Source organism: Sphingomonas pseudosanguinis (genome assembly GCF_052056765.1).
Taxonomy (GTDB): domain Bacteria; phylum Pseudomonadota; class Alphaproteobacteria; order Sphingomonadales; family Sphingomonadaceae; genus Sphingomonas; species Sphingomonas pseudosanguinis.
Genome location: NZ_CP189888.1, coordinates 1,622,921 through 1,680,025, shown reverse-complemented (window position 1 = coordinate 1,680,025; position 57,105 = coordinate 1,622,921). Strand labels below are relative to the sequence as shown.

51 protein-coding genes (2 of these 51 only partly in view) are annotated in these 57,105 nt (G+C 66.8%); 27 read left to right on the top strand and 24 right to left on the bottom strand.

From position 1 onward, the window contains the following. The 3 genes in view from ACQHGV_RS07625 to ACQHGV_RS07615 are tightly spaced (at most 37 nt apart) and all read right to left on the bottom strand, a layout consistent with a single transcriptional unit that may run on beyond the window. Positions 1-1,271, bottom strand: partial view of an alpha-amylase family glycosyl hydrolase gene (locus ACQHGV_RS07625; RefSeq protein ID WP_440980027.1) — the 5' portion only. Its footprint begins 325 nt before the window's first position; the window shows 1,271 of its 1,596 coding nt (coding positions 1-1,271); the start codon lies at positions 1,269-1,271; its stop codon lies off the left edge, out of view. Then, a complete protein-coding gene (locus tag ACQHGV_RS07620) occupies positions 1,268-2,383 on the bottom strand; it encodes a glycosidase (RefSeq protein WP_440980167.1) in 1,116 nt (371 codons plus the stop codon). Before ACQHGV_RS07620 ends, ACQHGV_RS07625 begins: the two co-directional genes overlap by 4 nt. Positions 2,384-2,420: 37 nt before the next feature. Next, positions 2,421-3,053, bottom strand: coding sequence for a TetR/AcrR family transcriptional regulator (locus ACQHGV_RS07615; protein WP_440980026.1), 633 nt, complete (start codon positions 3,051-3,053; stop codon positions 2,421-2,423). A 129-nt stretch (positions 3,054-3,182) separates the two neighbouring features. Here ACQHGV_RS07615 and ACQHGV_RS07610 point away from each other — a divergent pair, with 129 nt between their 5' ends. From ACQHGV_RS07610 to mtnP, 4 genes are all read left to right on the top strand, one after another. After that, a complete protein-coding gene (locus tag ACQHGV_RS07610; protein ID WP_440980025.1) occupies positions 3,183-4,382 on the top strand; it encodes an efflux RND transporter periplasmic adaptor subunit in 1,200 nt (399 codons plus the stop codon). Positions 4,383-4,401: 19 nt separating this feature from the next. Further along, the gene (locus ACQHGV_RS07605; protein ID WP_440980024.1) at positions 4,402-7,629 is read left to right on the top strand and encodes a multidrug efflux RND transporter permease subunit; all 3,228 of its coding nucleotides are present in this window, start codon (positions 4,402-4,404) and stop codon (positions 7,627-7,629) included. Further along, positions 7,622-9,091, top strand: a complete 1,470-nt coding sequence (locus ACQHGV_RS07600; RefSeq protein WP_440980023.1) for an efflux transporter outer membrane subunit — start codon at positions 7,622-7,624, stop codon at positions 9,089-9,091. The genes ACQHGV_RS07605 and ACQHGV_RS07600 overlap by 8 nt, the downstream gene beginning before the upstream one ends. A gap of 116 nt (positions 9,092-9,207) precedes the next feature. Next, positions 9,208-10,086, top strand: coding sequence for an S-methyl-5'-thioadenosine phosphorylase (gene mtnP / locus ACQHGV_RS07595; RefSeq protein WP_440980022.1), 879 nt, complete (start codon positions 9,208-9,210; stop codon positions 10,084-10,086). Between the two features lie 3 nt (positions 10,087-10,089). Here the strand turns inward: mtnP and ACQHGV_RS07590 are convergent, their stop codons facing one another. The 3 genes from ACQHGV_RS07590 to ACQHGV_RS07580 all read right to left on the bottom strand — a co-directional run bounded on the left by ACQHGV_RS07590 (position 10,090) and on the right by ACQHGV_RS07580 (position 14,334). Continuing rightward, positions 10,090-11,382, bottom strand: a complete 1,293-nt coding sequence (locus ACQHGV_RS07590; protein ID WP_440980021.1) for an MFS transporter — start codon at positions 11,380-11,382, stop codon at positions 10,090-10,092. A gap of 24 nt (positions 11,383-11,406) precedes the next feature. Continuing rightward, complete coding sequence (locus ACQHGV_RS07585) at positions 11,407-12,894, bottom strand: alginate export family protein (protein ID WP_440980020.1); 1,488 nt, start codon at positions 12,892-12,894, stop codon at positions 11,407-11,409. Positions 12,895-13,002: 108 nt separating this feature from the next. Then, the gene (locus ACQHGV_RS07580) at positions 13,003-14,334 is read right to left on the bottom strand and encodes a dicarboxylate/amino acid:cation symporter (protein WP_409787040.1); all 1,332 of its coding nucleotides are present in this window, start codon (positions 14,332-14,334) and stop codon (positions 13,003-13,005) included. A gap of 195 nt (positions 14,335-14,529) precedes the next feature. On the opposite strand from ACQHGV_RS07580, the gene ACQHGV_RS07575 reads away from it, so the two are divergent. The 3 genes from ACQHGV_RS07575 to ACQHGV_RS07565 all read left to right on the top strand — a co-directional run bounded on the left by ACQHGV_RS07575 (position 14,530) and on the right by ACQHGV_RS07565 (position 17,944). Further along, entirely contained in the window at positions 14,530-16,320 is a 1,791-nt protein-coding gene (locus ACQHGV_RS07575) for a sensor histidine kinase (protein WP_440980019.1), read from the top strand. Next, on the top strand, positions 16,317-17,660 hold the full coding sequence (locus tag ACQHGV_RS07570) for a sigma-54-dependent transcriptional regulator (protein ID WP_440980018.1): 1,344 nt from the start codon (positions 16,317-16,319) through the stop codon (positions 17,658-17,660). Before ACQHGV_RS07575 ends, ACQHGV_RS07570 begins: the two co-directional genes overlap by 4 nt. 116 nt (positions 17,661-17,776) lie before the next feature. Continuing rightward, entirely contained in the window at positions 17,777-17,944 is a 168-nt protein-coding gene (locus tag ACQHGV_RS07565; protein WP_409787037.1) for a hypothetical protein, read from the top strand. Between the two features lie 18 nt (positions 17,945-17,962). Here the strand turns inward: ACQHGV_RS07565 and ACQHGV_RS07560 are convergent, their stop codons facing one another. Further along, positions 17,963-19,273, bottom strand: coding sequence for an MFS transporter (locus tag ACQHGV_RS07560; protein WP_440980017.1), 1,311 nt, complete (start codon positions 19,271-19,273; stop codon positions 17,963-17,965). Positions 19,274-19,387: 114 nt separating this feature from the next. On the opposite strand from ACQHGV_RS07560, the gene pgsA reads away from it, so the two are divergent. From pgsA to ACQHGV_RS07545, 3 genes are read left to right on the top strand one after another with little or no spacing between them, the layout of a single operon-like run. Beyond that, on the top strand, positions 19,388-19,942 hold the full coding sequence (gene pgsA, locus ACQHGV_RS07555; protein WP_440980016.1) for a CDP-diacylglycerol--glycerol-3-phosphate 3-phosphatidyltransferase: 555 nt from the start codon (positions 19,388-19,390) through the stop codon (positions 19,940-19,942). Continuing rightward, a complete protein-coding gene (gene moaD, locus ACQHGV_RS07550) occupies positions 19,943-20,200 on the top strand; it encodes a molybdopterin converting factor subunit 1 (RefSeq protein ID WP_183950934.1) in 258 nt (85 codons plus the stop codon). Further along, on the top strand, positions 20,197-20,637 hold the full coding sequence (locus ACQHGV_RS07545; protein ID WP_440980015.1) for a molybdenum cofactor biosynthesis protein MoaE: 441 nt from the start codon (positions 20,197-20,199) through the stop codon (positions 20,635-20,637). Before moaD ends, ACQHGV_RS07545 begins: the two co-directional genes overlap by 4 nt. 49 nt (positions 20,638-20,686) lie before the next feature. Here ACQHGV_RS07545 and ACQHGV_RS07540 read toward each other — a convergent pair whose 3' ends face one another. From ACQHGV_RS07540 to ACQHGV_RS07530, 3 genes are all read right to left on the bottom strand, one after another. Next, on the bottom strand, positions 20,687-21,289 hold the full coding sequence (locus tag ACQHGV_RS07540; RefSeq protein WP_183950932.1) for a fasciclin domain-containing protein: 603 nt from the start codon (positions 21,287-21,289) through the stop codon (positions 20,687-20,689). A gap of 110 nt (positions 21,290-21,399) precedes the next feature. Further along, the gene (locus ACQHGV_RS07535; RefSeq protein WP_440980014.1) at positions 21,400-22,023 is read right to left on the bottom strand and encodes a fasciclin domain-containing protein; all 624 of its coding nucleotides are present in this window, start codon (positions 22,021-22,023) and stop codon (positions 21,400-21,402) included. A gap of 71 nt (positions 22,024-22,094) precedes the next feature. After that, positions 22,095-22,997: a hydrogen peroxide-inducible genes activator gene (locus ACQHGV_RS07530; protein ID WP_183950931.1), complete on the bottom strand. Its 903-nt coding sequence runs from the start codon at positions 22,995-22,997 to the stop codon at positions 22,095-22,097. Between the two features lie 157 nt (positions 22,998-23,154). Here ACQHGV_RS07530 and ACQHGV_RS07525 point away from each other — a divergent pair, with 157 nt between their 5' ends. Together ACQHGV_RS07525 and ACQHGV_RS07520 are read left to right on the top strand one after the other, a co-directional pair. Continuing rightward, on the top strand, positions 23,155-23,700 hold the full coding sequence (locus tag ACQHGV_RS07525) for a peroxiredoxin (RefSeq protein WP_183950930.1): 546 nt from the start codon (positions 23,155-23,157) through the stop codon (positions 23,698-23,700). Between the two features lie 117 nt (positions 23,701-23,817). Continuing rightward, positions 23,818-24,339: a carboxymuconolactone decarboxylase family protein gene (locus ACQHGV_RS07520; RefSeq protein WP_440980166.1), complete on the top strand. Its 522-nt coding sequence runs from the start codon at positions 23,818-23,820 to the stop codon at positions 24,337-24,339. Between the two features lie 48 nt (positions 24,340-24,387). Here ACQHGV_RS07520 and ACQHGV_RS07515 read toward each other — a convergent pair whose 3' ends face one another. Then, complete coding sequence (locus ACQHGV_RS07515; RefSeq protein WP_183950928.1) at positions 24,388-25,149, bottom strand: sulfite exporter TauE/SafE family protein; 762 nt, start codon at positions 25,147-25,149, stop codon at positions 24,388-24,390. Positions 25,150-25,317: 168 nt separating this feature from the next. On the opposite strand from ACQHGV_RS07515, the gene epsC reads away from it, so the two are divergent. Beyond that, positions 25,318-26,001, top strand: coding sequence for a serine O-acetyltransferase EpsC (gene epsC, locus ACQHGV_RS07510; RefSeq protein ID WP_183950927.1), 684 nt, complete (start codon positions 25,318-25,320; stop codon positions 25,999-26,001). Next, on the top strand, positions 26,001-26,333 hold the full coding sequence (locus ACQHGV_RS07505; RefSeq protein ID WP_440980013.1) for a DUF2794 domain-containing protein: 333 nt from the start codon (positions 26,001-26,003) through the stop codon (positions 26,331-26,333). Before epsC ends, ACQHGV_RS07505 begins: the two co-directional genes overlap by 1 nt. Positions 26,334-26,402: 69 nt before the next feature. Here ACQHGV_RS07505 and ACQHGV_RS07500 read toward each other — a convergent pair whose 3' ends face one another. The 8 genes from ACQHGV_RS07500 to ACQHGV_RS07465 form a co-directional block, all read right to left on the bottom strand. Next, a complete protein-coding gene (locus ACQHGV_RS07500) occupies positions 26,403-26,756 on the bottom strand; it encodes a hypothetical protein (RefSeq protein WP_440980012.1) in 354 nt (117 codons plus the stop codon). 138 nt (positions 26,757-26,894) lie between these two features. Then, positions 26,895-27,587, bottom strand: a complete 693-nt coding sequence (gene phoB / locus ACQHGV_RS07495; RefSeq protein WP_183950924.1) for a phosphate regulon transcriptional regulator PhoB — start codon at positions 27,585-27,587, stop codon at positions 26,895-26,897. 13 nt (positions 27,588-27,600) lie between these two features. After that, the gene (gene phoU, locus ACQHGV_RS07490) at positions 27,601-28,284 is read right to left on the bottom strand and encodes a phosphate signaling complex protein PhoU (protein WP_409787030.1); all 684 of its coding nucleotides are present in this window, start codon (positions 28,282-28,284) and stop codon (positions 27,601-27,603) included. A gap of 11 nt (positions 28,285-28,295) precedes the next feature. Next, positions 28,296-29,060: a phosphate ABC transporter ATP-binding protein PstB gene (gene pstB / locus ACQHGV_RS07485; protein WP_440980165.1), complete on the bottom strand. Its 765-nt coding sequence runs from the start codon at positions 29,058-29,060 to the stop codon at positions 28,296-28,298. Continuing rightward, positions 29,054-30,268 (bottom strand): phosphate ABC transporter permease PstA, encoded by a 1,215-nt coding sequence (pstA, locus tag ACQHGV_RS07480; protein WP_440980164.1) that lies wholly within the window; start codon positions 30,266-30,268, stop codon positions 29,054-29,056. Before pstA ends, pstB begins: the two co-directional genes overlap by 7 nt. Before the next feature lie 61 nt (positions 30,269-30,329). Then, complete coding sequence (gene pstC, locus ACQHGV_RS07475) at positions 30,330-31,706, bottom strand: phosphate ABC transporter permease subunit PstC (RefSeq protein WP_440980011.1); 1,377 nt, start codon at positions 31,704-31,706, stop codon at positions 30,330-30,332. Next, positions 31,703-32,749 (bottom strand): substrate-binding domain-containing protein, encoded by a 1,047-nt coding sequence (locus ACQHGV_RS07470; protein WP_440980010.1) that lies wholly within the window; start codon positions 32,747-32,749, stop codon positions 31,703-31,705. The genes pstC and ACQHGV_RS07470 overlap by 4 nt, the downstream gene beginning before the upstream one ends. 71 nt (positions 32,750-32,820) lie before the next feature. Then, on the bottom strand, positions 32,821-34,062 hold the full coding sequence (locus ACQHGV_RS07465) for a sensor histidine kinase (protein WP_440980009.1): 1,242 nt from the start codon (positions 34,060-34,062) through the stop codon (positions 32,821-32,823). Between the two features lie 111 nt (positions 34,063-34,173). On the opposite strand from ACQHGV_RS07465, the gene ACQHGV_RS07460 reads away from it, so the two are divergent. The 4 genes from ACQHGV_RS07460 to ACQHGV_RS07445 are packed head-to-tail and all read left to right on the top strand — an operon-like array spanning position 34,174 to position 36,745. After that, the gene (locus tag ACQHGV_RS07460; protein WP_440980163.1) at positions 34,174-34,608 is read left to right on the top strand and encodes a hypothetical protein; all 435 of its coding nucleotides are present in this window, start codon (positions 34,174-34,176) and stop codon (positions 34,606-34,608) included. Between the two features lie 3 nt (positions 34,609-34,611). Further along, on the top strand, positions 34,612-34,890 hold the full coding sequence (locus ACQHGV_RS07455; RefSeq protein ID WP_440980008.1) for an HPr-rel-A system PqqD family peptide chaperone: 279 nt from the start codon (positions 34,612-34,614) through the stop codon (positions 34,888-34,890). Continuing rightward, positions 34,887-35,732, top strand: coding sequence for an HprK-related kinase A (locus ACQHGV_RS07450; RefSeq protein ID WP_440980007.1), 846 nt, complete (start codon positions 34,887-34,889; stop codon positions 35,730-35,732). The genes ACQHGV_RS07455 and ACQHGV_RS07450 overlap by 4 nt, the downstream gene beginning before the upstream one ends. After that, positions 35,717-36,745: a nucleotidyltransferase domain-containing protein gene (locus ACQHGV_RS07445; RefSeq protein ID WP_440980006.1), complete on the top strand. Its 1,029-nt coding sequence runs from the start codon at positions 35,717-35,719 to the stop codon at positions 36,743-36,745. The genes ACQHGV_RS07450 and ACQHGV_RS07445 overlap by 16 nt, the downstream gene beginning before the upstream one ends. Here ACQHGV_RS07445 and ACQHGV_RS07440 read toward each other — a convergent pair. Next, entirely contained in the window at positions 36,705-37,397 is a 693-nt protein-coding gene (locus ACQHGV_RS07440) for an HAD-IA family hydrolase (RefSeq protein ID WP_440980005.1), read from the bottom strand. The two genes, ACQHGV_RS07445 and ACQHGV_RS07440, sit on opposite strands and share 41 nt — an antisense overlap. 64 nt (positions 37,398-37,461) lie before the next feature. Here ACQHGV_RS07440 and glmU point away from each other — a divergent pair, with 64 nt between their 5' ends. From glmU to ACQHGV_RS07425, 3 genes are all read left to right on the top strand, one after another. Then, positions 37,462-38,826 (top strand): bifunctional UDP-N-acetylglucosamine diphosphorylase/glucosamine-1-phosphate N-acetyltransferase GlmU, encoded by a 1,365-nt coding sequence (gene glmU / locus ACQHGV_RS07435; protein ID WP_440980004.1) that lies wholly within the window; start codon positions 37,462-37,464, stop codon positions 38,824-38,826. 5 nt (positions 38,827-38,831) lie between these two features. Beyond that, positions 38,832-40,655: a glutamine--fructose-6-phosphate transaminase (isomerizing) gene (gene glmS / locus ACQHGV_RS07430; protein ID WP_440980003.1), complete on the top strand. Its 1,824-nt coding sequence runs from the start codon at positions 38,832-38,834 to the stop codon at positions 40,653-40,655. A 76-nt stretch (positions 40,656-40,731) separates the two neighbouring features. Further along, positions 40,732-42,582 carry a putative bifunctional diguanylate cyclase/phosphodiesterase gene (locus tag ACQHGV_RS07425; RefSeq protein ID WP_440980002.1) on the top strand — a complete coding sequence of 617 codons (1,851 nt, stop codon included), beginning with the start codon at positions 40,732-40,734 and terminating at the stop codon, positions 42,580-42,582. A 15-nt stretch (positions 42,583-42,597) separates the two neighbouring features. On the opposite strand, the gene dinB is transcribed toward ACQHGV_RS07425, so the two are convergent. Then, positions 42,598-43,710, bottom strand: a complete 1,113-nt coding sequence (dinB, locus tag ACQHGV_RS07420; protein WP_440980001.1) for a DNA polymerase IV — start codon at positions 43,708-43,710, stop codon at positions 42,598-42,600. A gap of 193 nt (positions 43,711-43,903) precedes the next feature. On the opposite strand from dinB, the gene ACQHGV_RS07415 reads away from it, so the two are divergent. After that, positions 43,904-46,951, top strand: coding sequence for a ligand-binding sensor domain-containing diguanylate cyclase (locus ACQHGV_RS07415; protein ID WP_440980000.1), 3,048 nt, complete (start codon positions 43,904-43,906; stop codon positions 46,949-46,951). Positions 46,952-46,990: 39 nt separating this feature from the next. Further along, positions 46,991-47,206 (top strand): DUF5818 domain-containing protein, encoded by a 216-nt coding sequence (locus ACQHGV_RS07410; RefSeq protein WP_440979999.1) that lies wholly within the window; start codon positions 46,991-46,993, stop codon positions 47,204-47,206. Between the two features lie 7 nt (positions 47,207-47,213). Here ACQHGV_RS07410 and ACQHGV_RS07405 read toward each other — a convergent pair whose 3' ends face one another. Together ACQHGV_RS07405 and ACQHGV_RS07400 are read right to left on the bottom strand one after the other, a co-directional pair. After that, positions 47,214-48,152, bottom strand: coding sequence for a DUF808 domain-containing protein (locus tag ACQHGV_RS07405; RefSeq protein ID WP_440979998.1), 939 nt, complete (start codon positions 48,150-48,152; stop codon positions 47,214-47,216). 81 nt (positions 48,153-48,233) lie between these two features. Then, positions 48,234-49,106 (bottom strand): LysR family transcriptional regulator, encoded by an 873-nt coding sequence (locus ACQHGV_RS07400; protein ID WP_440979997.1) that lies wholly within the window; start codon positions 49,104-49,106, stop codon positions 48,234-48,236. Between the two features lie 95 nt (positions 49,107-49,201). Between ACQHGV_RS07400 and ACQHGV_RS07395 the strand changes: the two genes are divergently transcribed. Genes ACQHGV_RS07395 through ACQHGV_RS07380 form a run of 4 tightly spaced genes read left to right on the top strand, consistent with a single transcriptional unit; the run spans position 49,202 to position 53,918 of the window. After that, complete coding sequence (locus ACQHGV_RS07395) at positions 49,202-51,307, top strand: malate synthase G (protein ID WP_440979996.1); 2,106 nt, start codon at positions 49,202-49,204, stop codon at positions 51,305-51,307. Then, complete coding sequence (locus ACQHGV_RS07390) at positions 51,307-51,876, top strand: gamma carbonic anhydrase family protein (protein WP_440979995.1); 570 nt, start codon at positions 51,307-51,309, stop codon at positions 51,874-51,876. Before ACQHGV_RS07395 ends, ACQHGV_RS07390 begins: the two co-directional genes overlap by 1 nt. 9 nt (positions 51,877-51,885) lie before the next feature. Then, positions 51,886-52,596, top strand: coding sequence for a response regulator (locus tag ACQHGV_RS07385; protein WP_183950906.1), 711 nt, complete (start codon positions 51,886-51,888; stop codon positions 52,594-52,596). Further along, positions 52,593-53,918: an ATP-binding protein gene (locus tag ACQHGV_RS07380; protein ID WP_440979994.1), complete on the top strand. Its 1,326-nt coding sequence runs from the start codon at positions 52,593-52,595 to the stop codon at positions 53,916-53,918. Before ACQHGV_RS07385 ends, ACQHGV_RS07380 begins: the two co-directional genes overlap by 4 nt. Before the next feature lie 357 nt (positions 53,919-54,275). Here ACQHGV_RS07380 and ACQHGV_RS07375 read toward each other — a convergent pair whose 3' ends face one another. After that, on the bottom strand, positions 54,276-57,105 hold the 3' portion of the coding sequence (locus ACQHGV_RS07375; RefSeq protein ID WP_440979993.1) for a response regulator. The gene runs 290 nt beyond the window's last position; only the last 2,830 of its 3,120 coding nucleotides appear in the window; its start codon lies beyond the right edge, outside the window; it ends in the stop codon at positions 54,276-54,278.

Below are 57,105 nucleotides of genomic sequence, written 5' to 3'. Positions count from 1 at the left end.
GTTTGCCAACCGTCACCAAGCGGCAACCAGGGCTCGCCTTGCGTGAAGCCCGCTTGCGCACTGTCATCCCATGGCATGGGGGTGCGCACGGGGTCCCGGCCGAGCCCCAAACCCGGCTCGCGCAATTCTCGGGGATCACGAACTCGGTCCGAGGGGATGACGCCATTCTCCATCCCCAGCTCGTCACCATAATAGAGCGTCGGCGTGCCGCGCAGCGTGAGGAGGAGCATGGCCGCGACACGCGCCTGTGCCGCCCCGCGCTTGGTGGCGCTGCGCGGACGATCGTGATTGCCCAGCACCCAATTCGGCCAGCCGCCTTCGGGCAAGGCCGCTTCATAGTCCGCGATCATCCGCGCCAGCTCGCGCGCATGCCAGGGGGCGTCGATCAGCTGGAAATTGAACGGCAGGTGCACACCTTCGCCCGCCAGGCCATAATAGCGCATAAGTCGCTCGACCGGCAGGTAAATCTCTCCGATCAGGACGCGCTCGTCACCCTCTCGACCGAAGGCATCGGCGATGGCCCGCATGTCGGCCGCGATGTCGTGCACCTCGGGCTGGTCGGTCGAATGGAGCTGGAAGACCCGGTGCATCTCGCCGGTGGCGGGGTCCCAATCGGGGTTCAGCGGATTGTCGGGGAAATCGGCGTGCTTGACGATGTGCCACAACACATCGATCCGAAACCCGTCGACTCCGCGCGCGAACCAGAAGCGCAGGACGTCGAGCATCGCCGCCCGCACCTCCGGGTTGCGCCAGTTGAGATCGGGCTGCTCCTTCAGGAAGGCATGGGAATAATATTGGCCCGTTGCCGCGTCATAGGTCCAGGCCGGCCCGCCGAAGTCGCTGATCCAGTTGTTGGGCGGTCCGCCATCCGCCGCGGGGTCGCGCCAGATATACCAGTCGCGCTTCGAATTGTCCCGCGAGGACCGGCTTTCGACAAACCAGGGATGCTGGTCCGAGCTGTGATTGGGCACGAAGTCGAGGAGCAGCTTCAGCCCGCGCGCATGCGCCGACGCGAGGAGGGAGTCGAAATCGGCCAGCGTTCCGAACCGGGGATCGATGCCGCAATAATCCGCCACATCGTAACCGAAATCGGCCATAGGTGACGGAAAAATAGGAGATAACCAGATGGCATCGATGCCCAGATCGACGAGATAGTTGAGACGCGCCTCGATCCCCCGCAGATCGCCTATGCCGTCGTCATCACTATCCTGAAACGACCACGGATAGACCTGATAGAGGACGGCCGATTGCCACCAGGGCCTGGCGTTCACCGAAAGCGCTCCTTGGAAATGCGGGTCATGCGACAAGCCAGATCGGCCTCGCCACTGGCGATCAGATAATGGTCACCCTGATCGACGATCCCGGTCGAGAAGACCACGGGGGTCGGCAGATACATTTGATGCGCGATCGGCGCGGTAAGCGACGGATTGGCCTCCAATATCGCGGCATCGTCCTCAATGCGAAGGATCTTGGTCGGGTCCTTCGCATCGAACAGCGCCCAGAAACTGCGATAGATGCCCACGGCGTCGCGCCGTTCGACCCCGTGATAGAGGGTCAGCCAGCCTTGGTCCGTCAGGATCGGCGGCGTGCCGCCCCCGACCTTCATCGCCGAGGTCGATGCCTTGCGCGCGCGGATGCCGGGCGCTTCCAACGGTTTCCAGTGCAGGCCATCGGGCGAGGTCGCGAAATTGATCGAGGGGCCGCCGACAAAGGGGCTATTGGACGGATAGGCGAAATAGACCTCGCCCAAGGGCCGGGTCAGCGCCATGAAGCGCCCGTCGATCAGCCCCTCGAAGAACAGCATGTCCTTGTTCTGATGGTCGAGGATGATCCCGGCGAGCCGATAGTCGAGGCCATTGTCCGAGATGTGCAGCGTGGTCGAGTGCCGCTCGGCCGATACCGAACAGGTCGTTATATACCAGCGGTCGCCGATCCGGCTGATCCGTGCGTCCTCGACACCGTAATCCTGCCAGCTGGCCGCCGGCTCGATCACCTTGTCGTAATGCACCGCGACGATCTTTGCGCCATCGGGGGAGAGTTCGACCGGCAACAGCCAGGACAGCGAGGTGAGGGCGAGGATACGGTGCGCCGCGCCCCGAATGGCGAACTGGCGAGGATCGGTCATGTCGACTTGATCGACCGGATAGCGGTCGAGGACATAAGTCCCATCCTCCCACCGGATCGCGCGGACATGATCCCCATCGATGGGCTGCGACAGCGCTTCGGCGACGCGGACCATCAGCAACAGATTGCCGCTGGGCAATCGGGTCATGCCGGGATTGAAGGCGCCAAGGACGAATGTGGGTTCGGCGATACCCCGGCGCAGCGGCGATCGGGTGAGGTCGACATCGTCGGGGCGGAAGATCAGCTGGTCATCGGACATCGCCACGCCAACGTCTGCTCTCCCGTCCCGTTCCGCCTTATCGTGCGGTGGCGACCTTCAGGAAGACGGACCAGCGATGCTCGAAGAAACTGTCGGCGTCCAATCCGCCAAAGGGGTCGGGCAGATCGAATTGCAACCGGCGGCTGGGACCATCGAGCATGTCAGCGAGGAGATTGAACAAGCTTTGCGCCGGTTCGTCGCCGCGCAGCTCGCCGGCATCCTGCGCCGCGCGGACACAGGCAACGATCGGATCGCACAACACCCGGTCCCATGTCGCGAATCGCTGGCGGAGTTCTTCGGAGAAAACGGACTCGGATGTCATGAACGCCATGAATCGGACCGAATCGGGCTCGACGCAGAACAGGAAAAAGCGGCGGGCGGCAAAACGGAGTTTTTCCAACGGGCTGTGCCCCGTCCCGTCCTCATCCATCGCCTGGCGCAGGCGATCGAGGTCGCGGGTGACGACCGCGTCCAGCAGAGCCATCTTGCCGGTGTAGCGGCGATAGATGGTATGCTTGCTAACCCCCACAGATAGCGCCAATTCCTCCATCGAGGTGCCCTCGATGCCGCGCCGGCAAAAGGCTTCGCGCGCACCCGATAGAATGATGTCGTCAATATGTTGCGCCTGCTCCCGCGTGGGACGCCCTGCGCTTCTCTTGATGGTCGCCATGCGTCCCCTTTGCGGCCTGTAAGGCAGGAGGTCAAATTTAATTGCACCAGCACGTTGCTTTTCTGCGGGTGCGAGGTAGAGGGGAAACTCAATGACTCAAACGTCATGTGGTTCAGGGAGTTTCTCGGCGTGGCCAAATTTTTCGTTCCTGGGTCGTCGCTCGCGATGGCGCTCGCACTGGCGGCGTGCGGACAGGGCAATGAGCAGCAGCAACAGGCCGCCCCGCCGCCGCCCGTGGTGACGGCCATCACGGTCCAGGGTGCCGCGGTGCCCAACATCATCGAGCTGCCCGGCCGGATCGAGGCGATCCGCACCGCCGAGGTGCGCGCCCGGACCGACGGCATCGTCGAGGCGCGCCTGTACCGCGAAGGCACTGACGTCGCCGAGGGGCAGCCGCTGTTCCGCATCGACCAGCGCGACTATCGCGCGCAGGTGCAGCAGGCCCAGGCCGCGCTGGCCCGGGCCCAGGCGGCACGGGTGAATGCGGCCTCGATCGTGCGCCGTTACCAGCCGCTGGTGTCCGAACGCGCGGTCAGCGCGCAGGAGTTCGACGCGGCCCAGGCGACCCTGCGTCAGGCGGATGCGAGCGTGGCCGACGCGCGCGCCGCGCTGTCACGGGCGCAGTTGCAACTGAGCTACACCATCGTCCGCGCGCCGATCGCCGGCCGCGTCGGCCGCGCGCAGGTGACCGAGGGCGCGCTGGTCAGCGCGACTCAGGCGACGCCGCTGACCCAGGTCGACCAGATGTCGCCCATCTATGCCGTCTTCACCCAGTCCAATGCGGCGCTGAGCGAACTGATCAACCAGGCACGCTCGGGCGGTCTGGCGCTCCCCAACCTGTCGCAGATCACCGTGCGGCTGACGCTGGAGGACGGGACCGAATATGGGCCGACCGGGCAGATCGATTTCGCCGGCCAGACGGTCGATCCGACGACGGGCAGCCAGCAGCTTCGCGCGCGTTTCCCGAACGCCAATCGCGCGCTGTTGCCCGGCCAGTTCGTCCGCGCGCATGTGACGGCGGGTACCATCCGCAACGGCATCTCGGTGCCGCAGCGCGCGGTCCAGCTGAGCAACCAGGCCGCCTCGGTAATGGTCGTCGATGGATCGGGCACGGTCCAGGCGCGGCCAATCACGCTGGGCGGACAGGTCGGCAGCAACTGGGTCGTCCTCTCGGGGCTGAAGCCCGGCGAGAAGGTCGTGACCGAGGGTTGGCAGAAGGTGCAGCCGGGCCAGAAGGTCCGCATCCAGGCGCCGAACCAGGGCGGCGCACCCGCCAATGGGCAACAGGCGCAGGGCCAGCCGGGCGGACAGCCCGCCGCTGGTCGCTGATCGCCGGGGAACGCATCACATGAACCGCTTCTTCGTCTATCACCCGGTGTTCGCCTGGGTGATCGCGCTCTTCATCGCCCTGTTCGGCGTGATCGCGCTCCGCCTGCTGCCGATCGAGAGCTATCCTTCGGTCGCGCCGCCCTCGCTCAATCTCGCGATCAGCTATAACGGCGCCGATGCCGAGGTGATGGACCGTTCGGTGACCGCGGTCATCGAGAAGGAACTGAACGGCGTCGACAATTTCCTCTACATGGCGTCGACCAGCCGCTCGAACGGTACCGCGCAGATCACCGTCACCTTCAAGCCCGGCACCGATCTGGACGTCGCGCGTACCCAGATCCAGGATCGCCTCAGCCGCGCCGAACCGCGCCTGCCCCAGGAGGTCCGCGCGCTCGGCATCCAGGTGACCGAAGGCTCGGCGGGCTTCCTCGAGGTCATCACGCTCAGCTCGAAGACCGGCAAGACCAGCCCGGTCGAGATGGGCAACTTCGCCGAGAACAATATCCGCAACGAACTTCGGCGCATCGACGGTGTCGGCGACGTGCAGCTGTTCGGCTCACCCTATGCCATGCGCATCTGGCTCGATCCGCAGAAGCTGGCGGGGTATAGCCTGTCGGCCTCGGAGGCGCTCGCTGCCGTGCAGGAGCAGAACAGCCAGGTGGCCGGTGGCTCGATCGGCGCACAGCCGCTGACCCGCACCGCCGAGTTCACCGCGCAGATCATCACCCAGAACCGCTTCGCCACGCCCGAACAGTTCCGCCAGATCATCATCCGCGCCAATCCCGACGGCTCGGCGATCCGGCTGGGCGATGTCGCGCGGGTTGAGCTGGGCAAGGACAATTACGGCTTCCGCCTGACTCTGAACGGCAAGGAGACCGTGGGTCTGGCCGTCCAGCTGGCGAGCGGCGCGAACGCGCTGGCGACGGCGGACGCGGTGTCGGCACGGATGAAGGCGCTGGAGTCGAGCTTCCCGGCCGATGTGACCTGGAGCGTGCCGTTCACCACGACGCCGTTCATCACCGCCTCGGTCGACAGCGTGATCCACACGCTGGTCGAGGCGATGATCCTGGTCTTCCTGGTGATGTTCCTGTTCCTCCAGAACTGGCGCGCCACGCTGATCCCCGCGATCGTCGTGCCGATCGCTTTGGGGGGCGCCTGTATCGGCCTGCTGGCCTTCGGCTTCTCGATCAACACGCTGTCGCTGTTCGGCATGGTGGTGGCGATCGGCATCCTGGTCGACGACGCGATCGTCGTCGTCGAGAATGTCGAGCGTATCATGTCGGAAGAGGGGCTGAGCCCGCGTCGCGCGACCGTGAAGGCGATGGGGCAGATCACCGGCGCGATCATCGGCATCACGCTGGTGCTGGTCGCGGTGTTCATCCCGATGGCCTTCTTCCCCGGCTCCACGGGGGGTATCTATCGCCAGTTCTCGGTGACGCTGGCCGTGTCGATCTTCTTCTCGGCGCTGCTCGCCCTGACGCTGACGCCCGCGCTGTGCGCCACGCTGTTGAAGCAGGAGGACGCGCATCTGGAGGACCGGCCCGAGCCGAAGCCCGGCGTGCGCGGCCTGCCGCAGCGTTTCTTCAACTGGTTCAACGACAAGTTCGGCCGGGGTACGGAGAAATATACCGGCGGCGTGAAGCGGATGATGTCGCGGCCGGTACGCTGGCTGGCGGTGTTCGCCGTCGTCGTCGTCATCACCGGGTTGCTGTTCACCCGCGTGCCCGGCGGCTTCCTGCCGACCGAGGACCAGGGCTATATCTTCGTGTCCTATGACGCGGCCCCCGGCGCGACGCTGGAGCGGACGGGCGAGGCGATCACCAAGGTCGAGAAATTTCTCCACGCCCAGCCGCAGGTGTCCGACATCGTGTCGGTCGCGGGCTTCAACTTCTTCGGCCAGGGTCAGGCGGCGGGTATCTCGTTCGTCAACCTGAAGCCGTGGGAGGAGCGCAAGGGCGTCGAGAACAATTCGACCACGCTGGTCGGCAAGACGATGGGCTTCGTCCAGTCGATCCCGGAGGCGACCATCTTCGCGCTCGACCCGCCGCCGATCCAGGCGCTGGGCAACGCGACCGGCTTCTCGATGAAGATCGAGGATCGATCGGGGCTGGGTGCCGCCGCGCTGCAACAGGCGCAGGGTGCGATCCTGGCCAAGGCCTCGCAGAACAAGGCGCTGATGGGCGTTCGCCCCGAAGGCCTGGGACCGGCGCCGCAGCTCTATGTCGACATCGACCGCATCCAGGCGCGGGCGCTGGGCCTCCAGATCGCCGATGTGAACCAGACGCTGTCGATCGCCTTCGGCTCGGCCTATGCCAACGACTTCGTCCGCGAAGGCAATGTGTTGCGCGTCTATCTTCAGGCCGATGCGCCGCAGCGCATGTCGCCCCAGGACGTGCTGGGGCTGCGCGTGCGCAACCAGCAGGGCAATATGGTGCCCTTCTCGGCCTTTACGAAGGTGCGCTGGCAGAACGGGCCGCAGCAGCTGGAGCGCTATAACGGCTATCCGTCGCTGACCGTCTCGGGCATGGCCGCGCCCGGCCAGTCGACCGGCACCGCGCTGATCGAGATGGAGAAGATCGCCCGTGAGGTGATGCCGGCGGGCATGAGCTTCGAATGGACCGGCACCGCGTTCGAGGAGAAGCAGGCGGGTGGCCAGATCGGGCTTCTGCTCGGCCTGTCGCTGATCGTCGTCTTCCTGTTGCTGGCCGCGCTCTACGAAAGCTGGGCGATCCCGCTGGCGGTGTTGCTGGTGGTGCCGTTTGGCGTGCTCGGCGCGGTGTTGCTGACCATCCTGCGCGGCTTCTCGCAGGACGTGTATTTCAACGTCGGGTTGATCACCATCATCGGTCTGGCGGCGAAGAACGCGATCCTGATCGTCGAGTTCGCGATCGAGGACCAGCAGGCCGGCCGCACGCCGTTCGAGGCGACGGTCGAGGCGGCACGGCAGCGTCTGCGCCCGATCCTGATGACCAGCCTGGCCTTCATCCTGGGCATGGTGCCGCTGTTCATCGCCAGCGGTGCGGGCGCGGCGAGCCGTCGTGCGGTGGGTACGGGCGTGATGGGCGGTATGATCGCCGCCACCGCGTTCGGCATCTTCTTCACCCCGGTCTTCTATATCGCTGCCAAGAAGTGGCTGGCGCGCGAGAACAATCATGCGGCCGAGGACGCCGAGGAGGAAGCGCGTGAACGTGAGGCGGGCGATGCCCATCACCGAACCGACGATGCGGAGGGCCCGGCCCATGCGTAAAGCCTTCTCCCGTGCCGCTGCCATGCTGGCGCTGACCAGTGCGCTGACCGCCTGCAATCTGGCGCCGCAATATCGCCAGCCGATCGCCCCCGTCTCCGCCACCTATCCCGACGCAAGGGCCGGCACGCGGACGGCGGCGGAGATCGGATGGCGGGAGTTCTTCGCCGACGAACAGCTCAAGGCTTACATCGCGGCGGCGCTGGCCAATAACCGCGATCTGGCCCAGGCGGTGGCGCGCGTCGCGCAGGCGCGGGCGCAGTATCGCATCCAGGACGCGCAGCGGCTGCCGCCGCTCGACCTGTCGGCCAGCGCCGCTCGGACGCGGATTCCGCTCAATTCGCTGGGCTTTGGCGATGCGTTGCCGGGTGGCGGAGACGCGCAGAACCCGACCTCGATCACCTATAACCAGTTCGCGCTGGGCGCGCGGGTGTCGGCGTTCGAGCTCGACTTCTGGGGCCGGGTGCGCAATCTGGCCGAGGCGCAGCGACGGCAATATCTGGCGACCGTGGAGGCCGAGCGCGCCTTCCGCCTGTCGCTGGTCGGGCAGGTCGCGGCGACCTACCTTCAGATCCGCGCCGCCGAGGAACAGATCGCCCTGGCCGAGCGCACCGTCACCAGCCGCCGCGAGGGGCTGGGCATCGCCAAGCGGCGGATGGATGCGGGCGTCACCTCCAGCGTCGATTACGATCAGGCGGTGGCGCTGCTGACCCAGGCCGAGACCCAGTTGGCCGAGCTGCGCCGCACGGTGGCGCAGTCGCAGAATTTGCTGACCGTGCTGGTCGGCGGGCCGATCACGGGGCCGCTTCCGGCCGGGCGTCGGCTTGGCGACCAGAACCAGTTCGCGGCGATCGAGCCCGGCTTGCCCTCCGCGCTTCTGGTCAACCGGCCGGACGTGCTGCAGGCCGAGCAGCAATTGCTGGCGGCAAACGCCAATATCGGCGCGGCGCGCGCGGCCTTCCTGCCCAGCATCTCGCTGACGGGCTTGGCGGGCTTCGTCTCGCCCGCGCTCAGCAGCCTGATCGACGGCAATTCGCGGCAATATCAGGTGCAGGGGGCGGCACTTCTGCCGATCTTCGACTGGGGGCGTCGCAAGGCGCAGCTGAACCTCAGCCGCGCGCAGGCCGACGAACTCACCGCCGCCTATCAGCGGACGGTGCAAGGTGCCTTCCGCGAAGTAGCCGATGCGCTCGTCGCCCGCCGTCGCTTCGCCGAGCAGATCGAGGCGCAGACCCGCGCGGTCGATGCGCAGCGCCGGCTCGCCCGCACCGCGCGGCTGCGCTACAATAACGGCATTGCCATCTACCTCGAAGTGCTCGATGCCGAGCGGAACCTGTTTTCCGCCGAGCAGCAGTTGCTGACCCTGCGTAGCTCGGCGCTTCAGAATGACGTCACCCTCTATGTCGCGCTGGGCGGTGGCCTGCGCGAGACCGGAGCGGCGTCGACGGTTCCCGCGAGCGGCTAATCCCCCAAGCCCGGCCGCCGCGGTCGAGCGAGGGGCGCATGGGTTCTCCCCCCGTGCGCCCCTTTGCTTTGTCCGGCGTAGCGCTTAACCGACATCGGATGAAACAGGAGGGCGCAATGACGGGCTGGACGATCGGGATCATCGGTGGCTCGGGCCTGTATGCGATAGACGCGCTCGACGACGTCGAGACACTGGTGCTCGACACGCCCTGGGGGGCGCCCTCCGATACGCTGGTGCGGGGGCGCATCGGCGGGGTGCGCTTCGTGTTCCTGCCGCGTCATGGTCGGGGGCATCGCCTGTCGCCGACCGAGGTCAATGCGCGCGCCAATATCCATGCGCTGAAGCTGGCAGGCTGCACCGATGTGCTTGCCATCTCGGCGATCGGGTCGTTGCGCGAGGAGCTGCCGCCGGGGCATTTCGTTGCGGTCGACCAGTTCATGGACCGGACGGTGCACCGCGACACCAGCTTTTTTGGGGGTGGGCTGGTCGCGCATGTTTCCATGGCCGATCCGGTCTGCCCGCGTCTGTCGGTGTTCGCGGCCGAGGCGGCGGAGCGGGCGGGGGCCTCGGTCGCTCGAGGTGGCACCTATCTGGCGATGGAGGGGCCGCAATTCTCGACCCGTGCGGAGAGCCACCTCTATCGCCAATGGGGCGCGGACGTCATCGGCATGACCGCGATGCCCGAGGCCAAGCTCGCGCGGGAGGCGGAACTTCCCTATGCGCTGATCGGCATGGTCACCGATTACGACTGCTGGCGCGAGGACGAGGCGCATGTCGAGGTCGATGCCGTGCTGGCGCAACTGGCGAGCAATGCGGCGACCGCACGCGGGCTGGTGAATCAGTTGGCCGCCTTGCTGCCGGCGAAGCGGACCGCCTCACCAATCGACACGGTCCTCGATCAGGCGTTGATTACCCATATCGCCCATGTGGATCGGGCCAAGGCGGAAAGCCTCGGCCCGATCGTGTCGCGCGTGCTGGGCGCGCGGGGTTTCTAAAGATCAGTCCTCGACGATCTGGCTGTTCTTGGCGGTGTCGCGCATGCGCAGATACACGATCAGGGAGATGCCGATCATCGCGGTGACATACCAGTAGAAGCCCTGCTCGAACCCGGCGCGCTTGAACAGCAGCGCGACCGACTCCGCCGTGCCGCCGAAGATGGTGTTAGCCAGCGCATAGGGCAGGGCGACGCCCAGCGCGCGGATATGCGCGGGGAACAGCTCGGCCTTCACCACCGCGTTGATCGAGGTATAGCCGGTCACGATGATCAGCGCGGCCATGACCAGCGCCCCCGCCACCATCGGATCGCGCGTCGTCTCCAGCGTCGAGAAGATCGGATAGGTGAACAGCACGCCGGCGATGCCGAACGCCACCATCAACGGCTTGCGCCCGATCCGGTCGGACAGCCCGCCCGCCACCGGTTGCAGCAGCATGAAGACGAACAGGGTGACGGCGTTGATCTGGCTGGCGACCTCGCGGCTGAAGCCGCTCGTGTTGACCAGGAACTTCTGCATGTAGATCGAATAGGCGTAGAAGGCGAGCGTGCCGCCGGCGGTCAGCAGCATGACCGTCATCGTCTCGCGCGGATGCTTGGTGAACAACTGGATCAGCCCTGATCGCGGCGCGCCGTCCTTCTTGGTGTTCTCGAAGCTCTTGGTCTCGGCCAGACCGCGCCGGATATAGAAGACGACGACCGCCAGCACCGCACCCAGCGCTAACGGGATGCGCCAGCCCCATTCGTCGAGCGCCGCTTCGCTCATGGTCGTCTGCAGGATCAGCAACACGCAGATGGCGAGCAGCTGGCCCGAGATCAGCGTGACATATTGGAAGGACGAAAAGAATCCGCGCCGGTCCTTGCCCGCCATCTCGGACAGATAGGTCGCGCTGGCGCCGTATTCGCCGCCGACCGACAGGCCCTGCATCAGGCGGGCGATGACCAGCAGGGCGGGGGCGGCGAGGCCGATCGTCGCATAGCCCGGCGTGATCGCGATGATCAGCGAGCCCGCGCACATCAGCGTCACCGACAGCGTCAGGCCCGCCTTGCGCCCCTTGCGATCGGCATAGATGCCCATGATCCACGCACCGATCGGCCGCATGATGAACCCGACCGCGAAGACCGCCGCCGCGCTCAGCAACTGGGCGGTGCGGTTCTCCGACGGGAAGAAATGCGGTGCGAAATAGAGGGTGAAGGCGGAGTAGACATACCAATCGAACCATTCGACGAGGTTGCCGGTCGATCCGCCGATGATGGATTTCAGGCGGTGGCGTGCCGGATCGGCGATGGCATCGGACATATCTACTCCCCTTGGTCGTTTTTGTTAGAAGCGGAAGCTAAGCCATCCGGCCCAGAAATCCGAGCTTTTCAGATTGGCCCGCTTCAGCACGGTATCGGCCTGGAAATGCTCGTAGCGGCCGGTGAAGGACAGGCGCGGCGTGATGGTCCAGACCGCCTGGAGGCGCGCGACCTCGGCCACCTTCTTGCCCCGGACATTCTGCGTACCCGCCCAGGCCGCACCGCTGGCGCGGTAGACCGCGTCGAACTCGTCGGGCCGCCAGGCGAAACCATATTCCGCTGCCACGCGCACGCCCTTGATCGGCGTGAAGGTGAAGTTCGGGGCGGTGTAGAGCAGGTTGGTCGGCGTCAGGAACAGGCCATAGCTGTAATAGATGTTGTTCCCGAACAGACCGTTGGTCGTGTTCAGCGGGCCGGCGCGGTCATAGGCGCCACCACCCGAGCCATAGTCGAAGTGGATGCCGACGCGCGGTGAATCCGGCTTCTTGCCCAGGCGATAGGTCTGCGCGATGAAGGCCTGCCATGCCGAGATCGGACGGTTGACGAAGGTCCCACGCTGGTTGTTGACCGTCCAGTCGATATTGACCGGGCCCGCGTCACCATAAGCGTGCAGACCCAGGAAATAGCGTTCCTCCAGCCCGGTCGTCGGACCCCAGACGGCGCGGCGGTTGCGCAGCCGCCAGATGAACGGATCGAGATACAGCTTCGACCCGCCGAACAGCTTGGGCGACAGACGGAAACCGAAGGTCGCGCCCGAGAAACGGACGTCGGGATTGGTCTTGTCGTCGCTGATGCCCTCATAGCCGTAATTGACATAGTTCAGGTCGAACACGTCGACCCGGGCGTTGGTGCCGCGCGCATAGGCACGGACGCCGTCGAGGACGAAGTAGAGCGTGTTGTTGTCGCGACCGACGGTCAGCAGCTGCGGCCCGTCGAAGAACTCCTGACGACCGGCGCGCACGCCGACGTCGAGGCCCAGCGCCTTGCCCTTCACCTCGGCGAACAGCTGCTGCACCGCCAGCTTGTTGCGCAGATTGGCGTTGGGCGTGCCCAGGTTGATGCCCTGCAACTCCGCGCGGCCCAGTTCGCCGAAGACGCGGAAATGATCGCCCAGATGGACGTCGGCGCCGCCGACGATGCGGGCGATGTCCTGACGCTGTTGCTGGACCTCGCGCAGATTGGGGTTGGTGGTCAGGTTCATACGCGTGCGCAGCTCACCCGAAAAGGTGACGTACGACTTGCCGTCCTCGGTCAGCTTCACGCACTTCAGCGCGTCGATCGGATCGTCGCGCTTGGCGGGGTCGCACAGCTTGCGCCAATCCTCGGCCCAGCGCGACTGGTTGTATCCGCCCACCGTGTTGCCGTCGCCGGCCGCCGATGTCGGATAGGCGGTGCTGGCGGGGCTGGCCGGTTCGGCCGCGGCCTTGGGCGTCACGCTCTGCGCGCCGGCCATGCTTGGGGCCAACCCAGCCACCACCAGGGCGGCCGAGCCGGCGAGCCAAACGAATTTCATGATGATAGTCCCCTCAATCGTACCGGTCTGTCGTGACGCCGGCTTCACTAACGCGGCAAGGTTAAAGAAAAAACCGGCCAGTGGGACTGGCCGGCTCTTTCGCTTTGATCAGGCGATGGCAGGCTGCGCGGCCGGCAGGGCCGGCTTGCTGTTGAGCGCCGCATCCAGCGCGTCCTTGTCCAGTGCGCCTTCCCAGCGGGCCACGACGACCGTGGCGACGGCGTTGCCGATGAAGTTGGTCAGGCTGCGGCATTCCGACATGAAGCGGTCGACACCGAGGATCAGCGCCATGCCGGCGACCGGCACGTCGGGCACGATCGACAGGGTTGCGGCCAGGGTGATGAAGCCTGCACCGGTGACGCCCGCCGCACCCTTTGAGCTAAGCATCGCGACGAGGAGCAGCGCCAGCTGCTGACCCAGCGACAGGTCGACGCCGCAGGCCTGGGCGATGAACAGCGCGGCCAGCGTCATGTAGATGTTGGTGCCGTCCAGGTTGAACGAATAGCCGGTGGGCACGACCAGACCGACGACCGACTTCTCGCAACCGGCCTTTTCCATCTTCACGAGAAGGTTGGGCAGCGCGGCTTCCGACGAGGAGGTGCCGAGGACGAGCAGCAGTTCCGCCTTCAGGTAGCGGATCAGCTTCAGGACCGAGAAGCCGTTGGCGCGGGCGATGGTGCCCAGCACGACGACGACGAACAGGATCGAGGTGAGATAGAAGGTCGCTACCAGCGCGCCCAGGTTCACCAGGCTGCCGACGCCATACTTGCCGATGGTGAAGGCGATCGCGCCGAAGGCACCGATGGGCGCGGCCCGCATCAGGATGCCGACCATGCGGAAGACGACGACGCTGATCCGCTCCAGGCTGTTCAGCAGCGGGCGGGCGGGCTCGCCGACCAGTGCCATCGAGATGCCGAACAGGATGGCGACCATCAGCACCTGCAGGATGTTGCCCTGCGTGAACGCGCTGATCAGTGTGTCGGGGATGATGCCGAGCAGGAAGCCGGTGACCGTGGTGTCATGTGCCTTGGCGGTATATTCGGCAATCGACCCGACTTTCAGCGTCGACGGATCGATGTTCATGCCCGCGCCCGGCTGGACGACATTGGCGACGACCAGGCCGACGACCAGCGCGAAGGTCGATACGGTGATGAAGTAGAAGAACGCCTTGCCCGCGACCCGGCCCACCGAGCCAAGTTCGCGCATGCCGGCGATGCCGGTGACGACGGTCAGGAAGATGACCGGTGCGATGATCATCTTCACCAGTTTGATGAAGGCATCGCCGATCGGCTTCAGCGACTCGCCGAAGCTGGGCCAGACATGGCCGATGATCGCGCCGAGCGCGATCGCGACCAGAACCTGAACATAAAGATGGGACCAGACCCGAGCGCGCTTGGGCGCTTCGGCGACAGCGTAATCTTGGGCAATCACGGCTTTCATCATCCTCTACAAAAGAGTCGGACGCGGTAGGCCGCGTTCCGGGTTGCCCACAGTGTGCGGGATCGCAAACAGGATTCAAAATCACGAGATAGACTATGTAAGTATCTGTAAAAAAACGATAAGAGTGCCGTAAGTCATTGCGACCGGGCGAAATTCCGCATGGTGCGACGGCCCGGCTTGCGATATTCCGCACATATGCGCCGCCTTCTCGCCCCGCTTCGCCCCTATCGGCGTCATGCGATCCCGCTGATCGGCGTCCTGCTGCTCACCTTGGCCGCGGCCGTCATGCTGCACATCTATGCGCATCGGCAGGCGGTCGCGGGACTGCGCGCGGATGCCACCCGGATCGCGCGCCAGCAGGAGCGGCTGCTCAACAGCGAGTTGCAGCGTTTTCGCCTGCTGCCCATCGTGCTGGTCGAATATCCCGATCTGGGCGACGCGCTGCGCAATGGCTCGCGACAGGCGGCCGACCGCTTGAACGAGAAGCTGCGCGGCCTGGCGGAGCGGACGGGCGCGCCGGTCATCTATGCGATCGATCGGCAGGGGCGCACCGTCTCGGCCTCCAATGCCGGGCAACCGGACAGTTTCGTCGGGCGCAATTACGCCTTCCGCCCCTATTTCCGGCAGGCGCTGACGCAGGGGACGTCGGAATATTTCGCGCTGGGCAATACCAGCCACCGCGCCGGCCTGTTCCTGGCGCGCCGGATTGGTCCAGCGAACGCGCCCGACGGGGTTGTGGTGGTCAAGGTGGAGTTCCGCCGGATCGCTCAGGCCTGGGCCAGCGATCCGGGGCAGACATTGCTGACCGACAATCATGGCGTGGTCGTCGTCACCTCGGACCCGCGCGCGCTGTTCACCACCATGCAGGCGCTGACACCCCGCGCGCGCGGCGAAATCGAACAGGCGCAGCAGTTCGGCGGGGTCCGCCTGCGCCCGGCCCCCTATCGATTGGAGCCGGGCGGCTGGGCGACGGATGACGAGGGCAATCGCCATGTCGTGGCGCGGGTGGCGGTGCCGTTGCCCGGATGGCGGCTGATTCACCTGCTGCCGTCGCGTCCGGCCTTTCGCGCGGCCGACAGCTGGGTCCGCTCGGCCACCGCGCTGATCGGCGTCGGCCTGCTCGCGCTGGCGCTGCTCGCGATCTGGCGGCGCACCCGGGCGGAGCGGGTGGTGCAGGCGCGCGAGGCGCTGGAGGCGGAGGTCGCACGACGGACGGCGGAGCTGCGCGCGACCAACGATCGGCTGACCATCGAGATCGCCGAGCGCGTTCGTGCCGATCAGCGTTTCCGTGCCGCGCGCGAGGAGCTGGCGCAGGCCAATCGGCTGGGATCGCTGGGCTCGATCACCGCCGGCGTCGCGCATGAGATCAACCAGCCGGTGGCGGCGATCCGCACGCTGGCGGAAAATGCCCGCACCTTCCTGACCCGCGCCGCGCCCGACAAGGCGGCGAGTAATTTGTCGACGATCGTCGAGCTGACCGAACGGATCAGCTCGATCGTCCAGGAAATGCGCCGCTTCGTCCGGCGGGGTACGCATGGCATGGGGCCGGTGGCGTTGGACGCGGTGCTCGACGGCACCATGTTGCTGATCGGCGACCGGTTCCGCAGCGCGGGCGTCGTCCTCGAACGGCCGGCGGGCGGTTCGCTGCCCGTCGTGATCGCGGGGCGCGTCCGGCTGGAGCAGGTGCTGGTCAACCTCCTCCAGAACGCGCTGGACGCCGTGGCCGATCGGCCCAGCCCGCGCGTTCGGATGTGCGTTCGCGAGGAAGGGGATAGCATCGAACTGACTGTCGAGGATAACGGACCGGGCCTCGACCCGGACATCGCGCCGGAGATTTTTACGCCCTTCGTCACCGGCAAGCCCGACGGGCTGGGGCTGGGGCTGGGCATCGCGAGGGATATCATGCGGGAGTTTGGCGGTATGTTGGACACCATTCCTTCCTCGCTGGGCGGGGCGGGCTTCATCATCCGGTTGCGCCGGGCATGAGCGAGAGCGAGGCACCCAACGACCTGCGCGTATTGCTGGTCGACGACGACACGGTGCTGCGTCAGGCGCTGGCCCAGTCGTTCGAGCTGGCCGGCATCGATGTCGAGGCGCATGGCGACCCGCTGACCGCGTTGAACGCGATCACGCCCGACTTTCCGGGCATGGTCGTGTCGGACATTCGCATGCCCGGCATCGACGGGATCGAACTCGCCCGTCGGGTGGCGGCGATCGATAGCGAAATTCCGGTCATCCTGATGACCGGGCATGGCGATGTGCCGATGGCGGTCGCGGCGCTGAAACAGGGCGTGTTCGATTTCGTCGCCAAGCCCTTCGCCGCCGATCATCTGATCGCCAGTGCCGGCCGCGCGCTGGAGATGCGGCGGCTGGTCCTCGACAATCGTCGGCTGCGCCACGCGGCGGAGGAGGCGCAAGGGGCCTATCCGCTGATCGGCGAGACCCCGGTGATGATGCGGCTGCGCGAGACGGTGCGGCAGGTCGCGCAGGCGGATGTCGACGTGCTGGTCGAGGGGGAGACGGGAACCGGCAAGGAACTGGTCGCGCTGCTGCTCCACCGCTGGAGCGCGCGGCGGACGCGGCCGTTCGTCGCGGTCGACTGCGCTGCCCTGCCCGAGGCGATCGCCGAGGACGAGCTGTTCGGCCATGCCCATGGCCGCACGACGGGCCGGATCGCCGCCGCCAACCGGGGCACGCTGTTCCTTGACGAGGTCGACAGCATGGCGCCCGCCCTGCAGGGCCGGATGCTGCGCGTGGTCGAGGAGCGCGAGGTGCGCGCGATCGGGTCGGAGGACCCGCAACTGCTTGACCTGCGGATCGTGGCGGCGGCCAAGTCCGATCTGGTCCGCGCGGTCGAGGAGGGACGGTTTCGTGCCGACCTGCTCTATCGCCTGGACGCCGTACGGCTGCGCGTGCCGCCGCTGCGCGAACGGCGGGCCGATGTGCCGCTGCTCTTCGCGCATTTCCTGCGCGAGGCGGCCGAACGGTTCGGGCGACCGGTGCCGATGATCGACGGCCAGGTGCAGGCGCGGCTGTTGTCGCACGACTGGCCGGGCAATGTCCGCGAAGTGCGCAACTATGCCAATCGCGTCGCGCTGGGGCTGGCGGGGGGCGCCGTCAGCGAGGGGCAGGAGGATGGCAATTCGCTGTCGCTGCCCGAACGGGTCGAACGGTTCGAGGGGGCGACGATCCGCGCGGTGCTGGAGGAGGTGGCGGGGGACGTCCGAGCGGCACTGGCCATCCTCGCCATTCCGCGCAAGACCTTTTACGACAAGGTTGCCCGGCATGGCATCGATCTGAACGCCTATCGGCCCAATCGAAGCTGATCCCGGCGCGCGCTGACGGCCTTGCAAAGGGGGCTGTCCCTTATCGGGGCAGGAGGGACACGGGCCGACAAGAGCCGGGGAGACGAAAAAGTTAACGGCGCGTTAAGACATTCGCCATGAGACGCCGACTTGTCCTGACCAACGAAGCCGCCCGTCATCCCTTTCGACGGAGCCTGCCGCCACCCCCGCTCGCCCGCAGCCGGCGCGACGACGATCAGGATCTGCGCCTGTTCGTCCTGAGCTTCACCGCCTTCTTTATCAGTATCTATACTTTCCTGCTCTGATCCGGGCCAGGTCCCGGATCAGGCGGCGTTGGGGCAGCCATCGTCGCAGGCGCGGTGCAGCCGCAGCGCCAGCCAGGCGGAGACGAGGCACATGCCCGCCACCAGGAACAGCATGTCCTGCGGCGTCACGCCCATCGCGCTGATCCCGAAGACACAGACCGATCCGATCGTCATCGCGAAGCAGTTGACGATGTTGTTCGCCGCCACCGTCCGCGCGGTCTGATCCTTTTCCACCGTCGTCGTCAGGAACGCATAGAGCGGCACGACGAACATGCCCCCGGTCGTCGCGATGGCCAGCAAGGTCACCAGGATGCCGATGGCGCGCGGCTCGGCGAGGAAGCTCTGCCAGCTATACAGCGTACCGGCCGGTGCGGGCGTCCAGTTCCGGCAGAGGAACGAGAACAGCACCACGAACGCCCCCATCGCGATGACGGAGGCGGGCGAGTAGCGCGCCGAAATCTCGCCCTTCAGCATCGTGTTGATCACCACCGAACCGATCGCGACCCCGATGGAGAAGATGGCGATGGCCAGACTCGCGACCTCCTTGTCGGCGGTCAGCACATTCTTCACCAGGGGCGGGAAGACGATGATCAGCACCGAGCCGATCGTCCAGAAGAAGCTGATCGCGATGATCGCCAGGAACAGGCGACGGATATGGAGCGTCGCCGCGATCAGCCGCCACGAGGCGGTGAAAGGATTGTAGTTCAGCTTGAGCGGCGGGCCTTCGCGCGGGGCGGGGGGCACCATGCGGCCGGTGAACCATCCCAGCCCGGCCACGACGAGCACGCCGATCGCCGCCGCCTCGACCGGAATCCATCCCGCCGCGACCGTACCGAGCAGGATCGCCAGATAGGTCCCCGCCTCGACCAGCCCGGTGCCGCCCAGCACGTCGCCGGGCTCCAGATGCTGGGGCAGGATGGCGTATTTGATCGGGCCGAAAAAGGTCGAATGGACACCCAGCGCCAGCACCGTACCCAGCATCAGCGCCAAGCCGGCGGTGGTATAGCCTGCCTTGGCGATCATCAGCCCGAACGCGCCGACCAGCATGATCGCGATCTCGACCGTCTTGACGATGCGAATGATGCGCGCCTTGTCATGGCTGTCCGCCAGCTGACCCGACAGCGCCGAAAGGAAGACGAAGGGCAGGATCGCCGCACCGGTCGCGGCGGCGTTGAAATAGGACTCGGAGACCGGATCGGTGAAGATCGTGTAGGTGGCGAACAGCACCATCGACGTCTTGAAAAGATTGTCGTTGAAAGCGCCGAGGAACTGGGTGGTGAACAGCGGCAGGAACCGGCGCCGCTTGAGAAGCCCGAGGGCATTGAGCATAACGAAAAATGGCCCGATCGTGGCAACAGGATGGCGACAACATAACCATGCGATGCCGCATCGCCAACCGCTTAAAGCGGTTTGTCATGGCCGGCCTTGTCGTTAGAAGGCGTTATGCTGACGCTGCCCAATCTGTTGACGCTCTCGCGTATCCTGGCCGTGCCGCTTCTGGCGGGGCTGTTATGGCGGCCCGAATGGGCGCTCGGCTATGGCATCGCCTTCGTCCTCTACTGCCTGATGGGCATCACCGATTATTTCGACGGCTATCTGGCGCGCGCCAATGGCGCGGTGTCGAAGCTGGGCATCTTCCTCGATCCCATCGCCGACAAGATCATGGTGGCCGCCGTCATCCTGGTGCTGGTCGCCGTGCAGGTGATCAGCGGCGCGAGCGTGATCGCCGGCCTGATCATCCTGTTGCGGGAGATCGCGGTGTCGGGCCTGCGCGAGTTTCTGGCGCAGTTGCAGGTGTCGGTCCCCGTTTCGCGGCTGGCGAAGTGGAAGACGACGCTGCAACTGGTGGCGCTGGGTGGCCTGATCCTGGGCGGGGCGCTGCCCGGTTGGCCCTGGGTGCAGACGGCGGCACTCGCCGCGCTGTGGGGGGCGGCGGTGCTGACGCTGGTGACGGGCTGGGATTATCTGCGCGTCGGCCTCAAGCATATGGATAGCTGAATGCGTTTGACCGTCCTGTATTTCGCCTGGGTCCGCGAGCGGATCGGGCAGGCCGAAGAGGTCGTAACCGTGCCCGCCGAGGTGGCGACGGTCGCCGATCTGGTCGGCTGGCTGGCGGCACGCGGCGGCGGCTATGCCGAGGCGATGGCCGCGCCCGAACGGCTGCGCGCCGCGATCGACCAGAACTTCGTCGGCCTCGACGCGTCGCTGGCCGGCGCGCGGGAAGTGGCGATCTTTCCGCCGGTGACGGGCGGATGATCCGCGTTCACGTCTCGCCCGATCCGATTGACATCGCGACCGAGATGACGCTGGCCGAGCGGCCAAAGGCCGGCGCGGTCGCCAGTTTTTGCGGGCTGGTCCGCGCGGACGATGGTGTCGACTGCCTCGAACTCGAACATTATCCCGGCGCGACCGAGGCCGCGCTGGAGCGGATCGCTGACCACGCCCTGGCCCGCTGGTCGCTGCAGGCGGCGACGATCGTCCACCGGGTCGGCCCTATGCGACCCGGCGAGCGGATCGTCTTCGTCGCGGCCGCCGCGCCGCATCGCCGGGACGCGCTGGATGCGTGCGCCTATCTGATCGACCGGCTGAAGACCGATGCCCCGTTCTGGAAGCGCGAAACGCGGGACGGGCAGGCCAGCTGGGTCGAAGCGCGCGAGAGCGACGCGACCGCTGCAGAACGCTGGCGGACATGAAAAAGGCGGGGCCGAAACCCCGCCTTCTCCATTCGACAATGGACCGTGATCAGCCGATTTTCGGCACGCTGATGCCGTTGGTCAGGTGGATCACGCCGTTGGTCGCGGGCACATCGGCCTTGTCGACATAGGCCTTCTGACCGTTCACGTCGGTCAGCATGACATTGCCGTTCGGGCCGAGCTGCGCCGTCAGCGGCTGGCCGGCCAGCGTCGTTAGCGTGGCGGTGCCGTTACCGGCGGTGATCTGCTGCTTCAGCTGATCGGCGGTCACCTTGCCCGACACGACATGGTACTTCAGGATGGTCGCCAGCGCGGCCTTGTTCTCCGGCTTGCTCAGATTGTCGAGCGCGCCGGCCGGCATGCGGCTGAACGCCTCGTCGCTGGGGGCGAAGACGGTGAACGGACCCGGGCCGGACAGGTCCGCCGTCAGGCCGGCAGTGGTGACCAGCTTGGCGAGCGTGCTACGGTCGGGCGTCGCGGCCAGCACTTGGACGATCGTACCCGTGGCGACCGGGGCGGCCTGTGCCGGTGCAGCGGTGGCCGGGGCGGGCATGGTCTGCGCCGGGGCCGCGCCGGGGGCGGGGGCCGTCTGGGCCTGAGCGACGCCAGCCAGCATGGTGGCCGAGGCGAGAATGGCGACAGTCTTGATCATAAAAGCTTACTCCCACGATTGGCGGTGGAGCGCGAACGCTGCACACCACGCATGAAGAGACGAATGCCCGATCCGGATGCGAAACGAGCATTCCGTGGGGAGTAACGTTCTTAATCCAGTTTTGGCACCAACACGCCGTTCACAATGTGGATCATGCCGTTCGCCTGGCGCAGATCGCCCGCCTCGATATAGCTTTTATTGCCGCTGGCATCGGTCAGGGTGATGACCGATTGCGTCATGCTGAGCGTCAGTGGCTCGCCCTGCACCGTCATGATCGTCGCGGTGCCGCCGCCCGCCGCGATCCGCTGTTGCAGGTCGGACACGGTGACGACGCCGGGCAGCATGTGGAAGCGCAGCAACCGGACGAGCGAGCCATGATTGGCGGGCTGGAGCAGCTGTTCCTGCACGCCGGGCGCAAGCCGCGAAAAGGCGGCGTTCGACGGCGCGAACAGCGTGTAGGGGCCGGGACCCGCCAGGGTGGTCGACAGCGACGCGGCACGGATCGCGGCGACCAGCGACGATAGCGACGGCGTGGCGGCCGCATTGTCGAGGATCGTACGCGTCGGCGCCATCGGCTGGTCCGCCGTCACACCCTCATTGGTTGCCGCCGGGGCGGCGGTGGACGACGGCGTGGCGGGCACTTCCCGTGCGTCGCGCCCGCGTCCGCAGGCGCCGAGCATCACCAGCGCGGTGAGCGGCAACAGGGTCATCAGCGGCCGAATGTTCCGGGTCATGGGCCAGTCTCCTTCGAAGATGAACGACGATATCGGGTGCAAAGACGCCGCAATGCCCCGGCGGTTGCGTGTCAGGCGGCCTCCGCCAGCACCTGTGCCAGCAGGCGGAAGTCCTTTTCGCGGGGGCTGGCGCGGCGCCAGACCAGTGCGATCTTGCGGATGGCGTTCTCGGCATCCAGCGGACGCGCGGTGATATGGGTGTTATCCAATATGCCCGAGCGCAGCGCCATTTCGGGCAGCATGGTCATGCCCAGGCCGTTGTCGACCATCTGCACGATGGTATGCAGCGAGGTGCCCAGCATCGTCGCCTCGGCGCGCAATTCGGGGCGGTTGCAGGCGGCCAGCGCATGGTCCTTCAGGCAATGCCCGTCTTCCAGCAGCAGCAACCGGTTCTCGTCGATATCGGCGGCCGGGAAGGCGGGGGGCGGGGTGTGATCCTCGTCGGTCGGGAAGGCAACGAACAGCCGGTCGTCGAACAGCGGCTCGGCCGTCACTTCGCCGCAAGCGAAGGGCAGCGCGAGCAGCACGCAGTCGGTGCGCCCATTGTGCAGCCGCTCGCAGGCCGGCGCGCTCGGCTCCTCGCGCAGGAACAGCTTGAGGTCGGGATAGTCGCGGCGCAGGCGCGGCAGGATGCGCGGCAGCATGAAGGGTGCGATCGTCGGGATGACCGACATGCGCATCTCCCCCGACAGCGGCCGGCCGGCGGCCCGTGCCATGTCACCCAGTTCGTCCGCCTCGCGCAGCACCCGCCGCGCCTTGTCGGCGATCCGCTCGCCCAGCGGCGTGAAGCGCACCACCCGCCGCGTCCGTTCGACCAAGGTCACGCCGATCAGCGTTTCCAGCTCGCGCAGGCCCGCCGACAGGGTCGACTGGGTGACGAAGCAGGCATCGGCCGCACGCCCGAAATGGCCATGCTCCTGCAAGGCCACGAGATATTGAAGCTGTTTCAGTGTCGGTAGGTAGGTGGCGGCCATTGATCGTCTCAGTCGATTGCGATGTGACAAATAGCTTGTTGGATCAAAGGCGCCAGTCCCCATATCCGTCAGCGCGACGAATACAGGCGGTCCACCGCCGGCGCGTGCACAGAGGATGGCTGAAGCCGAATTTTGGGAAGAAATGGAGGCTATTGCCATGTTGACCGTTGGAGACAAGCTCCCCGCATTCACCGTTCCCGTCCAGCAGGGCACCAACGCGCTGCCCGCCGGCGAGACGATCAGCGACACCTCCTATGAGGGCAAGTGGAAGGTCCTGTTCTACTGGCCGAAGGACTTCACCTTCGTCTGCCCGACCGAGATCGTCGGCTATTCCGAGCTGAAGGGCGATTTCGAGGACCGTGACGCCGTGCTGATCGGCGCATCGACCGACACCGCGCACGTCCACCTGGCGTGGCGCAAGTCGGACCCGGATCTCGCCGCCGCCGACTTCCCCTGGATCGCGGACAATGGCCGCGTCCTGGCCGACGCGCTGGGCATCGTCGACAAGAATGAGCATGTCGCCTACCGCGCGACCTTCATCATCGATCCCGACAATGTCATCCAGCACGTCACGATCAACGGCCTGAACGTCGGTCGCAACCCGCAGGAAACCCTGCGCGTGCTCGATGCGCTGCAGACCGATGAGCTCTGCCCCTGCAACTGGAACAAGGGCGACGACGTCCTCCAGCTCGCGGCCGAGTAATCCTCGCGTCGGGGGGCGATCCCGTCCCCCGGCCCATCTTTTCGATGCCCCGGCGAGGGTTGTCGGTCGATACGACCGGCGGCCCGGACTGGGGCGTCGCGTATCTGGAGCATGAACATGTCGCTCAAGGAATTTGCCGGGCAGCTGCCCGATTTCGCCAAGGACATCCGCCTGAACGTCGGTTCGCTGCTGAACGAGGCGCTGCTGAACGATCAGCGCAAGTACGGCCTGCTGCTGACCTGCGCGCACGGCTCGGGCTACAAGCCGCTGGTCGAGGCGGCCGAGGCCGAGTGCACGCCCAAGCTGTCGCCCGAGGCGGCGACCGCGGCGCGCGCGGCGGCGGCGGTGATGGCGATGAACAATGTCTATTATCGCTTCACCCACCTGGCCGGGAACCAGGAATATCGCAACATGCCCGCCAAGCTGCGCATGAACGTGATCGGCGCGCCGGGCATCGACAAGATCGACTTCGAGCTGTTCAGCCTGGCGGTGTCGGCGATGAACGGCTGCGGCATGTGCATTGACGCGCATGAGGCGGTGCTGAAGAAGTCGGGCGTCTCGGCCGAGGTCATCCAGACCGCGGTCCGCATCGCAGCGGTGATGCAGGCAGTCGCGACCACCCACTCGGTGGTCGCCTGATCCTGCGCCGGTCGCCTCGCCATAGCGGCGGGGCGACCGGGCAAGGTCCTACTTGAACGCGTTGTAAAGGCCCCACAGGCTGGTCAGCGTCACGATGATCCCGACCATCAGCAGCAGCCGCTGCGGCGGTATCCGCTTGGCGAGCATCGCGCCGAACGGGGCCGCGAGCACGCCACCGATCAGCAGGCCGAGCGTCGCCATCGTAAAGGCGCCCCAGCCGAGCTGGGTGATGAACGTCGCCGAGATGGTGGCGGTCAGGAAGAATTCGGCGGTATTGACCGTACCGATCGTCAGGCGCGGCGTGGCACCCTGCGCCAGCAGGTTGGACGTGACGACCGGTCCCCAGCCACCGCCGCCGGCGGCGTCGAGGAAGCCGCCGATCAGGCCCAGCGGCTCGACGATCTTGGGCTCGCGGACATTGGGCCGATGCCGCAGCGCCCGCAGCAGGAGGTAGATGCCGATGCCGGTCAGATAGACCAGGATGAACGGCTTCACGACCGCCGCATCGATGTTCGACAGGACATAGGCGCCCAGCGCACCACCGATGACGCCGGGGATCATCAGACGCAGGAAAAGCTTCCAGTCGACATTGCGATGGACCGCGTGGCTGATCCCCGAAACCGCGGTGGTGAAGGTCTCGACGCTATGCACGCCGGCGGATGCAGCGGCGGGCGGAACGCCCAGGCTCATCAGCAGCGTGTTGGAAATCACGCCGAACGCCATGCCCAGAGCGCCATCGACCACCTGCGCGGCAAAGCCGACGCCGATGAACGGCAGGATATGGATCAGGTCGAAGCTGCTCAGGTCCATTGTATCTCCTTGCCCCTTGCCCGGAAGGGCGGTGATGCTTGGCCATGCCGTTTGACGCTATATCCTGCAACAAAGATAGACTTTAGGGGCATAGACCGGTTCCCGCGTTCCGCTGGAATTTGTCGAAGCCCGTGCCTAAATGCTCCTATCGCATATGGGGACATGCTCATGCCGAGCCGATTGGCCGCTTATCTCGATTCGATCCGGGCGCGTGACCCCGCGCCGCATTCGCGTGCCGAAATCCTGCTCTATCCGGGCGTCTGGGCGCTGGCGGGGCACAAGGTCGCGCATCGGCTGTATCGGTCGCGTGCCTTCTTCCTCGCGCGGCTGGTCAACCATTTCACCCGTTTCCTGACTGCGATCGACATTCATCCCGGGGCGAAGATCGGTCGCAACTTCTTCATCGACCATGGCTTCGTCGTGATCGGCGAGACCGCCGAGATCGGCGACGACGTAACCATCTATCAATGCGTGACGCTGGGCGGGACCAGTCCCGACAATGGTGTGGCGGGCAAGCGGCACCCGACGCTGATGGACGGCGCGATCGTCGGATCGGGCGCGCAGGTGCTGGGGCCGATCATCATCGGCCCGCGCGCGCGGGTGGGCGCCAACGCGGTGGTGACGCGCGACGTGCCCGAAGGCGCGGTCATGGTCGGTATTCCCGCCCGGCCCACGATCGTCGAGGGCGGCGCCGCGCCCGAGAAGCGCTTCGTCCCCTATGGCACGCCCTGTTCGGAATTGTTCGACCCGCAGACCCAGAAGGTCGAGAAGCTGCGCTGCGAACTCGATACGCTGCGTCGACAGCTCGACATGCTGCTCGCCGAGCAGGAAGAGAAGCGCGACCGCGCCTGATGGGAATCGTACCCTTTCCCAAGGCCCCCGGGCAGGTCGGGTTCGAGCGGGCCGAGCTGACCCGCATCCTCGACCTTTACGGCCGGATGGTCGCCGCCGGACATTGGCGCGATTATGCGATGGACATGGGGCGCGATGCGGCGGTGTTCTCCGCCTTTCGGCGCGCGGCCGAACGTCCCGAATATCGGATCGAGAAGCGGCCGGCGCTGCGCAACCGTCAGGGCATGTGGGCGCTGATCGGTGAGGGCGGCATGGTGCTGAAGCGGGGGCATGAACTGGGGCCGGTGCTTGCCCCCGTCGAACGCCGGCTGATGAAGCTGGTCGACGAATAAATCCCGCGTGCCATGAAAAACGCCGGCCCTCTAACGAGAGCCGGCGTATTTCGTTACTTTACAAGGCGATCACTTGCCGCCGCGCTGACGGCACTGGTCGAACTGACCCTTCTTGCAGATCGGATAGCTTTCCAGCGGTGCCGGGGCGGGGAAGGCCTGGGCCGGAGTCGGTGCCTGCTTGAAGACGACCGGCGCGCCGGGCTGCGGCGTACCGGCGAGCGCGGGCTGCGCGGGCTGATAGCCGCCGACCTGGGCACCCGCCGAGGCATTGACGCCCGCCTGCGCCGACATGGTGCCGTCGGTCGTGCTGGTGCTGGCCTGACCCTGCATCTGGGTCTGGGCGGCCGCATCGGCCTGGGTCGTGTCCTGGGCGAAGACGGGGGCGGCGATCAGGGCCGTGGCCGCCAGAAAAACGAACTTCATGCGAATCTCCTGTTCAGAAGCGCAAGTGCGTTAGCGCGGTCAGGGGAACGCCCCACGCCGCCCTTGGCTCCCTCGTTTCGCTTCCGGCCCGATTCCGAACGCATTTTTCATCCGTTTTCGGACCGAAAGCGCAGGAGATCAGACCCCGGCGTCGAGCGAATAGCCGGCCGAGCGGACGGTGCGGATGATGTCGGGCCGATCGCCGATATTGATCGCCTTGCGCAGCCGCCGGATATGCACGTCGACCGTCCGGCTCTCGATGTCCGAGTCGTGCCCCCATACCGCATCGAGCAGCCGCTCGCGCGAGAAGACCCAGCCCGGATGCTCCAGGAAATGCTTGAGCAGGCGGAACTCGGTCGGCCCGAGCGACACGACCTCGCCCGCGCGGCGGACCTTGTGACCCACCGTGTCCATCTCGATGTCGGCATAGACCAGCGCCTCGCCGGCCAGCGCCGGGCGAACGCGGCGCAGCACCGCACCGACGCGCGCGACCAGTTCGCGCGGGGAGAAGGGCTTGGTGACATAATCGTCCGCGCCCGTCTCCAGCCCGCGTACCCGGTCCTCTTCCTCGCCGCGCGCGGTCAGCATGATGATCGGCACATTGGCGGTTTCGGGCGAGCGGCGCAGGCGGCGGCACACCTCGATCCCCGAAATCCCCTCGACCATCCAGTCGAGCAGGACGATGTCGGGCGTGTTCTCACGCGCCAGCAACAGCGCCTCCTCGCCATCGGGCGTGTGAACGACCTCGAAATCCTCGCGCTTGAAATGGAAGACGAGCAGTTCCGCCAGCGCGGCGTCGTCTTCGACCAGCAACATCTTTACCCGTGCCATGGTGCCTGTTCCCTCAAGAAGGCAAGGAGCCGCTGCGGTCACGCTCGCCCATTTGCGTGCCGGTGGCGGCGAAATAGACCATCTCCGCGACATTGGTCGCATGGTCGCCGATGCGTTCGAGATTCTTGGCGATGAACAGCAGGTGCGCGACCTGTCCGATCGTCTTCGGATTCTCGACCATATGGGTGACGAGCGTGCGGAAGATGGAATCGTAGAAATCGTCGAGTGCGTTGTCGCTGTCGCGGACCCGGATCGCCGCCTCGGCATCGCGCGCGGCAAAGGCGTCGAGCACGTCATGTACCATCGCCGAGGCGATCTTGGCCATGGCGGGCAGGATCGAGACGGGCTCGATCCGATCCTCGCTCTCGATCATCGGCACGCGCTTGGCGATGTTCTTGGCATAGTCGCCGATCCGCTCGACGACGCTGGCGATCTTCAGCGCCGCGACGACCTCGCGCAGGTCGTTGGCCATCGGTGCCCGGAGTGCGATGGTGCGCACCGCCAGCCGCTCGACCTCGGCCTCGATCACGTCGATCGCCTTGTCGTCCTCGCGGACCTTGCGCGCCAGTTCCAGGTCGGAGCGTTGCAACGCCTTGATGGCATTGGCGATCGCCTCCTCGGCCAATCCGCCCATCTGGCTGATCAGCCCGCGCAGGCGGCCGATGTCGTTGTCGAAGGCTTTAACGGTGTGGTCCATGATCCTCGTCCTCAGCCGTATCGGCCGGTAATATAGTCCTTCGTCCGCTCTTCCTTCGGGTTCGTGAAGATGTCGGACGTGCGTCCATACTCGACGAGCGTGCCGAGATGGAAAAAGGCGGTGCGCTGCGACACGCGGGCCGCCTGCTGCATGTTGTGGGTGACGATCGCGATGGCGTAGCGGCCGCGCAGGTCGTGGATCAGCTCCTCGATCCGCGCCGTCGCGATCGGGTCGAGCGCGCTGCACGGCTCGTCCATCAGGATGACCTCGGGGTCGACCGCGATGGCGCGCGCGATGCACAGCCGCTGCTGCTGGCCGCCCGACAGCGCGGTGCCGCTTTCGGACAGGCGATCCTTCACCTCGTTCCACAGGCCGGCCCGCGTCAGCGACCGCTCGACGATGACGTCCAGCTCGGCCCGCGAGTTGGCCAGCCCATGGATGCGCGGGCCATAGGCGACATTTTCATAGATCGACTTGGGGAAGGGGTTGGGCTTCTGGAACACCATGCCGACCCGCGCGCGCAGCTGCACCACGTCCATTTCGGGCGCATAGATGTCCTGTCCGTCCAGCCGTACGTCCCCCGACACCCGTGCCGAGGGGATGGTGTCGTTCATCCGGTTGAGCGTGCGCAGGAAGGTCGACTTGCCGCAGCCCGAGGGGCCAATGAACGCGGTGACATGGTCCATGTCGACATCGATCGAGATGTCGTCGATCGCCTGCTTGGCGCCATAGGACACGCTGACGTTGCGCGCGGTTATCTTGGGGGTGCTCACCAGCGTGTCTCGAAGCGATTGCGGAGGTAGATGGCCAGCCCGTTCATCGCGAGCAGGAAGACCAGAAGGACGATGATCGCGGCCGAGGTCTTTTCGATGAAGCCCCGGTCGACCTGATCGGACCACAGGAAGATCTGGACCGGCAGCACCGTCGACGGATCGGTCAGCCCGCGCGGCGGCGCTGCGATGAAGGCGCGCATGCCGATCATCAGGAGCGGCGCGGTCTCGCCCAGCGCGCGGGCCATGCCGATGATCGTGCCGGTCAGGATGCCGGGCAGGGCGAGCGGCAGGACATGATGGAAGATCACCTGCACCCGCGATGCGCCCACCGCCAGCGCGGCGTCGCGGATCGAGGGCGGCACCGCCTTGATCGCGTTGCGCCCGGCGATGACGATGACCGGCATGGTCATCAGCGCCAGCGTCAACCCGCCGACCAACGGTGCCGAACGCGGCAGGCCGAAGGTGTTGAGGAACACCGCGAGCCCCAGCAGGCCGAAGATGATCGAGGGCACCGCCGCCAGATTGTTGATCGACACCTCGATCAGGTCGGTCCAGCGGTTCTTGGGCGCATATTCCTCAAGGTAAAGCGCGGCCAGCACGCCGATGGGGAAGGCGAGCGCGAGCGTGACCAGCATGGTCAGCAGCGACCCCTTGGCCGCTCCCCAGATGCCGACCCGCGTCGGGTCGGTCGCATCCGCATCGGTCAGGAAGTTCCCGTTCCAGCCGGTCGACAGAACGCCTTGCGCCTTCAACCGGGCGACCACCTGTTCGGCATCGGGCGTTCCTTCGCCCTTGGCGGCGACGTCAAAGGGACTGGCGACCGGGAGGGTGAAGGTGACCGTGTGACGCAGGATCGCCGGGTCGGCCTTGATCGCATCACGCACCGCCAGCCATGCGCCCGGCGACAGCAGGTCGGCCCCGTCCCGTCCGAACCGCATCGTGGCGGCGGTATCGACCGCGTCCTCCAGCCCGGCGCCGGCCAGCGCCAGATCGGCGCTGCGGCCCTTCACGCGCGCCGGCTCGATCGGCAGGTCGGCGGCGGCGAGGTCGATCGGCAGCGTGACGGTCGTCTCAGTGAAACCGCGAATCCCTTGCGCGACCATCGTCACCAGCAGGAACGCCAGAAAGGCGGCGGACAAGGCGACGGCGGCAAGCCCCAGCAGGCGGAAGCGCCGTTCGGCGGCATAACGCCGGCGCAGGCGTCGCGCCATGGCGGGGCTGTCCCACACCGTCGGGCGGACCGGCGCATCGGCCATGGGCAAGGGCGGCCGCTTACTCATAGCTTTCCCGGTAACGCTTCACGACCGTCAGCGCGATGATGTTGAGGAGCAGCGTGATGACGAACAATGTCAGGCCGAGCGCGAAGGCGGCCAGCGTCTTGGGGCTGTCGAATTCGGCCTCGCCGGTCAGCAGGTCGACGATCTGGCGAGTGACGGTCGTCGTGCTGGCGAAGGGATTGGCGGTCAGCGTCGCCACGCCGCTGGCGGCCATGACGACGATCATCGTTTCGCCGATCGCGCGGCTGACGGCCAGCAGCACGCCGCCCACGACGCCGGGAAGTGCTGCGGGCAGCATGACGCGGGTGATCGTCTCCGACGGCGTCGCCCCCATGGCCAGGCTGCCGTCGCGCATCGCATTGGGCACGGCGGCCAGGCTGTCATCGGCCATGGACGAGACAAAGGGGATGATCATCACCCCCATGACCAGCCCGGCGGCCAGCGCGCTTTCCGACGAGGCCCAGTCGATGCCGATCGATACGGCGAACTGCCGCACCGCCGGCGCGACGGTCAACGCCGCGAAATAGCCGTAGACGACGGTCGGGATGCCCGCGAGCACCTCCAGCACCGGCTTCATGATGCGGCGGGCGCGCGGCGCGGCATACTGGGTCAGGTAGATGGCGCTCAACAGGCCGAAGGGGATGGCGACCGCCATCGCGATCACCGCGCCGATGAAAAAGGTGCCCCAGAATAGCGGCACCGCGCCCAGCGACGCGCCGGGATCGCGCGGGTCGATCACCTGGGGGCTCCAATGCGTGCCGAACAGAAAGTCGGTGATCGGCACGACGGAGAAGAAGCGCCCCGCCTCATAGAGCAGCGATGCGACGATCCCGGCGGTGGTCAGGATCGCGATCAGCGACGCGCCCAGCAACAGCCCGAGAATGACCCGCTCGATCCGGGTCCGCGCGGAAAAGTCCGGGCGGACACGGAGATAGGCATAGGCCCCGCCGGCGAGCGCCAGCATCAGGACGACCGCCGTCGCGATCCAGTCGACCCGCGCCTGCGCCGCGCCATAGGCGGGCGCCAGGGTACGCGACAGCGCATGGAAGGCTCCGTGCGCGCGCCCGGCGGCCAGCGCCCGCGCCTCGGACAGGATCGCGGCGCGCTCGAACCCCGGGGGCGGCAGTTGCGCGGCGGCGGGCGTATCGAGCACCATGTCGGTAACCAGTGCTGGCGACGTCGCCGCCCAGATGGCGAGGAACAGCAAAGGCGGCGCGGCGGTCCATAGCGCGACATACCAGCCATGATGATGCGGCAGCGAACTGATCCGCGTGCCCAGCCGCCGCCGGAAACCCAGCGCGCGCATCCGCGAAACCGCCCAGGCTATCAGGCCGAGGCCGACGATCAGGATCAGGAGGACGACACCGTTCATGACGGCAGGGTCGCCGGATCGAGCACCGTCTCGCGCGTGATGATGGCCCGCGCACGCGCCTGGGCGGCGGCGGTCGATGCGATCAGGCCACGCCGCACCAGCGGGCCGTTCTGCCCCCAATTGTCGGCATAGAGGATCAGGAACTGGCGAAGGCCGGGGATCGCGTCGAGATGCGCCTTCTTCACATAGACATAGAGCGGCCGCGATCCGGGATAGCGATCCTCGGCGATCGCCTGATAGCTGGGCATGACGCCATTGATCGCGACACCATCGACGATGTGGCGGTTTTCCTCGAGATAGGAATAGCCGAAGATGCCGATCGCGTTGGGATTGGATTGCAGCTTCTGGACGATCAGATTGTCGTTCTCGCCGGCGTCGATATAGGCGCCGTCCTCGCGGATGCGGGTGCAGGTCCGGTGATGCGCCTCGGCATCCCGCCGGGCCAGCGCGGCGGCGCCGGGTTCCACCGCGTCACAACCACGGGTCATGATCAACTCGGCCAGCGCGTCGCGCGTGCCGCTGGTCGCGGGCGGGCCATAGACCTGGATGGGAATGGCCGGCAGTGCGGGGTTCACGTCGCGCCAGGTGCGCGCACCGTTTACCCGCCCGCCGGGTCGGGCGGCGAGCGCGCGGTAGATGTCGGCGGTGGTCAGCGCCATGCGTGGACCGCGCTTCGATTCGGCAAAGGCGATGCCGTCGATGCCGATCTGGACTTCGAGCAGCGCCTTGGCACCGTGCGCGGCGCATTCGCGATATTCGCCTGCCTTCATGCGGCGCGAGGCGTTCTCGATGTCGGGGTGACCCGCACCGATCCCGGCGCAAAACAGCTTCATGCCCGCGCCCGTGCCCGTCGATTCGATCACCGGTGCTTTGGCGTCCGGATCAGCGGCGACGAAGCGCTCGGCGATGATCGTGGTGAAGGGATAGACCGTCGAGGACCCCACCGCCGTGATCTGGTCGCGCACGCCCGCACCGCCACCATTGGCCTGATCGTGACAGGCCGCCAGCGCGAACATCGCGGCGAATAGGCAGGGCAGGCGCATTCATTTCCTTGAGCCACCGGAACGGGTGTGGGCTGGCGCTGCCACGCTCACCATACCCCCGTGTGACATTTCTATTGCTCTTTTGTGACACTCGCCTCGGAAAGGCTTTTTGTGCTGGTCTTTAGCGGCGGCAGGCGCACCGTCACCGTCGTGCCGGCACCCACTTCGCTTGCGATGTCCAGCCGCCCGCGATGCCGCTCGACGATATGCTTGACGATGGCCAGGCCAAGGCCGGTGCCGCCGATACTGCGGCTGCGCCCCGAATCGACGCGGTAAAAGCGTTCGGTCAGCCGGGGGATATGGCCGGCGGCGATCCCTTCGCCCCGGTCGGCGACGCTCAGGCGCAGCATGTCGCTGTCGCGCCCCAGCGTAACGCGGATCGGCGTGTCGGCCCGGCCATATTTCATCGCATTGCCGATCAGATTGTGCAGCATCTGCGACAGCTGGGCGCGGTCGCCGGCGACGGGCGCCAGGTCTTCGGCCATTTCGCAGGTGATGTCCTTGGCGCGCGGCGCGCCGGAGTCGAGAAACTCCTCCCAGACATCCTCGACCAGCTCGGCCAGATCGGTCGGCTGGGCGGGCTGGCGATATTTGTCGGCCTCGATCCGGCTCAGCGAGATCAGGTCCTCGACCAGCCGCTGCATCCGACGCGCCTCGTCGAACATGACCTTCAGGAAACGCGCGCGGATTTCGGGATCGTCACCGGCCTCGTCGCCCAGCGTCTCGATGAAGCCGAGGATCGAGGCGAGGGGGGTACGAAGCTCATGGCTGGCATTGGCGACGAAATCGACGCGCATCCGCTCGGCGGCGTCATGCGCGGTCTGGTCGATCAGATGGACGACGCGCTGGCCATTGGAGACATCGGCGACCCGCATGTCCCAACGATGGTCGAGCGACCCCAGTCCGACCAGTGAGATCGGCTGTTCGGGCTCGACCGGTCCGGCCGCCAGCAGGCGCTCGGCGGCGGCGGGGTGGCGGATGGCGATCCGGGCGTCCTCGCCGACGATATGCGCACCCAGCAGGGTGCGGGCGGCGCGGTTGGCCAGGATGACCCGGCCCTCGTCGATCAGCAGGACCGGCTCGACGATCGCGTCCAGCGCTTCGGTGAGCAGCGGGGACAGCGCCGCGCCGTCCTCCTCGCCCGCGTCCTCGTCGTCCTCGTCCGTCTTCACGCCTTCGCTGGCGACCAGCGCGGCGGCGATCCCGCCGACCAGCGTGATGATGGCAGGGCCCGGTCCCGCCGACAGGAACACGACGACCGCCGCGACGACCGCCACGATGATGGCCCACAAGGTGCGAATGCCGAATCCCATGGCGCATCGATGTAGCGGGCGCGGGGCGGCCTGTCTTCCTCCCAGCTTGGGGCATATGGGCAGCGCCAGGTGCTTGTTCCGCCGCGGCGAATGTGGGACATCACCCGCGATATGGAAGAGATGCCGCCAACACCCTGTGAACATGGCGAACTGCCGCCCGCGACCGAGGCGCCGGCCAGCGGCTCCACCAGCCGGCGTGCGCTGATGCTGGGGGCGCTGGGGGCGAGTACGGTGGTCGCGATCCGCCCCGCGCTGGCGCAGACGACGGGATCGGTATTGACCTGCGAAATCCCGATCCCGGATCAGGCGCGGGCGGGCAGCTATATCGCGCTCGACGGTTCGACGGTGCCCGCACGCACCCTGTTCGCCTTCGCGCCGCCCAGTCGCCCCTATACCGGCGAGGAGGTGAAGCGCGCGTTGCAGGGCGGCATGCTGCCCAACACCAATTACTTCAGCAACCAGGCCTATCTGAACTATATCCGGCGGTTGCAGCGCGGGCAGGGTGGTTTCACCTGCTACGCCTCGCTTCAGATGCCGGGCGGCTGATCCATGGCGGAGCCGCGCTATCGCACGGTGGCGGCGGATCTGATCTTGGTCGAGCCGCTGGACATCTTCACGGCGGTGTTCCACCGGCCCTCCGGCATCACCCATTTGTTGAGCGAGCCGGCGCCGCAGATCATGGAGGCGCTGATACCGGCACCGCTGACGCTGGCCGCGCTGGTTCAGTTCCTGACGCAGCATTTCGATCTGGACGCCGCCGACGCCGCCACGACCTTGCAGGCGCGGCTGGACGAGCTGGAAGCCGTGGGACTGGTCGACCGTCTGTGAGGCACGCGACGATCTTGCGGGTCGGCCCGGTCGGCTTTCGTCTGGGTTCGGACTGGCGCGCGCCGATCGCCGCCGTCGAGGCGCTGTACCGGGATTATCCCAAGCCCGATTTCGCCGACTATACGGTGCGGCTGGAGGCGGAGCATGTCTGGCGGCGCTGGATACGTCCATCGGTGCGGATCGGCGGCGATTATCGCCTGCCCGAGACCGCGCCGCTGCCGCTGGGGCAAGGCCTGCTGGCGTCCGAACTGGGCATGAACTTGCAGATGGCATTGGGGCATCGTCGCCATCTGCTGCTGCACGCCGCCGTCGTCGAGCGCGACGGACGGGCGGTCATCATGAGCGGCATATCCGGAGCGGGCAAATCGACGCTCGCGCTGTTGCTGGCCCAACAGAGCTGGCGCTTCCTGAGCGACGAGTTCGCGCTGATCGAGCCGGACACGGGGCTGGTCGTGCCCTTCCCGCGTGCCGTAAGCCTGAAGAACGAAAGCCTGTCGGTCATTCCGGCGGGCAGCCGGGTGGGGCCGCTTCTGGCGGGTACGCCGAAGGGCGATATTCGCCATGTCGCGCCCAGCGCGGAAGCGCTCGCCGCCATGGATCGACCGGCCAAGCCCGTTCTCATCCTCTTTCCTCGGTTCGGCTTTCCCGCCGCCACCCGCATCCTGCCACCGGCCGAGAGCTTCGTGCGGCTTACCCAGGCCTCGACCAATTATGTCGCCCTGGGGGAGGCCGGTTTTCGCGCGATGGTCCGGCTGCGTTCGACGGTGCCGGCGATCGCATTCGACTATCCCGACGGGCCGTCCGGTGTCGCGGCGGTCGAGGCGTTATGGGCCGCGCTGTGACCGCATCCGCGCGCCTCGTCGCCATGCTGCGCGATCCTGCCAACGCGCATGCCCTTGGCCTGTCCGAGTGGATGGATGTCGTGACGGTCGCACGCGCCGAATTGCTGCTGGGGACGCTCGCCCATCGCCTTGACGGTCTGACCGTACCGGCGGAGGTTCGGGCGGTCCTGGACGATGCCCGCGCCGAAGCATCGGAGGTGCGCCGTACCGCGCTATGGGAAGCCAATCGGGTCGCGCACGCTTTGGCGGGATTGGGCGTTCCGGTGATCCTGCTGAAGGGGACGGCGTTCGTGGCGGCGGGGCTGGCCGCCGGACAGGGACGATCGATCGGCGACTGCGACATCCTGCTGCCCAAGGCGGTCTTACCGGCCGCCGAGGCTGCCTTGGCCGAGGCGGGCTGGGAATGGGTGAAGCCCGATGCCTATGACGATCTCTATTATCGCCGCTGGATGCACGAACTGCCGCCGCTGATCCATCGTGATCGCGACCGGATGCTGGATGTGCACCACACCATTCTTCCTCCAACCGCGCGGCCGACACCCGATGCGACGGCGTTGATCGCCGATGCTGTCCCCCTGGGTGGGGGGCTCGCCATGCTGTCGCACAACGACATGCTGATCCATGCGGCCGCGCATCTATTCGCCGATGGCGATCTGTCGGGCGGGCTGCGCAATCTGTGGGACATCCATGCGCTGGTCGTCGAGGGCGGAGCGGATGGTCTCTCCGAACGTGCGGCGCAGCATGGGCTGGGCTTTGCCGTCGACCGGGCCATGCGGCTGAGTCATGCGCTCTACGCCACGCCTGTCGCGCCACGCTGGCAGCGGCTGACGATCCCGGACCGGATTTTTCGGCGACGGATGCTGGCACGCGATGGCTGGGGGCGGGGGCGCCATCCTCTTACGCGACTGACCTTCTACGTCCGGTCGCATATGATCCGGATGCCGCTCCCGCTCCTGCTCCGCCACCTGTGGATCAAGTGGCGGAAGGGACGAGCCGCTCCAGCGTCGGGATAAGCCCGGCATAATCGTCGATGATCGCGTCGGCGCCCAGCTCCTCGACCGGCTGACTGAGAAAGCCGAAGCGGCAGGCGACGACCGGCAGGCCGGCGGCGCGTGCGGCCTGAACGTCGAAGATCGAGTCGCCGATAAAGGCCGCCTTGCCGCCGCCGCACTGGTCGACCAGCGCCTGGATGGGAATCGGCGAAGGCTTGGCGACCCCCAGCGTATCGCCGCCGATGATCGCGGCGAACCGGTCGGCAAGGCCCAAGCCCCCCAAGATCGCGCGCGCGAAGCGTTCGAGCTTGTTGGTCATGATCCCCATCGTCACGCCGCGCGCGGCCAGTTCGTCGAGCGCGTCGAGCGCGCCGGGGAAGGGCGCGGTGTGCACCGCCAGATTCGCTTCATAATGGTCGAGCAGCCGGCGATGCAGCACCTCCAGCGTCGCGTCGTCATGGCCGCCGGTCGCATCCAGCCCGTGCCGCAACATCGCGCGCGCACCGCCGCCGATCATCGGCTTGACTGCGTCCACACTGAGCGGCGGGCGCCCGATCGAGCCCAGCGCGTGGTTGACGGCGGCGGCCAGATCGCCGCTCGTGTCGAGCAGGGTTCCGTCCAGATCGAACCCGACGATGGCGAAGGGGAAACGGTGACGTGAATAGCTGTCCATAATCGGGTCCCGGTGCAGTCTGCGGGCTGGCTTTGGCCGGAAATCCATGGCAGGCGCAACCGCCATGACGAGACCAGTCGCCGCCATCATTCTCGCCGCGGGTAAGGGCACCCGCATGAAGTCGGACCTGCACAAGGTCCTGCACCCCATTGCCGGGCGGTCGATGCTGCTCCACCTGATCGACAGCGTCGGGCGATTGTCGCCCGAACGTGTCGTCGTCGTCACGGGTGCGGGCCGCGAACAGGTCGAGGCGGCGGTCGCGCCGCTGGGCGTCGGCACCGCGCTTCAGGCGGAGCAGCTCGGCACCGGCCATGCGGTGGCGCAGGCGCGGGATGCGCTGGCGGGCTTCGATGGCGATGTGCTGATCCTTTACGGCGATGTGCCGCTGGTCGAGACCGCAACAATGAAGCGGATGATCGATCGCTTGAGCGAAGCCGACCGACCCGCCGCCGTCGTTCTCGGCTTCCGCCCGAGCGATCCTGCGGCTTACGGCCGGGTCATCGCCGACGCCGATGGCCGGATCGACCGCATGGTCGAGTTCAAGGATGCCAGCACCGAAGAGCGTGCCGTAACGCTTTGCAATTCCGGACTGATGGCGGTTCGGTCCGAGGATCTGTTCGGCCTGCTCGACCGGGTCGGCAACGACAATGCGGCCGGCGAATATTATCTGCCCGATATCGTCATGCTGGCGGCGGGCGATGGCCGGCACTCGGCGGTGATCGAAACCGGGGCGGGCGAGGTCGCGGGCGTCAACAGTCGCGGCGAACTGGCGGTGGTCGAGGGCGACTGGCAGCAGCGCCGGCGCATGCGTGCCATGACCGAAGGCGCGACGCTGATCGCGCCCGATACCGTGTGGTTCTCGCACGACACCGTGATCGGGCGGGACGTGGTGATCGAGCCGCATGTCGTCTTCGGCCCCGGCGTGACGGTCGCCGATGGCGTCACGATCCACGCCTTCAGCCATCTGGAGGGGGCCAAGGTCGCGACCGGGGCGGACATCGGCCCCTATGCCCGGCTTCGCCCCGGCGCCGACGTCCGAGAGGGCGCGCGGGTCGGCAATTTCGTCGAGATGAAGAAGGCCGTTCTCGGCCCCGGCGCTAAGGCCAATCACCTGACCTATCTCGGTGATGCCGAGGTCGGGGCGGGGGCCAATATCGGTGCGGGCACGATCACCTGCAATTATGACGGCTTCCTCAAATATCGCACCGTGATTGGCGAGGGGGCGTTCATCGGCTCCAATTCGGCGCTGGTCGCGCCGGTGACGATCGGGGCCGGTGCCATTGTCGGCGCGGGCGCGGTGGTGACGAGCGATGTCGAGGCCGATGCGCTCGCGCTGGTTCGCGCCGAGCGTCAGACGAAGGCCGGTTGGGCCAAGCGTTTTCGGGATATGATGACGGCCAAGAAGGCCGCGAAGAAGGCTGGGGAGTAAGACTTATGTGCGGTATCGTGGGAATCCTGGGCGGCGAGGATGTCGCCGAGCGTCTGCTCGATGGCCTGCGCCGTCTGGAATATCGCGGATATGACTCCGCCGGTATCGCGACGATCGACGATGGTTCGATCGAGCGGCGGCGCGCCTCGGGCAAGCTGGTCAACCTGGCGCACGAGCTGGCCGAACATCCGCTGCCCGGCACGATCGGCATTGCGCACACCCGCTGGGCGACGCATGGCGGGCCGACCACCAACAACGCCCACCCCCATGCCACCGATCATGTCGCGGTCGTGCACAACGGCATCATCGAGAATTTCAAGGCTCTGCGCGAAGAATTGACCGCGCGTGGCCGCGTCTTTACCAGCGAGACCGATACCGAAGTCGTCGCGCATCTCGTCAGCGAGAAGGTCGAGCAGGGGCTGGACCCCGTCGCCGCCGTTCGCGAAATCCTGCCCCGCCTGCACGGCGCCTTCGCGCTCGCCATCCTGTTCCGCGACCAGCCCGATCTGCTGATCGGCGCACGGCTCGGCTCGCCCCTGGTCGTCGGATACGGCGATGACGAGACCTATCTCGGCTCGGACGCGCTGGCGCTTGCTCCGCTGACCCAGCGTATCGCCTATCTCGACGAAGGCGACTGGGTCGTCTGCACGCGCGAAGGCGCGCAGGTCTATGACCGTGACAACAACCCGGTCGAACGCCCCGTCACGATCTCGGGCGTCACCGGCGCGCTGATCGATAAGGGCAATCACCGCCACTTCATGCAAAAGGAAATCTACGAGCAGCCGATCGTCGTCGCTCAGACGCTGCGCTCGTATCTCCAGCGGCTGGAGGGGCAGATCGCGCTGCCCATCCCCGACTTCGACCTGTCGGGGATCAAGCGCGTCACCATCGTCGCCTGCGGCACCAGCTTCTATGCGGGCATGGTCGCCAAATACTGGTTCGAACAGTTCGCGCGCGTGCCGGTCGACATCGATGTCGCCTCCGAGTTCCGCTACCGCACCCCGGTGATGGAGCCAGGCGGCCTGATGATCGTCATCAGCCAGTCGGGCGAGACCGCCGATACGCTCGCCGCGCTGCGCCACGCCAAGAGCGAGGGGCAGACGATCGCGGCGGTGGTCAACGTGCCCACCAGTTCGATGGCGCGCGAGGCCGACCTGCTGCTCCCTACCCATGCCGGGCCGGAGATCGGCGTCGCCTCGACCAAGGCGTTCACCTGCCAGCTCAGCGTGCTCGCTGCACTGGCCGCCAACCTGGCCAAGGCCAAGGGGCGGCTGAGCGTGGACGAGGAAAAGCAGATCGTCCGCCACCTCGCCGAAGCCCCTGCCGCGATCAACGGCGCGCTGGCCTATGACGAAGCGATCGAAGGCATGGCGGGCGCCATCGCGGGTGCGCGCGACGTCCTGTATCTCGGTCGCGGCACCGACTATCCGCTGGCGCTCGAGGGCGCGCTGAAGCTGAAGGAGATCAGCTACATCCATGCAGAGGGCTATGCCGCCGGCGAGATGAAGCACGGCCCCATCGCGCTGATCGACGAATCGGTGCCGGTCATCGTCATCGCGCCGTCGGGGCCCTTGTTCGAAAAGACCGTGTCGAACATGCAAGAGGTCCAGGCGCGCGGCGGCAAGGTCGTGCTGATCTCCGACTATGACGGGATCGAGGCGGCGGGCGAGGGCTGCATCGCCACGATCACCATGCCCAAGGTCCATCCGCTGATCGCGCCGATCGTCTATGCGGTCCCGGTCCAGCTGCTCGCCTATCATGTCGCGGTGGCCAAGGGCACCGACGTCGATCAACCGCGCAACCTCGCAAAGAGTGTAACCGTCGAATAACTGTCCATTTACGTCAGATTAAACGTCTATGGTTACCATCGCTTTCGTAAAGTAGCGTGAGAGTGATGGTAACCGGATGCGTATTCTGATCGTCGACGACGAAGCGGCCGTTCATGCCAGCTATGACCGTTGCTTCTCGCCCAGTCCGCAGACCCCCGAGACAGGGCATCGCGCGGCCGAAGCGGATACGATCGAGGACATCCATCACTGCTTCCAAGGCGAGGAGGCGGTGGCCGAGGTCGCCCGCGCGCTGGCGACGGATCGGCCCTTCGCGGTCGCCTTCATCGACATTCGCATGCCCCCGGGGATCGACGGCCGCGAGACGGCGCGTCGTATCCGCCAGCTCGATCCCGACATTCATCTGGTGATCGTCACCGGTTATACCGACTTCACCCCCGCCGAGATCAGCCAGGTCGCCGGCCCGGCCGACAAGATCTTCTACATCGCCAAGCCCTTCGCGCCTGCCGAGGTGTCGCAGACCGCGATCGCGCTGTGCCGACGCTGGCAGAATGACCGCGAACTGGCCGAGGCGCGCGCGCAATTGGCCGCGCAGGTCGTCGCGCTGGAGGAGAAATCGGCCGAGCTTCGCGCCAATGAGAGCCGCGCGATGCACATCGCGATGCATGACGCGCTGACCGACGCCCCCAACCGCTCGGCCTTTCTGCGCGGTCTCGCCGAGCGCGGGCGCATGCCCGGCCGCTTCGTCACCGCGATGCTCGATCTCGATCGGTTCAAGCTGGTCAACGATACGCTTGGTCATCTGGCGGGTGACGAGCTGATCCGGGAAGTCTGCGCGACCCTTCAGCACGCCGCCCCCGAAGGCGCGCTGGTGGCGCGGCTCGGCGGCGATGAGTTCGGGATCATCTTTGACATGGCTGACCAAAGCATTGCGATCGCCGCCTGCGAACGCATCGTCACCGCCTGTGCCAAGACCTTCAGCATCCTGGGCCACTCCGTGCGCTGCGGCGCGTCGTGCGGACTGGTGATGAGCGACGAGGCGGGTGAGCGTGATCCGACCGACCTCGTGCGTCGCGCGGACATGGCGCTCAATGATGCCAAGCGCTCCGGCCGAGGTATCGTCCGGCTGTTCGACGAACAGATGGATGAGGGCATTCGCGTTCGTCGTCTGGTGGAGGCCGGCCTGACCCAGGCCATCGCGCGCGACGAGCTGACCCTGGTCTTTCAGCCGATCGTCGGGCGCGGCGACCTGAGCATCGCGGGGTTCGAGGCACTGGTCCGCTGGCACAGTCCGGAACATGGCGCGGTCAGCCCCGCGATCTTCATCCCGATCGCCGAGGAGAGCAACCTGATCCACCAACTGGGCGACTGGGTGCTCGACGAAGCGCTGGCGCAGGTGCGGCATTGGCCGGATCAATATGTCTCGGTCAATTTCAGCCCGGTGCAGTTTCGCCGGTCGCACTTTGTCGGCCATATCCTCGACAGCGTCCGCCGCGCCGGCGTCGACCCCGCCCGGGTCCAGATCGAGATCACCGAAACCGCGATCTTCGACGATGCCGAACGCGCCGCGCAGACCCTGTGCGAATTGCGCAAGCTGGGCTTCCGCATCGCACTCGATGACTTCGGGACGGGCTATTCCAGCCTCTACAATATCCGCAAGTTCGCGCTCGATTGCCTGAAGATCGATCGCAGTTTCATCGACGGCATGGGCCGTGAGCGCGAGTCGGCGGCCATCGTCCACTCGATCATCCATCTCGGCCGCGCGCTGGGCCTGGGAGTCGTGGCGGAGGGCGTCGAGACCGAGGCGCAGGCCCAGGCGTTACGGGTCGCTGGCGCCAGCCACTTGCAGGGGTTCCTGTTCTCGCGCCCCGTCGCGCCCTGCGAAGCCCGCAAGCTCGCCGCGCGGCGCGCCTTGCCGATGATGCCCGTGCCATCGGACGAGGCGGTGCCCGTCAGCGTCCTCGCCTGACGCGCGGTCCGTCCGTCACAACGGCAATTCGGGCTGGACCGGAACGCGCGCGGCGTCGCTCTGCTCGGCTTGGGACACGCCGAGACCCGACAGCGTCAGGCCCAGCAAGCGGACGCCGCCATCGATCGGCAGTTGCTGGTCAAGCAGCGCCATGCCCATCGCCAGGAACTCCGCGCGATCGGTGACGCCCTGGGTCGAGGATCGCGCGCGGGTGATCGTCCGAAAGTCGCTATAGCGTAGTTTCAGGGTCACCGTCCGCCCGGTCGCGCCGCTGCGCTCGATGCGGGTCCAGGCCGCCTCCACGACCCTTTCCAGCGCGGCGTGAAGGGCCTCGCGCGCCGACAGGTCGGTTTCGAAGGTACGCTCCGCGCCGACCGATTTGGCGATACGATGCGCGCGAACGGGGCGATGATCGATGCCGCGTGCCGCGCCGTAGAGATAATCGGCATAGCTGCCGAAATGGCGTTGCAGGAAGGCGAGCGACTGGTCGCGCAAGTCGGCCCCGGTCAGGATGCCCAGCGCCTCCATCTTGCGCGCGGTGACGGGGCCGACGCCGTGGAAGCGCTTGACCGGCAGGGCGGCGACGAAGGCGGCGCCATGGTGCGGCGGGATGACGCAGATGCCGTTGGGCTTGTTCTGATCCGACGCCAGCTTGGCGATGAACTTGTTGTAGCTGACCCCCGCGGACGCCGTCAGCCCGGTTTCGGCCAAGATGGCCGCCCGGATCGCCTCGGCGATCGCGGTTGCCGAACCCAGCCCGTTGCGATCCTCGGTCACGTCCAGATAGGCCTCGTCGAGCGATAGCGGCTCGATCAGATCGGTGTGGCAGGCGAAGATCGCCCGGATCTGCTGGGATATGGCGCGATAGACGTCGAAGCGCGGCGGTACGAAGACCAGATCGGGGCATCGCCGCAACGCGGTGACGGACGGCATCGCCGACCGCACGCCAAAGCCGCGCGCCTCATAGCTTGCCGCCGCGACCACCCCTCGCGCCCGCGACCCGCCGACCGCGACTGGACGGCCGCGCAGCGTCGGATCGTCCCGTTGCTCGACCGACGCATAGAAGGCGTCCATGTCGACATGGATGATCTTGCGGGTGGTCGAAGGCCTATCGTGTTCGTCGCTCAAAGGGGGCCGCGCTGTTTCGCTGTTCCGCCGCGTCAGGGGAAAAACGTTATTGTGTTGCGGCATGATAGCCTGCGCTGGGAGTAAGCACCACTCAAAACCGGAACAAAAGCAAAACGCATTTCGATGTTACCGGTCTCATGCATTAACCCACTTTTATGCATCATGCTGCTACGACGTGTCTCGGGATGACGGCATGACGTTATTGAGATCCGTGGGCGCGGCGGCCCTGCTTCTGATCATGGCGACGATGCCTTGGGTGAGTGCCGGGGCCGCCGACCCATGGGCGGCGTGGCGTTCGGCCTCCTTTACCAATCTTGGCGATGCCATGGGCCTGCCGCATGTCACCACGACCGCGATCGTCCGCGCCAAGGACGGGACGATGTGGATCGGCACGCGTGGCGGCCTGACCCGCTATGACGGACAACGTGTCCGTACCTTCAAGCAGGTCGCGACCGACCGCCGGAGCCTGCCCGACAATTATGTCCGGGCGCTGCTCGCGCTCGACGATGGCGGTATCCTGATCGGTACGAATGTCGGTGGCGTCGCGCGGTTCGATCCTGCCACGGGACGTTTCGTGCGGCTGAGCCCGTCGTCCGGGCATATCGGTGGTCGCATCTCCAGCCTCGCGCCCGACGGAGCGGGGGGTGCCTTCATCGCATCGGATGAGGGCGTCCATCATTATGTGCGGTCGAAAGACATGATCGACCCCATGACCGCCAGTGCGATCCCACTGGAGGGGAGCAGTCGCCCGCAGGGCGCGTTCGCCGTGCATCGCGATCCGGACGGCACCTTGTGGGCGGGCTGCGAGCAGGGGCTTTGGGCCATGCGGCCGGGGGCGCGGCGGTTCGAGCGGATGTTCGTCAACGCGACGCATTCGGTGGGCGACGTCTGGTCGATCCTGCGCGACCGCGAGGGACGGCTGTGGGTCGGCACCGGGTCGAAGGGCGTCTATGTGTCGACCACGCGGGGTCCTCGGCCCCAATTCACCCAGCTTGCGTCGCTGGCGGAGTCCGCGCCGCTGATCGCACATCGCACCATTCGCGCGCTGATGGAGGACGATCATGGGCGTATCTGGATCGGAACCGATGGCGCGGGGATCGTGCTGGTCGATCCGGCGCGCAACTTCTCCGCCAGCGCGCTTCGCCGGGTGGCGGCCAATCCCACATCCTTGGCGGGCGATACGGTGCGCGCGCTGGCGCTCGACGGCAATGGCGGCATCTGGGCGGCGACCGAACTGGGTGCCTCCCGGACAAGGGGGCCGAACGACAATATCCTGCGGATCGGATCGGCCATGCCCCGACCGGAGATGGCGCTGGCCGACGACAATGTCCGCAGCATCCTGGTCGACCGGCGGGACCGGCTCTGGCTGGGCTTGAGCGATGGTTCGGTCGATCAGCTCGACCGGCAGGGGGAGCGCGTTCGTCACATCAAGCTGCACGGGCATCATGCCGGGCAGGACATCAAGGCGCTGCTCGACGCACGCGACGGCACGATCCTGATCGGCGCGCGCGGCGTCATCGCGATCGATCCGCAAACGCTGGCGCAGCGCGACGTTCCCACCGCGCTGATCGAGGATCTGCCGGTCATTTCGCTGGGCGAGACGGCCACCGATCTGCTGATCGGTACCTATAAGGGGCTGTTCCTCCGCAATCGGGCCACGGGCGCGGTCCGACAGCTCCAGCATGAGGCGGCGAACCCCGACAGCCTGCCCAATAACGAGATCATCAACATCGTGCCCTTGTCGGACGACGATGTCTTGCTGGCGACCCCGGCGGGCATGGCCCGGCTGGACCTGCGAACGGGACGGGTGGTGACCTATGCGAACAATGTTCGCGACCCCTTCAGCCTGCCGCAAAACTATGTCGGTTCGATCATCCCGGACGGCCGGAATATCTGGGCCGCGACCTATGGCGGTGTGGCCTTTGGTCGGTCCCATGAAACGGGCTGGAATTTCCGCGCGCTGGCCGAGACGCAAGGCCTGGCCGGGGACAATGTCGCGTCGCTGGCGCTCGACGATCGCAGGCGGCTATGGGCCGCCGGGGCCGGGGGCATCTCGGTCATCGATCCGCGTCAGCGCTCGATCCACGTCATGAGCCGGCGCGACGGGCTGACCATCAACGCCTTCAACCAGCGTGCGGCGGCGCGCACCGCCGATGGTTCGCTGCTCTTCGGGTCGCCCGACGGGCTGATCATCCTGAACCCGAATGCCTTGCTCGCACGGCGTCATGACGCGGAAGCCGGGCGGTTGATCGTCAGCGAAGCCGAGATCGACGGGCAGGCCATGCCGATCGACTCGGCCGCGCGGCAGCCGGTGCTCGACCTGGGGCGCGAAGGGCGCACCCTGCGGCTGGGTTTCTCGCTGACCGATTATGACGCGCCCGAGGAAATTCGGTACAGCTATTGGCTGGAAGGGTTCGACCGGGGGTGGATGATCGTGCCGGCGGGGACCCCGGCCAGCGCGACCTATACGAATTTGCCGGCGGGTGAATATTGGCTGCGGCTGCGCGCGCAGGTGCCGGGCCTTGCGGCGCAGACGGTGACCCACCGTGTGCACATCATGGTCGCGCCGCAATGGTACGAGACGTGGCCGGCGCGAATCCTGGGGGCTTTGCTGGCGGCGCTGGCGCTGGGCGGTGCCTTCTGGCTGGTTACCGCCGTCGTCCGGCGGCGTGCGCGCGTGCTGGAGGCGATGGTTGAGCGGCGGACCAGCGAGTTGCGCGACGCCAATGCGCAGCTCGATCGGCTAGCCAGCACCGATCCGCTGACAAGCCTCGACAACCGCCGGACCTTGATGGCGACGATCGACGCGGCCGTCATGCGGGCGCGGGATAGGGGCGAGGCGTTCGTCTTCGCGCTGCTCGACGTCGATCATTTCAAGCGGGTCAACGACGATTATGGCCATGGTGCTGGCGATGCGGTGCTGGTCGCGATCGCCGCCGCCATCCGCGCCGGGGTCCGGTCGCAGGATGTCGTGGCCCGCTATGGCGGCGAGGAGATCGCGATCCTGTTTCCCCGCACGACGAAGGCCGAGGCGCTGGCGATTGTCGAGCGCGTTCGCCAGATGATCGCATCGTCCCCGATCATGGCGGATGGCCAGTCGATCGCGGTGACGCTGAGCGCGGGCGTCGCCGCCTGGCGATCGGACGAGGAGGTCGCCCGCATGATCCGGCGCGCGGACGAGGCCTTGTACCGGGCGAAGCGGAACGGCCGGAACCAGGTGGAGCCGGCCCATGGCGATTGAGCGGTGGAACCCCGGCGCGATGCGTGCCGTTGCCTCGGCATGACCGACCGTCCGCCCGAGCCGATGACGCCCTTGACCTTTACGGGGCGGCTGATCCGCCGTGACGGTGCCTTCGTCCTACAGCGGGATGAGGGCGGAACGGTCGAGCTGCGACTGCCGCGCGTGCCCGTCGATCATGTCGGCAAATCTGTTGCGGTGACCGGGCGCATGATCGCGCCCGATCTGTTCGAAGCCGATGGCGTGCGGGGCGTTTGACCGCGGCTCAGTGCGCCGCCTTGCGCCCCGGCAGGACATGGAAGACGCCGACGATCACCGCCCCGATGATCAACCCGACGATCGCCGCGCCGATCGCGCCGACGATCCAGTTCACGGCACCGGCGGCGAAGGGCAGCGCCTCGGCCGCGTGATGCGCGGTGTCGTGGATCAGATGGGGCAGGGTGGTCAGCCCGAACTCCTCCATCCCGTGCACGATGATGCCGCCGCCGACCCAGACCATCGCGGCCGTGCCGACGACCGCCAGGACGCGCAGCAGGACCGGCATCGCCTTGACCAGCCCGCGCCCGACCGCCTGGGCGACGCTGTTGCCGCGCTGCGCGAGATGCAGGCCGATATCGTCCATCTTCACGATCGCGGCGACCAGCCCATAGACACCCACCGTGATCGCGATGCCGACCAGCGCCAGCGCGATCGCCTGGGTCCAGATCGACATATCGGGCAGCTCGGACAGCGCGATCGCCATGATCTCGGCCGACAGGATCAGGTCGGTCCGGATCGCGCCCGACACCTGCCGATCCTCCAGCGTCTTGGGATCGGTGACGGCGGTTTCCTCTTCCGCACCATGCCCGCCCATGAGCGTCTCGACGATCTTCTCGCTCGCCTCATAGCACAGGAAGGCACCGCCCAGCATCAGGATCGGCGTGATCGCCCAGGGCGCGAAGGCGCTGAGCAGCAGCGCGGCGGGCAGCAGGAACAGCAGCTTGTTGCGGAGCGACCCCAGCGCGATCTTGCCGATGATCGGCAGTTCGCGTTGCGGCGCGAGGCCGACGACATAGCGCGGCGTGACGGCCGTATCGTCGATGACGACGCCCGCCGCCTTCGCACCGGCCCGGGCCGAAGCCCCCGCGACATCGTCGAGCGACGCCGCCGCCAGCTTGGCGATCGCCGCCACATCGTCCAGCAACGCAACCAAACCCCCTGCCATTCGAATGCCCTGCTATTTCTGTTGAACTCCGCCCTGCCTAGAAGCTGTCGCCCATGGATGCACGGAAAAATGACGGACCCGTCATGTCATCCAGGCTGCATCCCTCCATGCCTCGGCCAGATGCGCGATGAGCGCCGGGACGGCGGCCGGCGCGCGGACGGGGGCGTGAAGCCCGATGATGCCGACCGCCACAGACCCCTCATAGCGCGGTAGCACCCGCACCAGCCGGCCATCCGCCAGCGCATCGGCCACGTCCCACAGCGACCGCAGCGCGATGCCGGCGCCGGCCAGCGCCATCTCCCGCACCACCTCGCTGGAATTGGTCTCGACCAGACTTTCCCCGGTTACCGTCGCGCCGGTCAACCGCCACGGCAACTGGCCCTTCGCCGCGAGCAGCCGGTGATCCACGAGTGCCGCGATGCTGTCCGGCGTACCGGCCTTGGCGAGATAGGCCGGACTGGCGCACAACATGCGGCGATTGTCCGCGAACCGATGCGCCGCCAAGCCGCCTGGCGGCGCGGCGGTGATCCGGATGGCCAGGTCGACCCGTTCGCCCATGACGTCGACGAAGTCGTCGGTCAGGTCCAGCGACAGGCGAACGGCCGGATAGCGTTCCAGAAAGCCGGGAAGATGGGGCGCGACCCACATCCGTCCGAATGACGTCGGCACGGTCACGCGAAACGGACCCGTTGGCCCGGCGGCGATCGGCGACACCCGCGCCTCCGCCGCCCGAAGACCGGCGATCAGCGGCGCGACCTCGGCGTGGAAGGCCGCCCCCGCCTCGGTCATGGTCAGCCGTCTGGTAGTGCGGTGAAGCAGCCGGACCCCCAGCCGCGCCTCGAGCCGCGCCATCCGCTTCGACACCATGGCGGGCGACAGCCGCCAGAGCCTGGCCCCTCCGGCCAGACTGCCGGCCTGCACCACATCGACGAACAGCGCGAGATCGGGGTCCATTCGTTCCTCCAGCGATCGACAGGTGTGCGATTATGCCATCTACCGATGCGACTGGCGATGCCCTATCCCGTCGTGAGGAGAATGGGAGAGTGGATATGATCGACCGTCACGGCCTGTCCGTCGCGCCTGCGCTGGTCCGTTTCCTGGAGGAGCGCGCCCTGCCGGGCAGCGGCGTGGACACCGATCGCTTCTGGGCGGGCATGGCCGATGTCTTGGCGCGTTTCGCTTCTGAAAACGCCGCACTGCTCGCCCGGCGCGATGCGCTGCAGACGCGGATCGACGACTGGTATCGCGCAGGCGGCGCGCAGGACGGCGCGGCGCAGCGGGCGTTCCTGACCGAGATCGGTTATCTGACGCCCGAGCCGGAACCCTTCACCATCGCGCCCGGATCGGTCGATGACGAAGTCGCGCGGCTGGCCGGGCCGCAGCTCGTCGTGCCCATGCTCAACGCCCGTTTCCTGCTGAACGCCGCCAATGCGCGCTGGGGCAGTCTGTACGATGCGCTCTACGGCACTGATGCGATCCTGCCGCCCGGCGACACGCACGGCTATAACATGGAGCGCGGCGAGGCCGTCATCCGCTGGGCGCGTGATTTCCTCGACGATGCGCTGCCCATCGCCGGCAGCTGGCATGACGTGACCGATGTCGAGGGGGCGGTCGCGACCCTGCGCGACCCCGATGCGTTTCTGGGGCGCAGCGAGACCGGCCTGTTGTTCCGTCACCATGGGCTGCATATCGAGATCGTCGTCGACCGCCGTCATCCCATCGGTCGGACTGATCGGGCGGGCATCGCCGACATATCGCTCGAGTCCGCCTTGACCACCATCTGCGACCTGGAAGACTCGGTCGCGGCGGTGGATGCGGAGGACAAGGTTGCGGGCTATGCCAATTGGCTGGGCCTGATCGACGGCACCTTGTCCGCCAGCTTCGACAAGGGCGGCCGGACGCAGACTCGTACGCTGGCGGAGGATCGCAACTATACCGCACCGGATGGCACGGCCTTCACCTTGCCCGGTCGCAGCCTGTTGTTCGTCCGCAATGTCGGTCATCTGATGACCACTCCGGCCATCCGCCTGCCGGATGGCCGCGACGCGCCCGAGGGGATCGTCGACGCCATCGTCACCAGCCTGATCGCCCAGCGCGACGGACGCGACCGCGAACCGATGCGCAACGGCCGCACCGGGTCGATCTATATCGTCAAGCCCAAGATGCATGGGCCGGAGGAAGCCGATTTCGCCAATCGCCTGTTCGACGCGGTCGAGGATATGCTGGGCCTGGCCCGGCACCGGATCAAGATCGGCGTCATGGACGAGGAGCGCCGGACCTCGGCCAATCTGGCGGCGTGCATCCATGCGGTGAAGGACCGGATCGTGTTCATCAACACCGGCTTCCTCGACCGCACCGGTGACGAGATCCACACCGCGATGCAGGCCGGCCCGATGGTGCGCAAGGCCGATATGAAGGCGAGCGACTGGATCGCCGCCTATGAGGACCGCAATGTCCAGATCGGGCTGGCATGCGGCTTTGCCGGCCGCGCGCAGATCGGCAAGGGCATGTGGGCGGCCCCCGACAGGATGGCCGACATGCTGGCGCAAAAGGGCGCGCATCCCATGGCCGGTGCCTCGACCGCCTGGGTGCCGTCGCCCACCGCTGCCACGCTGCATGCGACCCATTACCACCGCATCGATGTCGCCGTACGCCAGCGGGCGCGGGCCAGTGAAGCCGTGGTACCGCTCGAACGCCTGCTGACGCCCCCAGTCGCGGCCTCGTCCGATTGGAGTGAGGCGGAGATCAGGGCCGAACTCGACAACAATGCCCAAGGGCTGCTCGGCTATGTCGTGCGCTGGATCGATCAGGGTATCGGCTGTTCCAAGGTGCCCGACATTCATGATGTCGGCCTGATGGAGGACCGCGCGACGCTGCGCATCTCGGCGCAGCATATGGCCAATTGGCTGCTCCACGGCGTCGTGACGGCGGAGGAGATCGATGCGGCACTGACCCGCATGGCCGCGAAGGTCGATGCGCAGAATGGCGACGACCCGCTCTACCGGCCGATGAGCGGTTCGGGCAGCGACGGGCTGGCCTTCCAGGCGGCGCGCGCGCTGATCTTCGAGGGGGCGGTGCAGCCCAATGGCTATACCGAACCGCTGCTTCATCGCTATCGTCTGTCGGGCAAGACCGACCGAAGGGATGCCGCCTGATGCCACTCTACGCCCTGGACGACCGCCGACCGCAGATACACCCCAGCGCCTGGATCGCCCCCTCGGCCGATGTCGTCGGCGAGGCGATCCTCGACGAGCAGGTCAGCCTGTGGTTCGGTGCGGTCGTCCGGGCGGACAATACGCCGATCCATATCGGCACGCGGAGCAATATTCAGGACGGGGTCGTGCTGCATTCCGATCCGGGCAGTCCGTTGATCATCGGCGCGGACTGCACCGTGGGACACCGCGCGGTTCTGCATGGCTGCACGATCGAGGAGGGGTGCCTGATCGGTATGGGCGCGACCATCCTGAACGATGCGGTGATCGGGGCGGGATCGCTGGTCGGCGCGGGCGCGCTGGTGACCGAGGGCAAGCGCTTCCCCCCGGGCAGCCTGATCGTCGGCGCGCCGGCAAAGGCGATCCGTACACTCGGTCCCGAAGACCGCGAACGCCTCCGCGGATCGGCGCTGGGCTATACCGAACGCGCCGGTCGCTATGCCGCCACGCTGCGGCGACTGGACGAGGATCGGTCCGGAACGGCCGTTGACGCCGGACGCACACCTGCCTAGCCAGAGGGGGTGACGCCGCCAACCATCCTGATCGTCGAGGACGATCCCGCCCTTCGGACCCTGACCGCACGCGCGCTCCAAGAGAACGGGTTCGCGGTCAAGCTCGCCAATGCCGCCCCCGAAATGTGGCAGGCGCTGGAAGTCGGGCAGATCGATCTGATCCTGCTCGACATCATGCTGCCGGGCACCAGCGGCATCGATCTGTGCCGGCAGGTGCGGCAGAAGAGCGCGGTTCCGATCATCTTCATCAGCGCCAAGGGCAGCGAGGTCGACCGGGTCGTCGGGCTGGAACTGGGCGCCGACGATTATCTGCCCAAGCCCTTCAGCACGCGCGAACTGGTGGCGCGCATCCGTGCCGTCCTGCGGCGGGGCGGGCTGGAGAATTCACCGGGCGAGCGCGAAGCGGGTATCCTCGGCTTTGACGGCTGGACCGCCAACCTGCCGCGTCGCGAACTGATGTCGCCGTCGGGTGCGCAGGTCGAGCTGACCGGTGCCGAGTTCGACCTGCTCGTGGCCTTTCTCGATAACGCCCAGCGCGTGGTGGCGCGCGAGCGGCTGATCGAGTTGTCGCGCGCCCGGATCGGCGACAGTTCGGACCGCAGCATCGACGTGCTGGTCAGCCGCCTGCGCCGCAAACTGTCGGGGGCGGGTGGCGCCGCGCCGATCGTGACGGTACGCGGCGTCGGCTATATGCTGAACGTGCCGGTCGAGCGCCGGTGATCCGTCCCTCGGTCGGTCTGCTGGGCCGGATCGTCGCGATCCTGTTGCTGGCGGTCACGATCGAATTCGCCGTCTCCACCTATCTCTACGAGCGCGCCAGCCATGTCTCGGTCCGCGACGACGAGGCGCGGCGGCTGGCCGAGCATCTGATCGTCGCGCGGCGGGTGCTCAGCGAACGTCCGCCGTCCGAGCGGGTGGAAGTCGCGGAGGAACTGACCACCGATCGCTATATTGTCAGCTGGTCGGCCGAGACGCCGCCGCTGCCCCCGATCGCACCGTCGATGGCCGGCATGCGCCGGCAGATCATCGATTGGGAACCGACGCTCGCCCGAAACGACATCCATCTGCGGCTGACGTCACCCGGGCGGACCTCCGTCGTGACCGGCGATCTGCGGCTGGAGGATGGGTCGATCCTCATCTTCCGGATGCGCGAAGGGGTGCGCACGCTCGATCTGGCGCTGGGCCGGGTGCTGCTCGCGCTGATCCCGGCGATCGCGCTGATGCTGCTCAGCGGCGCGCTCATCGGCCGTATCCTCCATCCGCTGCGGATGCTGGCGCGGGCCGCCGACAAGCTGGGGCGCGGGCAGGGGGGGCAGGGGGCGCTGATCGTGCCCGAACGCGGGCCAGGCGAGGTTCGCCATGTGACGCGCGCGTTCAACCGGATGCAGGCACGGATCGGTCGGCTGATCGACGAACAGACACGGGCGCTGGCGGCGGTGGGCCATGACCTGCGCACGCCCCTCGCCCGCCTGCGCCTGCGCGCCGATGCGATCGCGCAAGAGGACGTTCGCGAGGCGATCGGCAACGACATCGAGGAGATGGAGGCGATGGTCGCCTCGCTGCTCGCCTTTCTGGGCGGGGAGGGGGATGTCGAACAGCCCGAACTGACCGACCTCGCCATCCTGTGCGCCAATCTGGCGGACGATGCGACCGATCATGGCCGCGATGTCCGCTATGTCGGGCCGGATCATTTCGACTGCCGCCTGCGCCGGTTCGGGATGAAGCGCGCGCTGACCAACCTGGTCGAGAATGCGCTCCATTATGGCGAGCGGGCCGTCATCACCCTGGCGGCGGACGGTGCGGACGGCGTTCATATCCGCGTCGAGGATGACGGCCCCGGCATCCCCGAGGATTCGCTGGAACTGGTGCTCGAACCCTTCGTCCGGTTGGATGCGGCGCGAAGCCGGGATACGGTCGGTTTCGGTCTGGGGCTGTCGATCGTGTCGCGCGTGGTCGCGGCAGAGGGAGGCCAGTTGAAGCTCTCCAACCGGCCGGAAGGGGGGCTGTGCGCCGAAATCACCCTTCCCAACTGTCGGACATGATTTGTCACGCAGTCGCTGCACGGCAGCAAAGATCGTCATCTATATCGTTGGTTGAGACGGGAAAGGTTTCTCCCAGGGTGCCTTGAACGGGTGCCACCGGGAAACGCCCTACCGCCCCATCTTCAATGCCGATCGGCCGGACGTCGTCGCCCGGCCGACCCCATTCGGGAGATAGACCGATGACGATGGAGTTCGATTTGTCCGCTCTGGAATTGCAGGGTGCCTTGCTGGTCCTGGCGGTGATCATCACCTTCGCCGCCATCGAGGGCTGGAAGGCCCGCTAACCGCTTTCGTTCCGGGACCCGCTGCCGAACCCCTCCGGCATGGTCCCGTTCGAAAGGAACAGGCGGTCCGGCCTTATGGCTGGATCGCCTGTTCCGATACCTGCAGACGTCCCTGCACCGCATTGACCAGCTGCGCCGCCGAATAGGGCTTGGTCAGCAGCGCGGCATCCATATCCGCCGCATCGGCCGCCATGCCGCCATCCCCCGTCGCGAACACGATCGAGAGCCCCGGCCGCAACTGTCGCGCCCGTCCGGCGAGTTCGACACCCGACTCGCCCGGCAGATTGATGTCGGTCACCAGCACATCGATCTGCGCGGTCTGGAGCGCGGTCATCGCCTCTTCGGCGGTTACCGCGTGCACCACAACGAAGCCGGCATCCTGCAACGTTTCCGCCGTGTTGGCGCGGATCAGATCGTCATCCTCGACCAGCAGAATCGTCCGGCCATCATGCAAAGGCTGTGCGACCGTGATCGGCTGGGCCGGCTCGGATGGCGAGGGCCGCGACGTCGAGGCGATATTCTCGGTCGACATCCGCCGTTGCCGCTGATTGGCCAGCACATGGCGGAATTTCCGCGCTAGCGCCTCGCGCGTATAGGGCTTGGACAACAGCTCGACACCCTTGTCGAGCCGGCCGCCATGGACGATCGAGTTCTCGGTATAGCCCGAGGTGAACAGCACCGCGATGTCGGGCAGCCGTTCCCGCGCCTTGCGCGCCAGTTCGGGGCTCTTCAACGTGCCGGGCATGACGACATCGGTGAACAGCATGTCGATCGGGATACCGCTTTCGATGACGTTGAGCGCGCTTTGCGCGTCAACCGCCTTCAACACGCGGTAGCCCAGGTCGGACAGCAGCTCGACCACGGTCGCGCGAACCTCGGCATCGTCCTCGACCACCAGCACGGTTTCGGTGCCGCCGGAAATCGGGCCGGTATCGACCGCGACCTCGACATCCTCGGCTTCCAGCGCGCGGGGCAGATACAGCTTGATCGTGGTGCCGTGATCGACCTCGGAATAGATCTTCACATGGCCGCCCGACTGCTTGACGAAGCCATAGACCATCGACAGGCCAAGACCCGACCCCTTGCCCTCGCTCTTGGTCGAGAAGAAGGGCTCGAAGACCTTTTCGATGATCTCGGGGCTCATGCCCGAACCCGTGTCGGAAACGGCCAGCATGACATATTGGCCCGGCGCCACCTCTTCATGGGTGCGCGCATATTCGTCGTCGAGATGCGCGTTGCCCAGCTCGATGGTCAGCTTGCCCTGACCGTTCATCGCGTCGCGCGCGTTGATCGCCAGGTTCAGCAGCGCATTCTCGATCTGCGCGGGATCGATGAAGGTGTTCCACAGGCCACCGCCGACGATTGTCTCGATCTCGACGCCCTCGCCGATCGCGCGGCGCAGCATATCGTCCATGCCCTGGACGAAGCGGGTGACGTTGACGACCTTGGGCTCCAGCGCCTGACGCCGACCGAAGGCGAGCAGCTGGGCGGCCAGCTTCGACCCGCGCGACACGCCCGCCATGGCATTGGCGACGCGCTGCTCGGCACGCTGATTGCCCGCCACGTCCTTGCCCAACAGCTGGAGATTGCCCGACACGACTTGCAGCAGATTGTTGAAATCATGCGCGACGCCGCCGGTCAGCTTGCCGATCGTCTCCATCTTCTGCGCCTGCGCCAAGGCGCGCTCGGCCTGACGGCGTTCGTTGATCTCCTCGATGACGCGGTTTTCCAGCGTCTCGTTCAATTGGCGAAGCTGGGCCTCGGCCCGCTCGCGGTGGCGGACCTGACGGGCCAGCACATCGGCTTGGTCGCGCAGCGCCTGTTCGGCCGCACGCTGTTCGGTGATGTCGGTATGGACGCCGACCCATTCGATCAGCTCGCCGTCCTGCCCGATGATCGGCAGCCCTCGAATGGCGAAGGTGCGCCACTCGCCATCATGGCGGCGGACGCGATGCTCGTGGATGAACATCGACTTGGCCGCGACCGCCGCGTTCCAGGCCACGACCGAGGCTTCGGTATCGTCGGGATGGACCGCGTTCGACCAGCCGAAACCCTGATATTCGTCATAGCTCTGGCCGGTGATGGCGGCCCAGCCGGGTTGTTCGCCGACCATGCGGCCATCGGCGCTGTTGGTCCACAACACGCCGTGCACCGCGTCCATGGCGGTACGGAAGCGACGGTTGCTGCGCTCGACCTCCTCGGCATGGCGCATCCGGTCGTCGACATCGAAAACCAGGATGTGGAAGCCGATGATCTCGCCGCTTTCATCCTGGCGCGGGATATAGCGTGTTTCGGCCCGGCGGCTTGTGCCGTCGCGATGCTGGAGGCTGACGTCGGCCACCACGGTCTCGCCGGCCAGCGCGCGGTCGATCAGCGGCCTGCGCTCGGCATAGTCGGACTCGGTCAGGACGTCGCTGATCCGGCAGCCCAGGATCGACTGCGGGTCGATGCCCAGGAATTCGCGATAATAGTCGTTGGCGAACCGGTATCGCTCCTCGCGATCGACGAACGCGACCAGCACGGGCAGCGAGTCGGTGATCACCCGCAGCTCGGCCTCGCTCTTGGCCAGCCGCCGCTCGGCCGCGACCCGGCCGGTATTCTCGACGACGGTGCACATCACGCCGCCAACGCCGCCGCGATCGAGATAGATGGGGGTGTAGTAGAGGTCGAACACGACCTCCTGCTGATGGCCCGCACGCGTGACGAGCAGGGGCTGATCGCGATAGGCGATGTCCTCACCGGCGAAACCGCGCTCCAGGATGCTGCGGTTCCAGTCCCATATTTCGGGCCACACCTGGGGCACCAGGCCGCCAAGGGCGGCCGGATGACGCTCACCGGCGATGGCGCGGTAGGCGTCGTTGTAGATCATCACATGATCCGGTCCCCACATCAGGACCTTGGCG

Coding starts and splice junctions, on each gene's coding strand:
- glmU (WP_440980004.1), top strand. CDS start 37,462: ATGACGAGACCAGTCGCCGCCATCATTCTCGCCGCGGGTAAGGGCACC.
- ACQHGV_RS07400 (WP_440979997.1), bottom strand. CDS start 49,106: ATGGACCCCGATCTCGCGCTGTTCGTCGATGTGGTGCAGGCCGGCAGT.
- ACQHGV_RS07440 (WP_440980005.1), bottom strand. CDS start 37,397: ATGGACAGCTATTCACGTCACCGTTTCCCCTTCGCCATCGTCGGGTTC.
- ACQHGV_RS07530 (WP_183950931.1), bottom strand. CDS start 22,997: ATGGCCGCCACCTACCTACCGACACTGAAACAGCTTCAATATCTCGTG.
- ACQHGV_RS07540 (WP_183950932.1), bottom strand. CDS start 21,289: ATGATCAAGACTGTCGCCATTCTCGCCTCGGCCACCATGCTGGCTGGC.
- pgsA (WP_440980016.1), top strand. CDS start 19,388: ATGCTGACGCTGCCCAATCTGTTGACGCTCTCGCGTATCCTGGCCGTG.
- ACQHGV_RS07605 (WP_440980024.1), top strand. CDS start 4,402: ATGAACCGCTTCTTCGTCTATCACCCGGTGTTCGCCTGGGTGATCGCG.
- ACQHGV_RS07560 (WP_440980017.1), bottom strand. CDS start 19,273: ATGCTCAATGCCCTCGGGCTTCTCAAGCGGCGCCGGTTCCTGCCGCTG.
- ACQHGV_RS07615 (WP_440980026.1), bottom strand. CDS start 3,053: ATGGCGACCATCAAGAGAAGCGCAGGGCGTCCCACGCGGGAGCAGGCG.
- ACQHGV_RS07395 (WP_440979996.1), top strand. CDS start 49,202: ATGATCGACCGTCACGGCCTGTCCGTCGCGCCTGCGCTGGTCCGTTTC.
- phoU (WP_409787030.1), bottom strand. CDS start 28,284: ATGGACCACACCGTTAAAGCCTTCGACAACGACATCGGCCGCCTGCGC.
- ACQHGV_RS07410 (WP_440979999.1), top strand. CDS start 46,991: ATGACCGACCGTCCGCCCGAGCCGATGACGCCCTTGACCTTTACGGGG.
- ACQHGV_RS07515 (WP_183950928.1), bottom strand. CDS start 25,149: ATGGACCTGAGCAGCTTCGACCTGATCCATATCCTGCCGTTCATCGGC.
- ACQHGV_RS07590 (WP_440980021.1), bottom strand. CDS start 11,382: ATGTCCGATGCCATCGCCGATCCGGCACGCCACCGCCTGAAATCCATC.
- ACQHGV_RS07455 (WP_440980008.1), top strand. CDS start 34,612: ATGGCGGAGCCGCGCTATCGCACGGTGGCGGCGGATCTGATCTTGGTC.
- ACQHGV_RS07390 (WP_440979995.1), top strand. CDS start 51,307: ATGCCACTCTACGCCCTGGACGACCGCCGACCGCAGATACACCCCAGC.
- ACQHGV_RS07525 (WP_183950930.1), top strand. CDS start 23,155: ATGTTGACCGTTGGAGACAAGCTCCCCGCATTCACCGTTCCCGTCCAG.
- phoB (WP_183950924.1), bottom strand. CDS start 27,587: ATGGCACGGGTAAAGATGTTGCTGGTCGAAGACGACGCCGCGCTGGCG.
- ACQHGV_RS07500 (WP_440980012.1), bottom strand. CDS start 26,756: ATGAAGTTCGTTTTTCTGGCGGCCACGGCCCTGATCGCCGCCCCCGTC.
- ACQHGV_RS07470 (WP_440980010.1), bottom strand. CDS start 32,749: ATGCGCCTGCCCTGCCTATTCGCCGCGATGTTCGCGCTGGCGGCCTGT.
- ACQHGV_RS07460 (WP_440980163.1), top strand. CDS start 34,174: ATGGAAGAGATGCCGCCAACACCCTGTGAACATGGCGAACTGCCGCCC.
- ACQHGV_RS07620 (WP_440980167.1), bottom strand. CDS start 2,383: ATGTCCGATGACCAGCTGATCTTCCGCCCCGACGATGTCGACCTCACC.
- ACQHGV_RS07465 (WP_440980009.1), bottom strand. CDS start 34,062: ATGGGATTCGGCATTCGCACCTTGTGGGCCATCATCGTGGCGGTCGTC.
- ACQHGV_RS07570 (WP_440980018.1), top strand. CDS start 16,317: ATGAGCGAGAGCGAGGCACCCAACGACCTGCGCGTATTGCTGGTCGAC.
- ACQHGV_RS07505 (WP_440980013.1), top strand. CDS start 26,001: ATGGGAATCGTACCCTTTCCCAAGGCCCCCGGGCAGGTCGGGTTCGAG.
- ACQHGV_RS07575 (WP_440980019.1), top strand. CDS start 14,530: ATGCGCCGCCTTCTCGCCCCGCTTCGCCCCTATCGGCGTCATGCGATC.
- ACQHGV_RS07580 (WP_409787040.1), bottom strand. CDS start 14,334: ATGAAAGCCGTGATTGCCCAAGATTACGCTGTCGCCGAAGCGCCCAAG.
- glmS (WP_440980003.1), top strand. CDS start 38,832: ATGTGCGGTATCGTGGGAATCCTGGGCGGCGAGGATGTCGCCGAGCGT.
- ACQHGV_RS07425 (WP_440980002.1), top strand. CDS start 40,732: ATGCGTATTCTGATCGTCGACGACGAAGCGGCCGTTCATGCCAGCTAT.
- ACQHGV_RS07415 (WP_440980000.1), top strand. CDS start 43,904: ATGACGTTATTGAGATCCGTGGGCGCGGCGGCCCTGCTTCTGATCATG.
- mtnP (WP_440980022.1), top strand. CDS start 9,208: ATGACGGGCTGGACGATCGGGATCATCGGTGGCTCGGGCCTGTATGCG.
- epsC (WP_183950927.1), top strand. CDS start 25,318: ATGCCGAGCCGATTGGCCGCTTATCTCGATTCGATCCGGGCGCGTGAC.
- ACQHGV_RS07600 (WP_440980023.1), top strand. CDS start 7,622: ATGCGTAAAGCCTTCTCCCGTGCCGCTGCCATGCTGGCGCTGACCAGT.
- ACQHGV_RS07535 (WP_440980014.1), bottom strand. CDS start 22,023: ATGACCCGGAACATTCGGCCGCTGATGACCCTGTTGCCGCTCACCGCG.
- ACQHGV_RS07520 (WP_440980166.1), top strand. CDS start 23,818: ATGTCGCTCAAGGAATTTGCCGGGCAGCTGCCCGATTTCGCCAAGGAC.
- ACQHGV_RS07565 (WP_409787037.1), top strand. CDS start 17,777: ATGAGACGCCGACTTGTCCTGACCAACGAAGCCGCCCGTCATCCCTTT.
- ACQHGV_RS07545 (WP_440980015.1), top strand. CDS start 20,197: ATGATCCGCGTTCACGTCTCGCCCGATCCGATTGACATCGCGACCGAG.
- moaD (WP_183950934.1), top strand. CDS start 19,943: ATGCGTTTGACCGTCCTGTATTTCGCCTGGGTCCGCGAGCGGATCGGG.
- pstA (WP_440980164.1), bottom strand. CDS start 30,268: ATGGCGCGACGCCTGCGCCGGCGTTATGCCGCCGAACGGCGCTTCCGC.
- ACQHGV_RS07585 (WP_440980020.1), bottom strand. CDS start 12,894: ATGAAATTCGTTTGGCTCGCCGGCTCGGCCGCCCTGGTGGTGGCTGGG.
- pstC (WP_440980011.1), bottom strand. CDS start 31,706: ATGAACGGTGTCGTCCTCCTGATCCTGATCGTCGGCCTCGGCCTGATA.
- ACQHGV_RS07445 (WP_440980006.1), top strand. CDS start 35,717: ATGGGCCGCGCTGTGACCGCATCCGCGCGCCTCGTCGCCATGCTGCGC.
- ACQHGV_RS07405 (WP_440979998.1), bottom strand. CDS start 48,152: ATGGCAGGGGGTTTGGTTGCGTTGCTGGACGATGTGGCGGCGATCGCC.